Source organism: Xanthomonas sp. WHRI 1810A, assembly GCF_040202885.1.
Classification (GTDB): domain Bacteria; phylum Pseudomonadota; class Gammaproteobacteria; order Pseudomonadales; family Pseudomonadaceae; genus Aquipseudomonas.
This window is the reverse complement of the sequence record NZ_JBEGED010000006.1, coordinates 115,343-155,799: the sequence shown is the minus strand read 5'-3', so window position 1 is coordinate 155,799 and position 40,457 is coordinate 115,343. Positions and strand designations below refer to the sequence as shown.

Below are 40,457 nucleotides of genomic sequence, written 5' to 3'. Positions count from 1 at the left end.
TTCTGGGCACCAGACAACACGAAACCGAGCCCCGCGCTCGGTTTTGTGCATTCTGGGGATCGTAAATCCCAATGCTTTCTCAAGCTCGAAACTGTCCCAGGCTGGCCTTGAGCTGCGCCGCCAGTCTGTCCAGGGTTTTGCCGCTGGCCGTGGTCTCCATCACCGCTTGAGCGGCCTTCTCAGCCTGCGCATGGATCACCTCAACTCGCCCTCGTACCTTGTGCGCGCCTTCGGCCTGATGCGCTGCGGCCTGCGTCGCCAACCCGATCGCGGCATGGACCTGCTCCACCGATGCCTGCACCGACTGCTGAAGCCGCGCGCTGTCACGCAGCACGGCAAGGCCTTCCTTCGCCTGACGCCCTGCCAGACCAATCGCCGCGACAGCTTCCTTGGCACCGGATTGCAGCGCGCCTATGTGCGCCTGAATATCCCCGGTGGAGCTTTGCGTCTTGCTCGCCAGCGCTCGCACCTCATCCGCGACAACGGCGAATCCACGGCCGGTTTCGCCCGCTCGTGCAGCCTCGATGGCGGCATTCAATGCCAAGAGGTTGGTCTGTTCAGCAATGCCGTGAATCACTTCCAGCACCACTTCAATCTGCTCACTTTGCTGCGCCAGACGCTCAATAACCCTGGAGCCGGTTTCGACCTGCCCCGCCAGCGCCTCGATCAGGTTGCCGACTTGATTTGAGGTGCGCGTGGTCTCATCAGTGGCCTGACGGATTTCCACCACTTGCTTGAGCGCGGCCTGCATCGCATGGCTTTCCGACTGCGCCTCGTCAGCCATCTGCTCGAGCGCCTTGAGGCTTGCCGCCACTTCATCGCGCTGCATTTCAGCGGCGGCATTGGCCCCGGCATTGCGCTTGCTGAGCGCGCCGATTTCCACACCGGTCTGCTGGGCGACATCACCGGCTTCGCGCACGATGGGCTGGAGCTTGTCGACAAAGCGGTTAACCGCTGCAGCCATGTCGCCGATTTCGTCGTTGCTGTTGAGTTTGACCCGTTTGGTCAAATCACCCTCGCCTGCCGCCAGATCGTTGAGCGCACTGATCAGCAGGTGAAGCTTGCTCACCACACGACGCCCAAGCACCACTGCCAAGACCAGCAACACGCCCAGGCCAACCAGCGCCAGGCTCATGCCGATTCTCCAGCGCAGCGTTTCTGCCGCATCCTGAACCGTTGCAGTGGTATTGCTGGCCATTGTCGAGGCGGCTGTTTGCGCCGACTCCAGGCGGGTGCGCAGCGCCGCAGAACTTTGCGTCGCAGCGCCCTGCAGACTGTCAGTGATCAGTTGCTCGCCGTTGCCGATCAGCGCAGTGAAACGCTTATCCAGCGCCGCCAGATTGGCCTCGACTGTCGCCGTCGACACACCCATGCGCACTTTGCCGATCTCCACACCGTTAGGGCTGATCGACGCTTCGACGTAATACACCGACGGATCGTTCTTCGCCGCATTGAGCACCTTGTCCATGGCTCGCTCGCCCTCCCCCTTGGCGAGCAAGGCTTTGATCGACTCATTCTCACGGTTCAGGTAGCGGGTCAGATGCTCGCCTTGGGCGTCGTCATACACAACGAACAGCACGTTAGGATTGCGCTGGGCGCGTCGTGCGAATTCAGAAAGCGTTGGCGTGTCGCCATCCCACATGGCGCGGGGCGCAACCGCGGCCAACAGCTCAGCCATGTCCGTTGCCGAATCCTTGAGATCCTTCTCAAGCGTTGCGCGCAGCTGCGTCTGTTCGTCCTTGAGGCGCGTGGACAGGCCGGCACTCAGACGCTGACGGGTATTTTGCGAGAGGCTGTCGAGACTGGCCGTCACCTCGCGACTGGCTTGCTCAAGCTCAGAGGACACATGCTGCGAATCTGCGCCCAGGCGCGCCGCAAGATCGGCTTCCAGGGCGGTCACCGTGCTCCGCGTCAGAGCGACTGCCACGAGCACCTGCACCAAAAGAGCTATGCCGAGGGCAATGAATACGGGTCGCAGCAAACGGCTGCGCAAAAGCGATAGGACGGCTGACACGGGCAATTCCCTCAGCATAAGCGCCATTAAAATGATGGCGTCTTTTCTGACGGTAGTTATAGCAAGTGCCGTGCCGTTGCAGCGAGGGGAATAACACGGACAAAACAAAGGGCCGCATGAGCGACCCTTGTTTGTGTTTCAGCAACCGATCAAGCAAACGGGTGACGCAGGACGATGGTTTCGTTGCGGTCAGGGCCCGTCGAAATGATGTCAATCGGCGCGCCGACCAACTCTTCCAGACGCTTGATGTAAGCACGCGCGTTGGCAGGCAGCTCTTCCAGGGTTTTCGCGCCCAGAGTCGACTCAGACCAGCCCGGCACTTGCTCATAAACCGGTTCAAGGCCGATGTAGCTGTCGGCGTCGGTCGGTGCATCGATCACGGCGCCGTTTTCGTTCTTGTAACCCACACAGATGTTGATGGTTTCAAGACCGTCGAGCACGTCCAGCTTGGTCAGGCAAATGCCCGAAATGCTGTTGATCTCGATAGCGCGACGCAGGATCACGGCATCGAACCAGCCGCAACGGCGTGCACGGCCGGTAGTCGCACCGAACTCGTGGCCACGCTTGGCCAGGAACGCACCGATGTCGTCGAACAGTTCAGTCGGGAAAGGACCCGAGCCGACACGGGTGGTGTAAGCCTTGGTGATGCCCAGGATGTAATCGAGGTACATCGGCCCCATGCCCGAACCGGTGGCAATGCCACCGGCCGTGGTGTTGGAACTGGTGACGTACGGGTAGGTACCGTGGTCGATGTCCAGCAACGAACCCTGAGCGCCTTCGAACATGATGTCTTTGCCCGCGCGACGCATGTCGTGCAGCGCAGCGGTGACGTCCAGCATCATCGGCTTGAGCAGCTCGGCGTATTCCATGCACTCGTCGAGCGTTTTCTGGAAATCGACTGCAGGCTCTTTGTAGTAATTGACCAGTACGAAGTTGTGGTAATCCAGCAACTCGCCCAGCTTGGCGGCAAAGCGTTCGCGGTGGAACAGATCGCCGATGCGCAGGCCGCGACGTGCGACCTTGTCTTCGTAGGCCGGGCCGATGCCGCGACCGGTGGTGCCGATCTTGTGCTCGCCGCGGGCCTTTTCACGCGCCTGGTCCAGCGCCACGTGGTAGGACAGGATCAGAGGGCAGGACGGGCTGATGCGCAGGCGCTCCCGCACAGGAATGCCCTTCTCTTCCAGCTTGGTGATTTCGCGCATCAGCGCGTCAGGCGCAACGACCACGCCGTTGCCGATCAGGCATTGCACGCCTTCGCGCAGGACGCCGGACGGAATCAGATGCAGCACGGTTTTTTCGCCGTCGATTACCAGCGTGTGGCCCGCGTTGTGGCCGCCTTGATAGCGCACTACCGCGGTAGCGTGTTCGGTCAGCAGATCAACGATCTTGCCTTTGCCCTCATCACCCCATTGGGTGCCCAGGACTACGACATTCTTACCCATTTCACTTGTCCTCATTCACGCAAACTTGGTGCCGGCGGCGGCCGGCAGGGAAACTCAAGAGGCCAGCGGCATTACCTGCCAACCCTCGCCATGCTGAATCAATTGCCGGTCGCAATCGGCCTCAAGCGCTGCCGAGACCTGCTGGCCGGGCAATGCCTGAACGACGCGCTGTCCTTCGCTGCGCAGTTGGCAAACCGTCTGCCATAGCGCCGCGTCCGTGCTGTCAGGCATCCAGATGCCGCCCGAAGGTAGCTCGATCCGGGCCTGCCCCAATGTGACCAGGGTTTTCAAATCGGTGGAAAAACCCGTCGCAGGACGCGCTCTGCCGAAATCTGCGCCGATGTCGTCATAACGACCGCCCTGAGCAATGGACTGACCCACGCCGGGCACGAATACCGCAAACACCACACCCGTATGGTAGTGGTAACCGCGCAACTCGCCGAGATCAAAATACATCGGCATGTCCGGGAACCGTGCTGCCAGCCGTTCGGCGATCTCCACCAAGTCATCCAGCGCATCAATCACAGGCGCCGGCGCGTTGGCCAGGCGATAGCGTGCCGCTGCGAGAACTTCACGACCGCCGCACAGGTCAACCAGCGCGCGCAACATGCCGGCCAGGTCGTCAGGCAGATTGGCGGTCAAGGCAATCACTTCATCGATTGCCTTGCGCTGCAAGGCATCGAACAGCTGTTGCTCGACTTCCCCGGACAGGCCGGCGGCGCGCGCGAGCCCACGGTAGATACCGACGTGCCCCAGGTCCATGTGGACGTCCGGCACATCGGCCAGCTTCAACATGGCAAGCATCAGGCTGATGACTTCGACATCGCTGGTCGGGCTGGCATCGCCATACAACTCGGCGCCCAACTGAATAGGGCTGCGTGAAGAGGATAGCGCACGTGGCTGGGCATGCAGCACGCTGCCGGCGTAGCACAGACGGCTCGGGCCTTCGCGGCGCAGGGTGTGCGCGTCGATTCGTGCGACCTGCGGGGTGATGTCTGCACGGAAACCCATCAGCCGGCCAGACTGCGGATCGACAACCTTGAAGGTGCGCAGATCCAGATCCTGGCCAGCACCTGTGAGCAGTGATTCGAGGTATTCGATGTGAGGGGTGACGACGAACTCATAACCCCAGCTTTGAAACAGATCCAGTACCTGACGACGCGCTACTTCAATGCGCGCAGCTTCCGGCGGCAATACTTCTTCGATGCCATCCGGCAGCAGCCAGCGGTCAACCGTTGCCATTACGCCTTTCCCCTATGATCCGGGCGGCCCCAACCCTTGGGCGGGCCTTGAGTGAAGCAGACGGTGAGTCGCGAAGGGTAATGTCCTCTGCCGGACTATCCCCGTACGTTTCGCGATCGTTCACTGTCCTCGAGAAAACTGCCGGGCACGAACCACGCCACGGCCAATCAATCGTGCAGACGCAAAAAAGCCGGGAATTTCCCGGCTGCCGCATCATACACACGTTTTACCGTGCGATCACCCCGCCGGGCAGTTTTGCTGCCCGGCGGAGTTGTCGATTACGGTTTGGCTTTTTCCAGATAGCGGAAGAAATCGCTGCTTGGATCCAGCACCATCACGTCACTTTTGTTGGCAAAGCTTTCACGGTAAGCGCGAAGGCTGCGGTAGAAGGAGTAGAACTCCTGATCCTGACCGTAGGCCTTGGAGTAGATCGCCGACGCTTGTGCGTCACCGTCACCGCGAGCTTCTTCAGACTCACGATATGCCTCTGCCACCAACACGCGACGTTGACGATCGGCGTCGGCACGGATGCCTTCCGCCAGCTCGTTACCCTTGGCGCGGTGCTCACGGGCTTCACGCTCACGCTCGGTGCTCATACGCTCGAACACGCTGCGGTTCACTTCCTTGGGCAAGTCAATTGCCTTGACCCGAACATCGATGACTTCGATGCCCAGTTCTTTCTCGGCCATCTTGTTCAACGAGGCAGTGATGTCCGCCATCAGTGCATCACGTTCACCCGACACGGCTTCGTGCAGCGTGCGCTTGCCAAACTGGTCACGAAGACCCGATTCCAGACGACGTGAAAGACGCTCATCCGCGATTTGCTTGAGACCGGATGTCGCGGTGTAGAAACGCTCAGCGTCCTTCACGCGCCATTTGGCGTAGGCATCGACCATGACAGCTTTCTTTTCCAGGGTCAGAAAACGCTGGGTCGGCGCATCGAGGGTCAGCAGGCGGCCATCGAATTTACGCACCTGATTCACATAAGGAATCTTCACGTGCAAACCCGGCGGAACATCAGCCTGAACCACACGACCAAACTGCAGCAATACAGCCCGCTCGGTTTGCGAAACGATGTACACGCTGTTCCACGCGACAACGGCCAGCACCACACAGACGATCAGAGCGACCAGAGATTTATTGCTCATCAGCGAGTCTCCCTAGTACGCGTGTCGCGCTGTGATTGCATGTCGGCAGACCTCGAGCCCGGATCGACGGCGGTAGCCGCTGCACCCGTTGCTGGAGCGGCGCCGGTACGACCACTTTCGATCATTTTATCCAACGGTAGATAAAGCAGGTTGTTCTGACCTTTGTCACCGGTCACCAAGACCTTACTGGTATTACTGAAGACTTCTTGCATGGTGTCCAGATACAGACGCTCACGCGTCACCTCCGGGGCCTTGCGGTATTCAGCGACCAGCTTGGTGAAGCGGTCTGCCTCACCTTTGGCGCGGGACACGACTTCATCGCGGTAGCCGTTGGCATCTTCGATGATGCGCTGGGCCTGACCGCGCGCTTCCGGTATCACACCGTTGGCGTAGGTTTCAGCCTGGTTGCGCGAACGTTGCTCGTCTTCACGGGCGCGGATCACGTCATCGAACGCTTCCTGAACTTCGCGCGGCGCCGCAGCGCTTTGCACGTTCACCTGGGTCACGGAGATACCGGTGCGATAGGTATCGAGGAAGCGTTGCAGGCGCTCCTTGATTTCGCTGGCCATCAACTCACGACCTTCGGTGAGCACCTGATCCATCGCAGTCGAACCGACCACATGGCGCAAGGCGCTTTCAGTCGCATGCTGCAGGCTGACTTCCGGCTGATCGACGTTCAGCACGAAGTCCTGCAGGTTGGTGATTTTGTATTGCACGGTCAGCGGCACTTCGACGATGTTTTCGTCTTCAGTGAGCATCTGGCCCTGCTTGCTGTACGCACGCTCACGCGTCACGTTTTCGAGGTACTTGCGGTCGAAAGGCGGGAAATAGATGTTCAGACCCGGACCGACCGTTTCGTAGTACTTGCCGAAGCGCAGCACGACAGCCTGCTCCTGCTCGTCCACGACATAGATAGCGTTGTAGAGCCAGATCGCCAGCAGCACGACCAGACCAATACCCAGCAGACCCAGGCCACCGCCCTTGCGGGAACTGCCCCCACCGCCACCATCGCTACTGCGTTTCTTGCCACCACCGAACAACCCATTCAGGCTTTCCTGCAGCTTTCGGAAGGCCTCGTCGAGATCCGGTGGCCCCTTGCGGTCGCCGCCCTTGCGCTTACCACCCCAAGGATCCTGATTATTCGAGTTGCCACCCGGCTCATTCCAAGCCATAGCGCTCTCCATCTGATAAAGCAAAGACGCGCCCACGGCGCGCCGACCAATGCTACAGAATGCCTGCGAAAGCGATACGTCCGCTTTTCGAGGCTTTTATTGCAAAGTGTGTTGCTCGATGAATTCCAGCGGCTGCAGTCCTTCGCGACTCACCAGGCGATTGAATTCAACTCGCGGTAAACGTACTGCCAACAAGCTTGTGCCTTCTTCGTCATGCTCTTCGCTCTGCACAGCGCCCAGTTGGAAAAACTGAGCCCGCAGTCGAGCAAAACCCTGAGACAAGCGCAAGGTGCCGATGAACAAATCGTCACCCAGCAATTCGGAGATGGCTTGTTTGAGCAGATCCAGGCCACGACCGTCGCGCGCTGAAACCCACACGCGCTGCGGCTTCCCATCAGGATCGCGCTGGATCTGAGGCTCGACCCCTTCAAGCAGATCGAGTTTGTTATAGACCTCCAGGATCGGCAAGTCTTGCGCCCCGATCTCGCCCAGCACCGCCATGACCTGCTCGATCTGCTCCATGCGATCAGGCTCGTGAGCATCGATCACATGCAAAAGCAGATTGGAGTTGCTCGATTCCTCAAGCGTCGCACGGAAGGCTTCGACCAGTTTGTGCGGCAGATGGCGGATGAATCCCACCGTGTCGGCCAGCACAATCGGCCCGAGGTCTTTGAGTTCGAGGCGGCGCAAAGTGGGATCGAGCGTTGCGAACAACTGGTCCGCAGCATAGACGTCGGAATCGGTCACCGCGTTGAACAGCGTGGACTTGCCGGCGTTGGTGTAACCCACCAGCGAAACCGTGGGGATATCGGCCCGCGAACGGCCACGACGCGCCTGATCGCGCTGACTGCGCACTTTTTCCAGGCGACTCTTGATCTGCCGCAGACGAACACGCAACAGACGACGGTCAGTCTCGAGCTGGGTTTCCCCCGGACCGCGCATGCCGATGCCGCCGCCCTGGCGCTCAAGGTGAGTCCAGCCGCGAACCAGACGGGTACTCATGTGCTCGAGCTGTGCCAGCTCGACCTGCAATTTGCCTTCATGAGTACGCGCACGCTGCGCGAAGATATCGAGAATCAGACCCGTACGATCAAGCACGCGACACTCGAAGACTCGCTCGAGGTTGCGTTCCTGACTGGGCGTAAGGACATGATTGAAGATGACGATGTCGACCTTCTCGGCTTTGACGTGGTCGCGTAACTCTTCGACCTTGCCGCTGCCAATCAGGTACTTGGCCGTTGGCCGATGCCGTGGCACATGAATAAATGCGACGGTATCGGCGCCAGCCGATAGAGCAAGTTCCTGGAACTCCTGCGGATCTTCGCGCGCCTCAGGGTCCTGACCATCCAAGTGAACGAGGATTGCCCGTTCACCACCACCGTGGCGCTCAAAGAACAAAGCAGACTCCTATCAGGCGTTACCTGGCTCAGCGTCAGCCGCTTCGGATTCGGTTGCGCTAGGCAGACGAATTGGACGAACCGGTACGACGGTAGAGATGGCGTGCTTGTAAACCATTTGGCTGACAGTGTTTTTCAGCAAAATAACGAACTGGTCGAAAGACTCGATCGTGCCTTGCAGCTTGATACCGTTTACCAGATAGATCGAAACCCCAACCTTTTCTTTACGCAAAGTGTTCAGGTAAGGGTCTTGTAGCGAATGCCCTTTTGACATGTGCCGCACTCCTTTAAGGATCAATAGAAATTCGAAAAATCAGCTTGAACCGTTACCCCCCAAGGATAGACGGCTATTGCAAGGACTCAGCTCAATATGGAGACCGATCCCAGGTATTTCAAGGCGCGTGGCAGATTGTCGCAAGCCAGGCTATCTAACCAGTGCAAATCTTCCCAGCTTCGCAACCAGGTGAACTGCCGCTTGGCCAACTGGCGCGTGGCGATGATGCCGCGTTCCTGCATCTCATCACGGGTCAGCTTGCCATCCAGATGATCCCAGACCTGGCGATACCCTACTGCTCTGATTGACGGCATGTTCGAGTGCAGATCGCCCCTCGAACGCAATGCCACAACCTCTTCCACGAATCCCTGGTCAAGCATGTGCGTGAATCGTTGCGCGATGCGCGTGTGCAGTACCGAGCGATCCAGGGGAGCGATCGCCAGATTCGCGACAGTATAGGGCAATTGATGACACCCCGAAGCGGCTGCTTCAGCACTTTGCGCAGTTTGTTGATCACGATGTGCGGTCATGCTCAATCCGCTCACCCGGTAAACTTCCAGCGCACGGGACAATCGCTGCGGATCGTTGGGATGAATCCGCGCCGCCGACACCGGGTCGATGGCCGCCAATTCATCATGCAACGCCTGCCATCCCTTGCTCCGGGCTTCGGACTCCAGCTGCGCCCGCACCTCGGGATCCGCCGCTGGCATGTCAGCCAAGCCCTCCAATAGAGCCTTGAAATACAGCATCGTGCCGCCCACCAGCAACGGAATTTTTCCGCGTGCGGTGATTTCGGCCATTGCGCTCAAGGCATCACGGCGAAAGTCGGCCGCCGAGTAGCTTTCGGACGGATCGAGAATATCGATCAGGCGGTGCGGATACGCGCCCAGAAGTGCTTTCGAAGGCTTGGCAGTGCCAATGTCCATGCCGCGATAGACCAGGGCCGAATCGACGCTGATCAACTCGCAGGGCAGGACCTTGGTCAGCTCGATGGCCAGATCGGTTTTACCTGCGGCGGTCGGCCCCATCAAAAAGATGGCGGGAGGCAGTGCGCTCATCAGCGGCCGCGCAGGAAAAGTTTGTCGAGATCGTCCAGCCCCAGTTGCGTCCAGGTCGGCCTGCCGTGATTGCACTGGCCACTGCGCTCGGTGTTTTCCATGTCACGCAGCAAGCCGTTCATTTCGGGGATCGCCAGCCGCCGATTCGCCCGGATCGCGCCGTGACACGCCATCGTCCCGAGCAATTCGTTCATGTGCGCCTGCACGCGGTCGCTGGTGCCATACTCCATCAGGTCGGCCAACACGTCCTGCACCAGGCGGTTGGCTTCGGCCTGCTTGAGCAACGCGGGTATCTGCCGAATCGCCAGGGTTTCCGGACCCAGGCGCTGCAACTCGAACCCCAACCGCTGGAACGTTGCCAGGTGCTCTTCGGCGCAGTCGGCTTCACGCTGGCTCACCGCCAGCGACTCAGGCACCAACAACGGCTGCCCGCTCAGGCCTTCGCTGGCCATCGCGATTTTCAGGCGCTCGTACATGATCCGTTCGTGGGCTGCATGCATGTCCACCAGGACCAGGCCATGGGCGTTTTCCGCCAGGATGTAGATCCCCTTCAACTGCGCCAGCGCGTAACCGAGTGGCGGAACGTCGCCGGTCGATTCAGGCAGGGCAACGGGCACGCCGCTTCCTTGCTGGGCAGTCGGCAACGGGGCGAAGAATTCTTTGTAGGCCGCTTGCGCCTCGGCGGCGGGCAGCATTGAACCTGGGCGCGGCGTGTACTGGTATTGATAACCGGCACCGCTGCCGAAGCCTGCCGGCCTGCTCAACGGATCGGACTGAGGCTGCTCAAGCAAGCTGTTGGCCAAGCCCATCTCGCCCTGCGGCCCGAACTCGCCGGCTTCCGGGCCGGTGGGACGCACAAGCGCCGTAATCGATGTGGTGCCGGCCAGTTGATCTTCCGGACGCACATCACCGAGCGCGCGGTGAAGGGTGCCGTACAGGAAATCATGGACCATGCGCCCGTCACGGAAACGCACTTCGTGCTTGGTCGGGTGAACGTTGACGTCGACCACGGCCGGATCGACCTCGAAAAACAGCACGAACGTCGGATGACGACCATTGAAGAGCACGTCGCGATACGCCTGGCGCACCGCATGGGCCACCAGTTTGTCGCGCACGGCCCGGCCGTTGACGAAGAAATACTGCAGGTCAGCCTGGCTGCGCGAAAACGTCGGCAGCCCTACCCAACCCCAAAGCTTCAGGCCATTGCGATCTATCTCGATGGGCAATGCCTGCTCCAGGAAGCCCGCACCGCAAATCGCCGACACGCGCCGCGCGCGGGCCATGTCATCGTGGGCTTCATGAAGACTGAGGATGGTTTTACCGTTGTGACGCAGATGAAACGCCACATCAAATCGGGCCAGCGCCATGCGTTTGATCACTTCCTGCAGGTGATCGAACTCGGTTTTCTCGGCCTTGAGAAACTTGCGCCGTGCGGGCGTGTTGAAAAACAGGTCGCGGACTTCAACCGAAGTCCCCACCGGATGCGCCGCAGGCTGAACGCGCGAGGCCATGTCGCGGCCTTCGGTTTCCACCTGCCAGGCCTGGTCGGCGTCGCGCGTACGCGACGTCAGCGTAAGGCGCGCGACAGAACTGATCGACGCCAGGGCTTCGCCCCGAAACCCGAGGCTCATGACGCGCTCGAGGTCTTCCAGGTCGCGGATCTTGCTGGTGGCATGTCGCGCCAGGGCCAGCGGCAGGTCGTCGCAGGAAATACCCCCTCCGTCGTCGCGCACCCGCAGCAGCTTGATACCTGCTTGCTCGACATCGACATCGATGCGCCGTGCACCCGAATCCAGGCTGTTTTCCAGCAATTCTTTGATGACGGAAGCCGGACGTTCAACGACCTCACCCGCCGCGATCTGGTTCGCCAGACGCGGGCTGAGCAGTTCGATGCGGGCCACTTTGGCGCCGGGATTCTCAGGCTGCAGGGCTGCCGCTTCGAATCCTGATTCGTCCAGCAACAGGTCGGTCAAGGCTCACCTGCCAGTTCCGTGCTCGGAATCCTCAGGTCCTGACCGATTTTCAGGGCATCGGTTTTCAATGAGTTGGCATTGCGCAGCGCACCCTCGCTCATCTCATAACGGGCGGCGAGCATGGCCAGCGTTTCGCCGGGCCGTACGACGTGATTGCGCGCGCCCATGGCGAGCTTGCCGTTGTCCCGCAGCCACGCGATGTAGGTGCCCTGCGGTGGATTCTGCTGGAAGAACTGTTTCACGCCAGCCGTGATCGATCGGGCCAATGCCTGCTGGTGACTGGCACCTTCAAGCTTATTGGCTTCGGCGGCATTGGAGATGAATCCGGTCTCGACCAGGATCGACGGGATGTCCGGCGACTTCAGCACCATGAAGCCCGCCTGCTCGACCCGAGACTTGTGCAGCGACGTCACGCGCCCGATGTTGCTCAGGACCTTCTGGCCCACGTTCAGACTGGACGTCAGGGAGGCTGTCATCGACAGGTCGAGCAACACGCCCGCCAGCATCCGGTCCTTGTCGTCCAGGCTCACGGCGCCCGCCCCCCCGATCAAGTCAGAGCGGTTTTCGCTGTCCGCCAGCCACCGAGCAGTCTCGGACGTGGCGCCGCGCTCGGACAATGCAAACACCGAGGCACCGAACGCCGCCGAAGACGGCGCAGCGTCCGCGTGGATCGACACGAACAGGTCGGCGCCCTTGGCTCGAGCGATTTCCGTGCGTTTGCGTAACGGGATAAAATAGTCGCCGGTGCGGGTCAGCTCAGCGCGATAGCCTTTCTCGGCACTGATCTGGCGCTGCAATTCCTTGGCAATCGCCAGCACCACGTTTTTCTCTTTCTGTCCGCGCCCGCCCGAGGCGCCCGGGTCTTCCCCACCGTGACCAGCATCGATGACCACCACGATGTCACGCTTGCCATTTGGCACCGGCGTCAGCTTGATTTCGGGTTTGGCCGGGCTCACAGGCACCGCAGGCGCCGTATTGGCGGCGGTATCGGGGACGGTGGAAATCGGGCTCGGGTTGGCATCGGCCGCGTTGTCGAACAGGTCGACCACCAGGCGGTTACCGTATTGCTGGTTGGGCGCCAGGGTGAAGCTTTTCGGGGTCACGGCCTTTTTCAGGTCGATGACCACACGCAGGCTGTCGGGTGTGCGCTGGGCCGAACGCATGCTGGTGATGGGTGTGTTGGCGGTGCCTACGTTCAGGGAGCCGCCCAGGGTCGCGCCGTTGATGTCGATGACCAGACGATCAGGCGACTCCAGAGTAAACACGCTGGCCTGGACCGGGCCAGATAGATCGAAAACCAGCCGAGTGTTATCCGGTGCGCGCCATAAGCGGACACTTCGTACCTGTGAAGCAGCAAACGCATCGATTGCCAATGTCGTCAGCAACAGCCCTATCACAGTAACCAGCGCGCGCATGCGCATACCTAACCCCATATCTATTTGAATTCCAAAGCCAAAGCGGCACACCACGTCTCGCCACGTGAGCTTTCCGGGCTCAATGTCAGCGCCCGACCATCAGCGTGCGGCCCAATGGTAATGGTCAGGTCAGGCTTTGGCAAAAAGCCTGCCCCCAGACTGGGCCACTCAATCAGACAGAGCGCCTCTCCTTCGAAGTAATCGCGGATGCCGAGGAATTCTAGCTCTTCTGGATCAACAAGTCGGTAAAGATCAAAGTGATACGCGCGATATCTCCCAGTTTCGTAAGGTTCTACCAGGGTGAAGGTCGGGCTTTTTACCGCGCCCACATGGCCCAGCCCTCGGATAATCCCGCGCGAGAGCGTGGTCTTGCCCGCGCCGAGATCGCCTTCCAGAAAAATAACGCCATTGGCATCAGTCACTTGGGCGATCTTCTCGCCGAACGCCGTCATGGCCTCCTCACCCACCAGATGCAGGGTTAGCTCAGACACGGTTGTTGCTCCTCCAACAGGGCACGAATCACAGGAATCAGATCAGCGGCAGCCAGACCTCGGCCCAGGGCGCCCAATTGTTCGCCGGCCCTGGCGTGCAGCCAGACCGCAAGGCAGGCCGCGTCGAACGCGGACATCTTTTGCGCCAGCAGCGCGCCAATGACACCGGCCAGTACATCGCCCAGACCGCCAGTGGCCATGGCAGGGTGACCGTGATCACACAGCGCCAGCTCGCCGTTGAGGTTGGCGACCAGACTGCCGGTCCCCTTGAGCACGCACACGGCATTGAATTTAAGGGCCAGTGTGCGCGCAGCCTTGGGCCGATCCGCCTGAACGTCGTGGGTGCTGATCCCCAGCAGCCGCGCGGCCTCCCCCGGATGCGGCGTGATCACGCAATCCTTGGGCAACTTCACCCAGCCTTGCGCCAACTGATTAAGCGCATCGGCGTCCCACACTTGCGGGCGGTCAGCGTTGGCGGCCGCTGACAACAGGCTGCGCCCCCAGCTGTTCTGCCCCATGCCGGGACCGACCACCATCACCGTCGCCGGCTCGATCAGCGCCATCAGTTGGTTCGCCGAATGGATACCGGTGCTCATGACTTCAGGAAACCGCACCAGCGCCGGCGCGACATGTTCAGGACGAGTGGCCAGCGTCACCATGCCCGCGCCGCAGCGCAGGGTGCTTTCCGTGGACAGCAACGCCGCCCCACCAAAGCCGTGATCACCGCCCATCACCAGCACCCGGCCAAACATGCCCTTGTGCGCAGTTCGGGGGCGCGGCGCCAGTTTGGGCAGGTTGAAGGTATCCAGGCGCTTAACGCTGACGGGGGTCGCAGCAACAATCGTCGAATCGGCTTGAAGGTCGTCGAACACCAGTTCGCCCACCAGGTCGGCCGCGTCACCGGTAAACAGCCCGACCTTCAGCCCGATAAAGGTGATCGTCAGGTCCGCCCGGACCGCAACGCCCAGGGTACGGCCGGTATCGGTGCACAGCCCGGAAGGAATATCGATGGCAGCGACCGGCAAACCACTGTCGTTGATCGCCTGGATAACCGCCGCGTACGGCTCCCGCACCTCGCCACTCAGCCCGGTCCCGAGCAACGCATCAAGGAGAATGCCTTCCAGCGGCTGGCTCGACCAAGGCTGAACATCAACCCCAGCGGCAAGCGCTTCCTTATAAGCCGTTTCGGCGTCGCCGCTCAGGCCCGAACTATCGCCAACGGCAAACACCTTGACCGCCCAGCCCGCACGCTGGGCCAGTGCGGCCACCAGATACCCGTCGCCGGCGTTGTTGCCGCGCCCCGCCAATACAGTCATTTGTTGGCCGGCCGGCCAGTGCCGGCGGACGGCGCGCCATGCGGCGTGTGCGGCGCGCTGCATCAACGCCAGGCCAGGCGTGCCCGCCGCGATGAGGCGCGAATCGAGATCACGCACCTGCGCGGCGTCATACAGTGCGTCGGGTAATTGGGGTTTGCTGTGCAACATACGTTTATGCGCTCCGATGTCTGGCAGAATTATACGCACCTGCGTCCCGGTGTCCTCTTTGCATGACCGCTATCACTGTTGATCCATCATCCCCTTCAACGTCGTTGACGACCGCTGAACTGCACACTCTTGCCGAGTCAATCAAGGGATGGGGCCGTGAGCTCGGCTTTCAGCAAGTCGGCATTGCGGGACTGGATCTGGCGGAGCATGAGCAGCATCTCGAGCGCTGGCTCGAGGCTGGTTATCACGGCGAGATGGACTATATGGCAGCCCATGGCAGCAAACGTTCGCACCCCGCCGAACTGGTGCCGGGCACGTTACGCGTGGTCTCCCTGCGCATGGACTACCTGCCGGGCGATACTGAAATGGCGCATCGGCTGGCCGAACCGGAAAAGGCCTACGTCTCGCGCTACGCATTGGGCCGCGACTACCACAAGCTGATCCGCAAGCGCGTGCAGCAACTGGCCGAGCGTATTCAACGGGACATCGGGCCGTTCGGCTTCCGGGCCTTCGTCGACAGCGCGCCGGTGCTGGAAAAAGCCATTGCCGAGCAGGCCGGGCTGGGCTGGATCGGCAAGAACACGCTGGTGCTCAATCGCAAGGCCGGCAGTTACTTCTTCCTCAGCGAGCTGTTCGTTGATCTGCCGTTACCGGTGGACCCGCCCCACGCGACTGAACACTGCGGCCGCTGCACGGCGTGTCTGGAGATTTGCCCGACCAATGCCTTTGTCGGCCCTTACGTTCTGGACGCGCGGCGCTGTATTTCCTACCTGACCATCGAACTGAAAACCTCGATCCCGGAAGAGTTTCGCTCGCTGATCGGCAATCGGGTGTTTGGTTGTGATGATTGCCAGATTGTCTGCCCGTGGAACCGCTTCGCCAGGCCGACCGATCAGACCGATTTCAAACCGCGACACAACCTCGATAACGCCGGGCTCGCCGAGTTGTTTTTGTGGGATGAAGACACGTTTCTCAGCAACACTGAAGGCTCACCGTTGCGCCGGGCCGGCTATGAGCGCTGGTTGAGGAATCTCGCCGTGGGGCTGGGGAACGCGCCGTCCACCATTCCGGTGCTTGAGGCGCTGAAATCGCGGCGGGACGATTCGTCAGAGATGGTGCGTGAGCATGTGGAGTGGGCGTTGCAACAGCATGAATGCAGAAGGCCGGACGCAAATCCGTAGGAGCGCGCTTGCCCGCGAATGAGGCATGCCAGGCACCGTCAACGTTGATGGTGGTGACGTCATCGCGGGCAAGCGCGCTCCTACAAAAGCAGCGCGCTCAATGCCCATCCTTGTAGACAAACTTTGGCATTTCCCAGTGATACTTGATCGCCAGCAGCCGAAGCAGCAGGCCGCCGGACAGGGTAATCAGGGTGCCCTGCTCCACCGGCAAGCCAAGGTACTGACACAACAGAAAGCACCACGCTGCGGCAAACGACACACTGGCATAAAGCTCGCGCCGGAAGATCAGCGGGATGTCGTTGCAGAAGATGTCCCGCAGAATGCCGCCGAACACACCGGTAATCACGCCACTGACCGCGGCGATGATCAAGCCATGGCCCATTTCCAGCGCCGTGGTACAGCCGATCACCGTAAAAGCGACCAGCCCCAGCGCATCGAGCACCAGAAACAACGAGCGCAGGTGACGCATCAAGGGTGCGATCAGAATGGTCATCAGCGCCGCGACGCTGGTCAGCACCAGGTATTCCGGATGTTTGACCCACGTCAGCGGGTAATGCCCGAGCAGCACGTCGCGCATTGACCCGCCGCCCAGCGCCGTGACGCACGCGATCAACACCACGCCGAACCAATCCATGCCGCGACGCCCCGCCGACAGCGCACCGGTCATGGCTTCGGCAGTGATGGCGACCAGATAGAGCATCAACAGCATAGGGACGCTCAGACCTTGATGAAGTGCTCACGGTAAAACTGCAGTTCGGCAATGGACTCGCGGATATCGTCCAGCGCCAGGTGTGTGCTGCCTTTCTTGAACTTCAGCTCCGGTGACCAGCGCGCGGCCAGCTCCTTGAGGGTCGAGACGTCCAGGTTGCGGTAGTGGAAGTAGTTTTCCAGCAGCGGCATGCGCTTATAAAGAAAGCGTCGGTCCTGGCAAATGCTGTTGCCGCAGATGGGCGAGCTGCGCTCCGGTACCCATTGCTTGATGAACTCCAGGGTCATGGCCTGGGCTTCGTCGTTGGAGATGGTGCTTTCGCGCACACGCTGGGTCAGGCCAGAGCCGCCGTGTTGACGGGTGTTCCATTCATCCATGCCCGCCAGCAACTCATCGCTCTGATGGACAGCGATCACAGGGCCTTCGGCCAGCGTGTTCAATTCGCTATCGGTGATGATGGTGGCCATTTCGATAATGACGTCGTTATCAGGGTCCAGACCGGTCATTTCCAGGTCGATCCAGATCAGATTTTGTTTGTTCTGCATATGTCGGCTCCTCAACGTAGGCGCGCAGTTTAGCCCAAGCAGGCATGCTAGACTCCTTTGCGCTCCACACTATCAGCTACATTTCGCGACATAAAAAACGGAACACTGAACACCCATGGCCAAACGCCAACTCAATCGTCGTCAAAACTGGCGCATCGAAAAGATTCAGGGCGAGCGCGCCGCCCGCGCCGCCAAGCGTGAAACACTGACCCTGGAGTCGCTGGAAGGCGGCGACCTGGGCCCCGAGCAAACCGGGTTGGTGATTGCGCACTTCGGCGTGCAAGTGGAAGTCGAGGCTCAGGAAGGCGAGCTGAGCGGTCAGGTTTTCCGCTGCCACTTGCGCGCCAACCTGCCGGCGCTGGTCACCGGTGACCGTGTGGTCTGGCGTGCAGGCAATCAGGGCATCGGCGTGATCGTTGCGCAACTGCCCCGCACCACCGAGCTGTGCCGCCCGGACAGCCGCGGCCAGCTCAAGCCCGTAGCGTCCAACGTTGATCTGATCGTGATCGTGTTCGCGCCCATGCCCGAGCCTCACGCCAACCTGATCGACCGGTACCTGGTCGCCGCCGAGCATGCAGGCATTCGCCCGCTGCTGCTGCTGAACAAATTCGACCTGATCGACGAGCAGAACGCCCCGGCCTTGAACGCGCTGCTGGCGGTGTATCGCACACTGGGCTATCCGGTGCTGGAAGTGTCCGCGCACCAGGGTGACGGCATGCAACTGCTGCAGACGCAACTGGACGAGCACATTAGTGTGTTCGTCGGGCAGTCGGGCGTGGGCAAGTCGTCGCTGGTCAACAGCCTGTTGCCTGAAGTGGGCACCCGTGTCGGGCCACTGTCGGAGCTGTCCGGTCAGGGCACGCACACCACGACCACCGCGCGCTTGTTCCACTTCCCCAACGGCGGCGATCTGATCGACTCGCCGGGTATTCGTGAATTCGGCCTGGGCCACGTCAGCCGCGCCGATGTGGAAGCCGGCTTCATCGAGTTCAACGACCTGATCGGCACCTGCCGCTTCCGCGACTGCAAACATGATCGCGAACCCGGTTGCGCATTGATCAAGGCGCTGGAAGACGGTCGCGTGCAGCAACAGCGCATGAACAGCTATCGCTCGATCATTGCCAGCCTGCCGGAGGGTAGCCGCTGATCGACGAAAGTCTGTAGGAGCGCGCTTGCCCGCGATTGAGGTGTGTCAGGCGCCATCAATGCTGGAGGTGCGGACGCCATCGCGGGCAAGCGCGCTCCTACAAAAAAAACGCCGCGATCATCGCGGCGTTTTCGATTGCGTCACACCCTAGTTATTCGTCTCTTCAACCTTCAGCGTGCCCTGCTCGAAGATGTTCAGCTTCTGCCGAATCTCGTGGGGTTGGGCGTACGCCTGTGGATCGACGGCAGGCGCCGAAATTGAAGCGCCGGGCTTGGCTGCGGGCGCAGTCACGGGGGCCTTGGGATCGACCGGCGATGCCGGTGCCTCGCCGACGTTCTGCGAACCTTCGATCTTCTGCTGCGCCTTCTTGGTCATGACCACGATATCGATGCGGCGGTTGATCGGGTTTTGCGGATGATCCCTGTCGTACAGCGCCGATGATGCATAACCGACAACACGGGCGACCTGGGCGTCCGGATAGCTGCCGGCCACCAGTACGCGGCGTGCAGCGTTGGCGCGACCGGAGGACAGCTCCCAGTTACCAAATCCATTGTTGCCCACATACGGCGTTGCATCGGTGTGGCCGCTGATGCTGATCTTGTTGGGAACCGCTTTGATCGTGTCAGCCATGGCCAGCAGGATGTCCTCGAAATACGGTTTCAAGCGTGCGCTGCCGATGTCGAACATGGGGCGGTTGTCAGCGTCCATGATCTGGATGCGCAGGCCGTCCTGGGTGATCTCGAACAAAATCTGGTCTTTGAATTTCTGCAGTTGCGGGTTCTCGTTGACCTTGTTCTGCAGTTCCTGAAGCAGCAATTCAAGGCGTTCCTGCTCGACCTGCTCGGCCGCTGCATCCTGGGTGTCGGAATCGATCGGCACGCGATCAGGTGCGGGCACGGACTGGACTTCAGGATTGAGCGTCTGGTCCGGCGACATCTCGGGCGAGCCGCCCAAGTCAATCACGTAGGGGGATCCGCTCTCGGAGAAACCGACCGGGTCTTTGAAGTAACCGGCGATGGCGAGCAACTGTTCCGGGGTGGCCGAGGACATCAGCCACAACACCAGGAAGAACGCCATCATCGCGGTCGCAAAGTCAGCGAAAGCGATTTTCCAGGCGCCGCCGTGGTGTCCGCCGCCGTAGCGCTTGACGCGCTTGATTATGATCGGCTGGTTATTTTCCATGGATCAGCGACCGCGGACTGCTTGTTCCAGCTCGCTGAAGCTGGGGCGATGCGCTGGATACAGCACCTTGCGGCCGAACTCCACCGCCAGTGAAGGCGGCACGCCAGAGGCCGAGGCGACCAGCGAGGCCTTGATGGATTCGAAGACATTCATCTCTTCCTTGGCATCGTGGGCCAGGGAAGTGGCCAGCGGGCCGAAGAAACCGTACGCCGCGAGGATACCGAAGAAGGTACCGACCAGTGCCGCACCTACGTGCATACCGATGGCCGCTTTGTCACCGGAACCCAGCGACGCCATGGTCACCACAATACCGAGTACGGCGGCAACGATACCGAAACCGGGCATCGCGTCGGCCACGCCGGTCACTGCATGGGACGGGTGTTCGAGCTCTTCCTTCATGCTCAACAGCTCCATGTCGAACAGACCTTCCAGTTCGTGCGGAGCCATGTTGCCGGACGACATGATGCGCAGGTAATCGCAGATGAACGCGATCATGCGGGCGTCTTTCAGCACGCTGGGGTACTTGGTGAAGATCGGGCTGTTTTCAGGCTCTTCGAGGTCCCCTTCAATCGCCATCATGCCTTCGCGGCGACTCTTGTTGAGGATCTCGTAGATCAGGCCCAGCACTTCCAGGTAGAACGCGTGAGTGAAGCGCGTCCCGAACATCTTCAAGGATTTCTTGATGACGAGCATGGTCATGTAACCAGGGTTCGCCTGAAGAAATGCGCCGAGCGCAGCCCCACCGATGATCATCACCTCGTAAGGCTGAATCAGCGCGGCGATCTGGCCGTGGGACAGGACGTATCCGCCGAGTACACTCGCGAAAACGACGATGATGCCGATAATTTTTGCCATAGATAAAGATTACTTACTGAGTCGGGTTCAAGGTCATGTTTCGCAGGAGTGTCAAAACTCTTGTTCTACATATCGGCCCATCTGCGCGAGACTGTAGGCAATCAGGACGAAAAAACCGCGTGGCAGGCTGTAAGCGGGGTACACCGCGAGGGCCAGCATGATGCCAGTATCGGACTTCATTCAAACCACCCAGCCGTACGGGATTCATGAATGCAACCAGAAACGTCGTCACAAAAGCCGGTCCCTAGAACACTCGACGCCTGGATCAAACAGCTGGACGGCATCGCGCTGCCGGTGCCCGCCGCAGCGCATGCGAAGGTGCGCACTGCGCTGAATGACAGCCGCCGCTCGATACGCGACATCGCCGAGATGATGCAAGCCAGCCCGGCCCTGGTCCTGAGCGTACTGCGCGAAGCCAATCATCACGGCAATGGCACCACCGAACCTGCCGAGAGCCTTGAAGTGGCGATCAATCGGCTGGGGCTGGCGCGCACTGAAACGCTGCTGGGTCGCCTGCCCGCCTTGGAAGACCGGGACATCCCGCCCGCCCTTCGGCAATTGCAGATGATCAGCCAGCACGCGACGCAACAGGCCACCGGCTTGTTTGCCAGTCAATTGGCGCGGCTGTGGCAGGACATTCATTTGGGCAGCCTGCTGTTTCTGTCTCCGCTCTGGCCCTTGGCACTGGCCCATCCCAAGCTGCTGGAAGACTGGGAGCTGCGCGTCATTCACAAAGGCGAGTGCGCCAAAAAAACAGAGAAGGCCCTGTTTGGCGTTCGCCTGATCGAGCTGTGCAAGGCTGTGGCCGAGCACTGGCATCTGCCGATATGGGTCACCCGTTGCTATCGGCTGATGATCAGTGAACACCGCAACCTGGTGAAGGTGCTGCGCATCGCCCATGAGAATGCAGAGCCGCTCAAGCAGCAACAGCACCTGGATGCAGACCTGCCGCTGCAACGCTGGCTGAATCAACCGGCCAACACCGTGTTGCTGGCCAATGGGCTGGCGCTTTCGGCGCAACATGCCTGGGACAGTCCCCATACGTTGCGTTGGCAGTTGCTGACCAGCCTTTATCTGCAACAGCCGCTGGAGATAGTGCAGCAGCAAGTCCACCAGAATGCAGCGAGCAGCGCCCGGGGGCACGCAGGCGTGGACATCTGGCATCCGGCTGAAGCCCTACTGTGGCCGTGGGGGACGCGCCGTATTCATAAAGGCCTGCTGGCGGCGCCACCTCCACCCGCCGAAGCCCTGCGCGACTGGCGCAAGCAGTGCGCGTACTTGCTTCAGGAGCCCAGTCCGTTCAGTAATGCGATGCACTTGACCACATTCGCTCGCGACGCGCTCCTGGCCTGTGGCCTGCGGCGGGTGATGCTGCTGATGATCGACCGCAAAATCGATGCGCTGCGCGTCCATCAAGTGGCGGGGCTGGACAAATCCGCGGCCTCACTGGTGGTGTCGTTCAAGGACAGCACGGTCCTGCAACGCCTGCTGGCACAAGCCACACAGCTGCGCCTGACCCCTGCCAATAACGCTCAATTTTCGGCGCTGATGCCGGCCAATCTGCGGGGCCAGTTCAGCGGCGAAAACCTGTTGATCCGCTCGCTGGCCAGCAATGGACGGGTGCTGATGCTGCTGGTCGCCGATCAAGGCGGAGGGTTGCTGTCCGAAATCACCGTGCAGGCGTTCGGAAAAACGGCGCAGTGCATCGAGAAAGCGCTTACGACGTTTAGCCATCGCAATGGTTGACGCCTGAGCTACAATTCGCCTCTTTTTGACGATCTGGAGACCTTACATGTCTGCCTTTTCAAGCTTGCCACTGGTGATTGAGCCAAGCGACCTCCAGGCACGGCTTGGCGCTTCAGAGCTGATTCTCGTGGACCTGACCAGCGCTGCGCGCTATGACGCCGGCCACATTCCCGGTGCCCGTTTCGTCGACCCGAAACGCACTCAGCTGGGCCAGCCTCCAGCCCCGGGATTACTGCCGAGCCTGGCGCAGCTGCAGGCGCTGTTCGGCGAACTGGGCCACAACCCGGATGCAGTTTACGTGGTCTACGACGACGAAGGCGGCGGCTGGGCCGGGCGCTTTATCTGGCTGCTCGATGTGATTGGCCATCATCACTATCACTACCTAGACGGTGGTCTGCTCGCCTGGCAAGCCGAGGGTCTGCCCTTGTCCACCGACGTGCCTGCTGCCGTGGGCGGTCCGGTCCCACTGACATTGCATGACGAGCCGACGGCCACACGCGAATACCTGCAAAGCCGTCTGGGCGCCCAAGACCTTGCGATCTGGGACGCTCGCGCCCCCACCGAGTACTCCGGCGAAAAAGTGGTCGCGGCAAAAGGTGGCCACATTCCCGGCGCCGTGAACTTCGAATGGACCGCCGGCATGGACCCGGGGCGTCAGCTGCGGATTCGCAAGGACATGCCGCAGATCCTGGAAAGCCTGGGCATCACCCCTGACAAAGAAATCATCACCCATTGCCAGACCCATCACCGCTCCGGGTTCACCTATCTGGTGGCCAAGGCGCTGGGCTACCCGCGCGTCAAAGGCTACGCGGGTTCGTGGGGCGAATGGGGCAATCATCCCGACACACCGGTCGAGCGCTGACAGCCGACCCGAATCATGGCGCGTCCTTTGATCGGCGCGCCCTTCAATCCGAGAACATGGCTTAGGAATCTTGATGAAACAGCGTCTGTTTATCTTCTTTCAATACGTGCTCCCTCACCACGTGCTCTCGCGACTGGCCGGCTGCGTTGCAGAATGCCGCGTGCGCTGGTTCAAGAACGCCTTCACCCAATGGTTCGTGCGCCGTTATCAGGTCGACATGTCGCAAGCGTTGGTGGAAGACATCACCGGCTACGAGCACTTCAACGCATTCTTTACCCGCGCATTGAAACCCGGCGCACGCCCGCTGGATGAAACACCCGGCGCCATCCTGTGCCCCGCCGACGGCGCGGTCAGCCAACTGGGCGCGATTGAGCATGGCCGGATTTTCCAGGCCAAGGGCCACAGCTTCAGTGCGCTGGAATTGCTGGGCGGCGATGCCCGGTTGTCAGCCCCGTTCATGGGTGGCGAGTTCGCTACGATTTATCTGTCGCCCAAGGACTACCATCGCGTGCACATGCCGCTGGCCGGCACGTTGCGTGAAATGGTCTACGTGCCTGGCCGCATCTTCTCGGTCAACCAGACCACCGCTGAACACGTGCCCGAGCTGTTTGCACGCAACGAGCGTGTGGTCTGCCTGTTCGACACAGAGCGCGGTCCGATGGCCGTGGTGCTGGTGGGCGCGATGATTGTGGCGTCCATCGAAACGGTGTGGGCCGGGCTGATCACGCCGCCCAAGCGCGAACTCAAGACCACCCGCTACGACGAAGCCGCCCGGGCGCCGGTGCACCTGGGAAAAGGCGCGGAGCTGGGTCGCTTCAAACTGGGCTCTACCGCCATCGTTTTGTTTGGGCCGGGCCAGGTGAAATGGGCCGAACAGTTGGCCGCAGGATCCCCGACGCGGATGGGCCAGGCACTGGCGCTACCCATTCAGGCCTGATTCTTGCGTAACTATGGTTTGATTTGAATTGATAACATTTTGTTGACGGATGCCTCCCTGGGGCGCCGTCACATCGTCGTCAGGCCAATAGTTACTGGAGTTCGTCCGTCACATGAGTAATTTAAGTCTCCCGCTGTTGTTGCGTGCCCCGGTGCCGACGCAGTCGAGCCTGTCATTCTGTGACGCGACACCCAAGGACCTGAAGCGCTGGATTTCCACGCTGCCCAAAGCCAACCTGGGTGAAATGGCACGCCAGCTCTACCAGGGGCTCGGCGAGCTGAACCAACTGCTGACGCCCAGCGACAACCGCCTGCAACTGCTGGAGCTGCTGCGCCCCGAGGTGTATTACGTCTGCACGCACCTGGAGCGGCACTTTCTCAATCAGTCGGTGGTACTGGAAGAGAGGCCGCGCAAGGTCGCGAACCTGTGCCAGGCGCTGCAGAATCATCTGGCGATCGGCTACAAGCAAATCATTGCCCGCCTGGCGCCTAAGCTGACCAAAGACCGCACAACGTTGCTGGCCACGGCGATGCAACGGGCGCTGCACGCCCTCAATGGTCCATTGATCCGCGCCAACCAGCTTTATTGTCCGGTTCAGGACGGGTTGTGGCTCGAACTGCACCAGATTTACCAGATTGCCAGGCACTGCCGGTTGCACACCATTGCGGTGGCCGACAATCTCGCCACCCATACCCGCACATTGACAGTAGAACAGACCTACATCATGGCGTTGCTGATGGGCAGTTCCCGTTGCAACCAGATGCGCCAGCACAACATCGGCCGTCTGGCCGAGGTGCTCGACGCGTGGAGTTCGCTGGTCAAACTGCAAGCGCCAGCCGACGAGTCCAGCCTGTTCGCGCTGTCCCCCACCGCCGACGCCGGCCCCCGCTACCGATCCCTCTACACACCCGAGCAGTTGCCGAACCTTCTGGGTTTCAGCCCGCAGGCACTGTCGGCGGCCATTCAACGCTATCTGGAAATGCCAGCCGACCAGCGATCACAGTCGTATCTGGCGGTGCCACCCGGTTTTTCCGTGGACCTGTTGCAGCATCTGGCAGCGGCGTGGGGTGATGTGTCCGAGCGCGCCTTCCAACGCACGCCGGGCCAGGGCACGCTGACGCTGTGCGTGGGCATGAGTGCGCTGCATTACTTCCTGAGTGGGCAACGTTCGTTCAACGATGTGCTGCAGGTGCCGATGGTCAGCAAAGCCGCCAATTTCACGCTGCAACCGCTGCGCGCCGGGCATTCCGACACGTGGGGACAGACACGCGATGTGGAGCACGCCGGCACTGCCGACACGATGCTGCCGTTCGAGGAAATCCAGTACCAGAAAACGGACGACAGCGCCGGTTCGGCCTTCGACAACCAACAGAGCTTCCCGACTTACAGCCTGAATATCGTGAACCATAGCCCCGGCGGTTACTGCCTGGCCTGGCCCAAGGAAGTCCCGGATCAGCTGCAGGCTGGAGAGATGGTGGGCATTCAGGATCACGGTCAGGGCTGGAGCATCGCCGCTGTGCGCTGGGTGCGGCAGGTTCGCGGTGGCGGGATGCAGATGGGGATTGAGCTGATTGCCCCCTTCGCCCAGGCCTGCGGATTGCAGCTGCTGCGCACCGAGCAGAACAGCCAGTACTTGCGTGCGCTGCTGCTGCCCGAAGTGCGCGCCATTGACGTACCACCCACGGTGATGGCACCGCGGCTGCCGTTCGAGGAAGGCAGCAAAGTGTTGATCAACACCAGCGGGCAAGAGCGTCGTGCAGGCCTGAACAAGCGTCGCTCGACGACCGGCAGTTACAACCAGTTTGAATATCAGATGCAGGAGGCGCCGAAGAAAATCGACGCGTCCGGTGATGATTCGGGCCCGGAACAGGAATTCGATTCGTTGTGGGGCGTGTTGTAGCGAGCGTCGCCCGCTGTCAGCCGCGCCCTTCTCGATCACGAAAGCCCAGCAGGTACAACACCCCATCCAGGCCCAGGGTGGAAATGGCCTGCTTCGCGGACTGTTTGACCAACGGCTTGGCCCGGAACGCCACACCCAGACCGGCAATCGCCAGCATTGGCAGGTCATTGGCCCCGTCGCCCACCGCAATCGTCTGTTCCAGGCTCAACCCTTCCTTGAACGCCAGTTCGCGCAGCAGATCGGCCTTGCGCTGAGCATCCACGATGGGCTCGATCGCTCTGCCGGTGCACTGGCCATCGACGACCTCCAGCTCGTTGGCGAACACATAATCGATGCCCAGCCGGGCCTGAATCTGTTTGGCGAAGTAGGTAAAGCCGCCGGACAGAATCGCGGTCTTATAGCCCAGTCGCTTGAGTTCGGCGAACAGTGTTTCGGCGCCCTCTGTCAGTCGTAATGAGGCGCCGATTTGATCCAGCACGCTGACGTCCAGCCCTTTGAGCAGGGCCATCCGCTCCTTGAAACTGGCGCGGAAATCCAGTTCGCCACGCATGGCGCGCTCGGTGATTTCAGATACCAACTCCCCCACGCCATGGGCTTTAGCCAACTCATCGATGACTTCAGCTTCGATCAGCGTCGAGTCCATGTCGAACACCGCCAGCCTACGGTTGCGACGAAACAGCGAGTCCTGCTGAAACGCGATGTCAACGTTGAGCGCCTGGGCGACGCTCAGAAACTCGGCCTGCATCGCCTTCGGATCGGCCGGTTCGCCACGCACGGAAAACTCGATGCATCCCTTGCCCTGATCAGACGGCGTGTCCAGCGGCATGCGCCCTGACAGACGATCAATCCGGTCAATATTCAAACCGTATTTGGCGGTGATGGAACTGACATGTTGCAACTGCTCGGCCGTGACCTTGCGTGTCAGCAACGTGACGATGTGACGAGCCTTGCCCTGACCGTCGACCCAATGCTGATAGTCGTCTTCGGCGACCGTGGTAAAACGCACCTGCTGGTCAAGTTGATAGGCCGTGAACAGGATGTCCTTGAGCACCGAGGCGCCCTGTTCGGTGTCCGGGATTTCAACCAGGATGCCGAACGACAGCGTGTCGTGGATCACCGCCTGACCTATGTCCAGAATGTTGACGCCACCCTGGGCAAGGACACCGGTGATGGCCGCAGTCAGACCCGGACGGTCGAGACCGGTGATGTTTATCAGGACGATTTCGCGCAAGGCGCACCCCCGCAGTGGAAAAAAACCGCATTCTACTCACTTTCAGTGACCGCCGGGCACAGCGAGCGCTTTGCCGCACTTGGGTCGGTCGCTATACTGCGCGGCAACTTCTTCAAGAGAGCCGCGCTCTGTGAACCGGCCCACGCCCGTTAAAACCGATAACTTCTTCCTGCTGATCTTCCGGGCATTGCGGCATCGTCGTGTACCGATAGCTTTGCGTATCGCCAGCCATAACGTGATCCTCGTCGCGCTGGCACTGGTGATCTACGCCTGCGTCATGGGCCTGCAGTTCAAGCAGGCCATGCACGAACAGGCCAACGCACTGGGGCAGGCCCTGACCACGCAGACCGCCACGTCGGCGACCGAGCTGCTGGTCGCCAACGACAACCTCAGCCTCAACGTGCTGCTCGGCAATCTGGTGAAAAACCCGCTGGTGGCCCATGCGGCGATCTATAGCGTGGATAACCGGATTCTCGCTGAAGCCGGGCAACGCCCCAAAAGCGCTCTGCTAGGCGAAGCCGAGGGGCTGTACGAGATCAAGATCACCTTTCAGGACGTGGTGGCGGGGCATCTGCGCATCAGCCTGGACATGGCCCAGTTCCAGCAACCGATGACCATCAGCCTGCAAAGCATGGCGATTCTCGGCGGTATCCTGCTGGCCCTGTCGCTTGCATTAAGCCTTCGCCTGGGGCGGCACATCTCCACGCCGCTGCTGCAACTGCGCATGTGGTTGCGTTACATCGACCCCTACACCCCGGCGACTGATCGTCAGGATGAAATCGGCGATCTGGCGCGTCAGCTCAAGGCGTCGTACGCGCCGCCGGAACCGGAACCGGTGCCCGAGCCGGAACCCGAGGAAGACCTCGATGACGCCGAGCCTTCCTTCGATGGCAGCGACCTGCGCGACCCTGAGTTCGACGCACCACCGAAAGCTCGCACTGCCGTGACGACCCGCCAGGTGGTTGCCGACGAAGATGAAGAGGACGACCCGTTCTCCGATCTGCATGACGAATCACTGCCCAAACCGATCGCGCGCCCGACACTGCCTGTTGCGCCGTCCCAACCGCAATACAGCGCGGTGCTGGCGGTGCAGCTGGGCTCGCAGGAGCAACTTCGTCGGTTGCCACGTGCCCGCCTGACCGAATTGCTGGAACGCTATCGCGACTGTATCGACCAGGCCTCCTCGCTGTACGACAGCGAGTTGCACACGCTGAACGACGGCAGCTCGCTCATGCTGTTCAGCACGCAGGACAGCGGTGACGACTACCTGACCAACGCTATCTGCTGCGGCGAACTGCTGCGGGCGTTGAGCCACGCCTTGCAGATCGAGGTGGCCGACAGTGGCATCACGCTGCAATTGCAGCTGGGCCTGACCCTGGGTGAAGGGCTGCACGGGATGACGCAGATCGACCTGCTGCTGACCGAAACGGCTCAGGATGCATTGGCGCTGTCACAGCACAGCCGCAACCTGCTGTTGGTTGAACGCAAGATCAGCGAAGACCCGACCATCCGCCAGCGCGCCCGCATTCGCCCCATCGCCAGCCCGGACGGCGCCAGTTGCGTGGAGCGCCTGCTGGAACCCTACCCTTCGATGCTCGAACGGCAACTGGCGCGGATGCACGAAGCGCGCAAGGTCTAATGTTCATCTGAGGCAAGTGCCGCCGTTGTAGGAGCGCACTTGCCCGCGATGACGTTGTGTCAGTCGACAGAGGCGTGTGTTGCAGAATTCATCGTGGGCAAGCGCGCCCCTACAATTTAACCGCGCATCCCGGCGCATCTGACACCCACAAAAAAGCCCGCATCGCTGCGGGCTTTTTGTTGGGCGCTTAACTCAGAATCGGAACACTTCCAGGTCTGTGCGGATAGGCGAGGCCATTGGAATCCTTGGTTTGTCCTGGTCGGTCCGGGTCTTGACGCGAGGGCCTGATTTCTTGGGCTCTTCGGCCACCAGCGGCTGACTGGCCACCGGCTTGACTGCCGCGCTCAGTTGATCGGCCAGACGCTGCAACAACAAGCCCTGCGCCTTCACCTGATCTGCAGAAGAGCCGGCATGCGCCTCTTCAAGGTGAATCAGTTTGGTGTCACGGACGGTGCCCCGGCGATCCAGCAAACGCCATTGAGCGTCGAGCACCGCAGGTTGGTCCTTGCCTGAGTCCAGGCGAGTGATCGACAACACCACCTGCACGTCCGGCGCAAAATTGGCCGCTGCCGGCGCCAGCACCACGCGTTGACTGTCCAGCTTCCACGCCAGCTGACGCACTAACAGTTGATCGATGTCGGAAGAAAGGCTTCCCGCCCAGCGCCCATCAGTCGACGCAGTCAGGCTGCCATCAGGCTGGCGCTGCAGTAATGTTTCGCGATGCAGGTAATCGGCGACGGAGACCGGGCCCAGCAACACTGCCACGCCCCCGCTTTGTCTAGGTTGCCCAGGCTGACCGCTATCGAGCTGATAAAGCGATGTGGGTTGATGCACGCTGCATCCGGCCAGACCCAGAACGCCGGTCAAAAGCAGTACAAAAGGAACGCGTAGAAAATTCATCATTCCGTCCAAGTAGCAGCCACAAGGCGCACTACGATGTTAAAGACTCAAGAAAACATGAAGGCACTCAGCTACGCCTGCACCTCAAGACGTCATATCATCCGTGAATATGACTTATCACTCCAGCGATTATGCGTCGATCTTCGTGGCAAAACGAAGACCGACCGCCTAAATCCCCAGGTTATGTAGCGCTTTCTACCAACAGCCCGTCCACACGCTGGAAGCCTCGTGGCAACTTGTTGCCCCGCCGACCACGCTCACCCTTGTAATGTTCCAGATCGTCTGGCTTGAGCGAAAGCGTACGCTTGCCGGCCTGAAGGACCAAGGTGGCGCCCTCGGGAATAACTGCCAAACCCGTCACATATTCCTCACGACTCGCCACGCGCTCGCCGGGAATGCCGATGATCTTGTTGCCCTTGCCTTTGCCCAGCTGCGGAAGATCGCTGATCTTGAACACCAGCAGACGCCCTTCGGTGGTGACGGCCGCCAGCCAGTTCTGTTCGCGATCGGCCACAGGACGGGGCGTGATGACCTTGGCGCCCGCCGGCAGACTCAACAACGCCTTGCCGGCCTTGTTTTTGGCTTGCAGGTCTTCACCCTTCACCACAAACCCGTAACCGGCGTCGGAGGCAATGACGTACAGCGCATCGTCATCAGGCAGCAGCACGCATTCGAACGTGGCGCCCGGCGGTGGCTGAAGCTTGCCGCTCAACGGTTCGCCCTGCCCCCGAGCCGACGGCAACGTATGGGCCGCCAGGGAATAGCTGCGGCCGGTTGAATCGATGAACACCGCGTACTGGTTCGAGCGGCCCATCGCAGCCGTCTGAAAACCATCGCCGGCTTTGTAGGAAAGCCCGGTGCCGTCGATGTCGTGACCTTTAGCTGAACGCACCCAGCCTTTTTCCGACAGCACGACGGTCACTTTCTCGTTTGGCAGCAGGTCATGCTCAGTCATGGCCTTGGCTTCGGCGCGCTCCACGATGGGCGAGCGACGATCATCGCCATAGGTTTCGGCGTCCTTGATCAGCTCGGTGCGCACCAGCTTCTTGAGCTTGGCTTCGCTGCCCAGCAGGGCCATGAGCTTGGCGCGCTCCTTGTTCAGTTCATCCTGCTCGTTGCGCAGCTTCATTTCTTCAAGGCGTGCCAGCTGACGCAGGCGGGTATCAAGGATGTAGTCGGCCTGAATCTCGCTGAGTTCGAAACGCTCGATCAACTTGGCCCGCGGATGCTCCTCGGTACGGATGATGTGGATCACTTCATCCAGATTGAGGTACGCAATCAGCAAACCGTCCAACAGGTGCAGGCGACGGTCGACCTTGTCGAGTCGGAACTGCAAGCGGCGGCGCACGGTGCGCACACGGAACTCCAGCCACTCCACCAGCAACGCTCGCAGGTTCTTGAGTTGCGGCTTGCCGTCCAGACCGATGATGTTGATGTTCACCCGGTAGCTGGATTCCAGATCGGTACTGGCGAACAGATGCTGCATCAGCGCTTCATGATCGACCCGGCTGCTCACCGGAATGATCACGATGCGGCACGGGTTCTCGTGGTCGGACTCATCGCGCAGGTCGGCCACCTGGGGCGCCTTGGAAGGCTTGGCCTGCATCAGCGCAGCAATCTGCTCCAGCACCTTCGCGCCGGACACCTGATGCGGCAATGACGTGACAATGATGTCGCCATCTTCGACGTGGTACACCGCCCGCATCCGCACCGAGCCCTTGCCGGTCTGGTACATCTTCAGCAGGTCGGCGCGCGGGGTGATGATTTCCGCTTCGGTCGGATAATCCGGCCCTTGAATGTGTTCGCACAGGTCTTCAAGCGTGGCCTTGGGCTCGTCGAGCAAGCGCACGCAGGCAGCCGCGACTTCGCGCAGGTTGTGCGGCGGTACGTCGGTGGCCATGCCCACGGCAATGCCGGTGGTGCCGTTGAGCAGGATATTGGGCAACCGCGCCGGCAGGACCGAAGGCTCGTTCAACGTGCCATCAAAGTTGGGCACCCAATCAGCCGTGCCCTGCCCCAGCTCACTGAGCAGCACTTCGGAATAACGTGACAGGCGCGCTTCGGTGTAACGCATGGCCGCGAAGGATTTGGGATCATCCGGCGCACCCCAGTTACCCTGACCATCCACCAGCGTGTAGCGATAGCTGAACGGCTGGGCCATCAACACCATCGCCTCGTAACAGGCCGAGTCGCCGTGGGGGTGGAACTTACCCAGCACGTCACCGACGGTCCGGGCCGATTTCTTGTGCTTGGAGTCAGCGTCCAGGCCCAGCTCGCTCATGGCGTAGACAATCCGCCGCTGCACGGGCTTCAGGCCGTCACCGATGTGCGGCAACGCCCGGTCCATGATCACGTACATGGAGTAGTTGAGGTAGGCCTGTTCGGTGAAGTCAGCCAGTGATCGGCGTTCTACACCGTCCAGGCTGAGGTCAAGGGAGTCGCTCATGCGGGCCTCATTATTTTGTCGTCTGACGCAGCAGCATGGTGCCACCGCGCTGGGTGAATTCGAGTTGTTTCATGGCGCTCATGCCCAGCAGGGCCTGATCACCGTCCAGACCGGGGACCACCAGGGCGCGCACGTTGGTCAGGACAATATCGCCGATCTGCAGGCGGTTCAGCGTGGTCCGAAAACCTTCGCTGCGCCCGTTGGCGGTGCTGACTGTGACGCGAGCCCCGCGTGCAAGCCTAAGCTTATCTGCCACCGCCTCGGGTATCGCCACGTCGGTGGCGCCAGTGTCCAACAGAAACTGCACAGGCTGGGCGTTGATTTGCCCGGTTGTCACGAAATGGCCCTGACGATTGCTCACCAGTTGCACTTCGATATAGCCGTCACCGTGCTGCGAGGTGACGGCGGTGTTGGGGTTTTCCTGGCGTCGCTCCCAGTCGCCAAAAAACCGCGTCGCCAGAAACAGCGCCGCGGCCCAGGCCACGATCAGCATCAAGCGGCCGGCGCGTTTGCCGGCGGGGGCCTGGGTCAAGGTTTACCGCCCCAACCGCCTGCCGGGGCGGCGAAGCGCCAGACGATCGGGCGTTTTTCGCCATCGGCGCGAACGCCAAAATTGTTGTCGACGCCAATCCATGCGCCCTTTTCGTCTACCACCAGCGCTTCGGTCAAACCAAACTTCTGATCGTACAAACGGTTGGGCAACAGCGCTTCCTTGGCAAACGACCAGCAGGCTTCAACCTGCCCGCTCGCCAGCGTGCGCCGACAGATGCGATACGCCGAGCGCTCCAGCGTGTACATCTTGCCCTTGTACAGCGAGATGTCGGCAAAGTCCTTGGGCAGCGACTGGCCCCCGACCTGCGGTGGAAGCACGTCTTCGCCCGACTCGACCCGCAGAATGCAGCTGGCGTTGCAGTCCCAGGCGCCTTGATCCTGATGGACCAACAACAAGCCGCGCTTGTCGCGTTCGGCCGCCAGCCATAGCTGGTCGCCAGCCGGATTGATTGCTATGCCTTCGAAGACCGCGTTGAAATGCGTCAGCATTCCGGCTGCCTGCGCTTCCTGCACGACTTTCAGGGGCAGGTCGAGCCAGACCGGCGCACCTTCGGTGGGGACTTTGAGCACCGAAGCGTAAGCCTCACTGACCATATAACGATTGCCCGCAGCGTCACAGGTCACGCCTTCGAAATCCAGATTGCCGCCACGAATGAGCGCCGATGCCTTGGCCAGCGTGACCATGGTGGCCGACAGTCCGCTGTCCGGAACGGGCGGTATTTGCAGCACGGTCTGCCTGGCCTTCCACACCGTCGCGGAGGTGTCGAGGCTGTACAAAATGGCGTCGTCGCGGTCCGACACGGTCCACAGCACGCCGTTGCAGGAGGCAAGGCCCGACAGGTTGCCGCCGACCATGTCATCCACCGGATGCTCGGACAACAGCTTCAGTTCAGGTAACGGGGCCGCGAATACCGGTGCAGCGAGGAGCAGCAACGCTGCAAGCCAGCCCCGCATCAAGTCAGCACCTCGGCCAGGTTACCTTTTGATTCGAGCCAGCTTTTGCGATCACCCGCGCGTTTTTTCGCCAACAGCATGTCCATCATTTCCGACGTCGCGGCAAAGTCATCCAGCGTGAGCTGCACCAGTCGCCGGGTGTTGGGGTCCATCGTGGTTTCGCGCAGTTGCGGCGGATTCATCTCGCCCAAACCTTTGAATCGGGTGACCTGTGGCTTGCCGCGTTTTTTCTCGGCCACCAACCGGTCGAGAATGCCGTCGCGCTCGGCTTCGTCCAGGGCGTAGTAGATGTCCTTGCCCAGGTCGATCCGATACAGCGGAGGCATCGCGACGTACACGTGACCGGCATCCACCAGCGGACGGAAGTGCTGGACGAACAGCGCACACAGCAACGTCGCGATGTGCAGCCCGTCCGAGTCGGCGTCGGCGAGGATGCAGATCTTGCCGTAACGCAATTGGGCAATGTCGGCCGAGCCCGGATCGACACCGATGGCGACCGCAATGTTGTGCACTTCCTGGCTGGCGAGAACTTCGCCGCCGTCCACTTCCCATGTATTCAGAATCTTCCCGCGCAACGGCAGGATGGCCTGGAATTCCTTGTCCCGCGCCTGCTTGGCCGACCCGCCCGCGGAGTCACCTTCGACCAGGAACAGCTCGGAGCGCATCGGGTCCTGACCGGCGCAATCGGCCAGTTTGCCAGGCAGAGCCGGGCCTTGGGTGATGCGCTTGCGCTCCACCTTTTTGCTGGCCTTGAGACGACGGCCGGCGTTGTTGATCGCCAGTTCCGCCAGTTGCATGCCCAGCTCGGAGTGGGCGTTGAGCCACAGACTGAAGGCATCCTTGACCACGCCGGAGACAAAAGCCGCCGCCTCCCGAGAGGACAGCCGTTCTTTGGTCTGCCCCGAGAATTGTGGCTCCTGCATCTTCATCGACAGGACGAAGGCAATGCGCTCCCACACGTCTTCCGGCGCCAGCTTGACGCCACGCGGCAGCAGGTTGCGGTACTCGCAGAAGTCACGCATGGCGTCCAGCAGTCCTTGGCGCAGACCGTTGACATGCGTGCCGCCCTGCGCGGTCGGGATCAGGTTGACGTAGCTTTCCTGAACGCTGTCGCCGCCTTCGGGCAACCACAACAGCGCCCAATCGACGGCCTCCTTGTTGCCGGCAAACACGCCGCAGAAAGGCTCGTCCGGCAGACGCAGGAAATCACTGACCGAGTCCTGCAAATACGAGCGCAGGCCGTCTTCGTAGTGCCACTCGACTTTCTCGCCGCTGGCCTTGTCTTCGAAACTGACCAGCAACCCCGGGCACAGCACGGCCTTGGCCTTGAGCACGTGCTTGAGGCGGCTGACCGAAAACTTGGGGGTGTCGAAATACTTGGGGTCCGGGGCGAAGTACACGCTGGTGCCGGTGTTGCGCTTGCCCACCGCGCCGATCACGGCCAGCTCGGTGGACTTGTAGCCGTCGGCGAACGTCATTTCGTATTCGTTGCCGTCGCGCTTGACCCGCACCCGTACCTCGGTCGAAAGCGCGTTGACCACAGAGATCCCCACGCCATGCAGGCCGCCGGAGAACTGGTAGTTCTTGTTGGAGAATTTGCCGCCCGCGTGAAGCTTGGTGAGGATCAGCTCGACGCCGGATACGCCCTCTTCCGGGTGAATGTCCACCGGCATGCCGCGGCCGTCGTCGGCCACTTCCAGGGAGTTGTCGGCGTGCAGAATGACCTGCACGGATTTGGCGTGGCCGGCCAGGGCTTCATCGACGCTGTTGTCGATGACTTCCTGGGCAAGGTGGTTCGGCCGTGAGGTGTCGGTGTACATGCCCGGCCGTTTGCGGACCGGGTCGAGGCCCGAGAGGACTTCGATGGCGTCTGCGTTATAAGAGCTAGCGCTGGGATTGGCCATGGGGTCTCGTCATCAGTCGTTCATTAAATATCGGATTGACTCTGTGCAATCGGTTAGCGCGACCGGTCACAGCGCAGCGTGATCGATCGTTTGCAGCAATTGAGGTGCAAAGCCTGCCTGACTCAACAGGTTCGGCAGCTTGGCGGCGAATCCCTGAAAGCCGTGATCGCCACCCGCTTCGATACGCAAGGCGCATGCCCGGTAGAAGGCTTGGGCGCGCCGATAATCCAGTGTCTCGTCGCCGGTCTGCAACCACACCTGGATGCGCAACGGGTCCTGCGGGGCCGGCACTTCGAGCTCGGCCAGCGCCGCCACATGATCGTGCGTCAGCTCCCAGCGCTCGCCGGTGTAGAGGTTTTCCTGGGTGCCCATAAAGCCGTCGAACAGCTGATGCGGGTTGACCACCGGATTGATCAGCACAGCTTTCAGGCCGTGGCGCTCTGCCAAATGAGTCGCATAGTAGCCGCCGAGCGAGCTGCCGACCAGCAGCGGCCGACCGAGCTCGGCAATCGCACTTTCCAGCTGGGCGATGGCCTGCCGAGGATGGTGGTGCAACTCCGGAACACGCAGCTGATCGCCCAGCCCCAGGCGCTGCATCAGCTCAGTCAGCTGCGAGGCTTTTTTAGACAGGGCCGAACTGTTGAGCCCATGTATATAAAGAAGAGTCGGGAGATCTTGATTCACACTATCGCTCCAGGCACCGTCGTTCGCGGCATCCGCGCGTTATGAACAGGACTTCGCGCGGGCAAAGCCACGCAGTTTACAGGGACAAGCGTGCTGTGGCGCATCTTTAACCCGTTGGAGCGAGCTCAGTACCCGCCGCCACCAAGATCAACGCTAAACGCCCCCTCATCGAGACGCGAGACGCCGGTCTCCAACTGCCCATCATCATGCAGACGCAGCCAGCGATAGCCCGGCGGCCGGCTGTCCACCTTGAAATTCTCGCTGCCGGGCGCGAATTGAATGCAGGTCGAAGGAGACGCCATCAACCGCACGCCGTCGCGAAGTTGATCGAACTCTTGATGCACATGCCCCCACAGCACCGCGCGCACCTGGGGAAACCGATCCAGCACGGAAAACAGCGCGTCAGGGTTTTTCAGCCCAATGGGTTCCATCCAGCCGCAACCGATGGGCACCGGGTGGTGATGCAGGCAGACCAGATGATGCCGCTCCGGTGCCTCACTCAACGCCTGGGCCAGCAATTGCAGCTGTTTGTCTTCTAGATAACCAGGGACGGCGCCGGGCACTGCGGAATCCAGAAGCGTGACGCGCCAGTTACCCACGTCGACCACCGGATCGAGAAAATCACTCTGCTGCGCTGCCGCTGCCATCTGCAGCAGATCGTCGTGATTGCCCGGCAGCCAGCGTTTGGGGGCAACGATGCGCTCGCTGCCGGCACGAAACGCCTGGTAGGACGCCAGCGAACCGTCCTGCGACAGGTCGCCGCTGGCGATGACCAGATCCGGCTGCGGTAGCTCAGCGAGCACGCGATCCACGGTGGCGTTGAAACTGGCCAGCGTATTAAGGCCCATCAACGTGCCGTCGGCTTCAGCGAATAAATGGCTGTCGGTCAGCTGGACCACGAGTACGGACGACGACAGGTGAGGTGCGCTCGGCAAAGGCCATCTCCTTGAGCAGGTATGGCCGGATTATGGTGCGAGACACGGAAGACGGCAAACGGACAAAAGCGCTGTGGTTCGCATTTGCTGCGAAGGAATGAACAGCCGCGCAGGAAATAGGTTAACGCACCGCCTCGAACTCATGCCCGCACGCCAGGCAATGGCTCAGCCACTCTCCCAAAAACAGGTTGAGCTGGGCCTTTTCGTCGGGCTGGTGCATGTCGGGGTTGGGATAGGGGTAGATGCCTTGAAAGCGCCGGGCGTGTTCGGCGCCGATGACTTCGGCCATGCGCGCATCGTGATAAACCTGCACTTCCAGCCGCGGCACCGGCAGCCACGGCAGGCTGTGTTCCTGGCGAACCTCCAGGGTGGTGGTGTACGGGCAATCGAGGATGACCTCGACGGCCAGCACGCCCAACATCTGATCACCCTGGGTCACGGCCACGCGCCGCGACCGTTGGGCGTTGCGCATGTCCGGCAGCAAACGCATCAAGCGCGCGTAGTTGGCCTCACAGGCTGCCTGCAGCCCGGCGAGGTCGACACGATAGCGCTCGCGCAATAGATTCAAGACCACAGCCCCCTGACTTCAGTGCGGTTCAAAGCCAGCCACTGTATGGCGATAATAGTTGCCGCGTTGACGACACGTCCGTCTTTTACAGCTTGAAAAGCATCCTCGAAAGACCAGACCGACACGCGGATGTCCTCAGCCTCCTCGACCAGCCCGTGCAAGCCCCCCGCGCCCTCGCTTTCGCACTGGCCCAGGAACAGATGAACGAATTCATTACTGCCACCCGGCGACGGAAAGTATTGAGTGATAGGCCACAACGCGCTGAACGTCAGCCCAGCTTCCTCCTGTCCTTCCCGGTGAGCAACCTCCTGGGGCTCCTCTTTTTTATCGATCAGGCCAGCCACCATTTCGATCAGCCACGGGTTGGGGTTCTTGCCGACCGCGCCGACGCGAAACTGCTCGAGCAGCACCACTTCGTCGCGCTTGGCATCGTAGGGCAGCACGCAGACCGCGTCGTGCCGCACAAACAGCTCGCGCGTGATCTCCGGGCTCATGCCCCCTGCAAACAGCTCATGACGCAGGTGCAGCTTGTCCAGTTGGTAAAAACCCTTGAAGCAGTTTTCGCGCTGGGTGATCTCGTGTCGCGTGGGTGTCGATTTAGTCGTGTCGGTCATAAAGTTCTCGCTGCGGGACCACCAGTGTCTTCAACCCCATCCTAACGCGCTGGATCAAGGGATGCAGCCCCCGCTCCGGCAATTGTGGCCGGCAGGGTAGACGAGTGCCGTGGAAACGATCTCTAATCCGCCCGACGGCGAACTGATGGCGCCGCTCGTAGTCGAAGCACCTTGCAGCGGTGACGCTGCTGCCTTCTTTGCCATTGCCAAGGATCAACATGTCGTTTCTGAAGATCATTTCACTGGCTTGCGTGGCCCTGATACTGGGCGCCTGCCAAAGCCTGTTCCAGCCCAATCTGCGCAGTCCGTTGACCGTTCAGCGTGACGCCTCCGAGCTGATCAAGCCGGGCTGCACCACCGACGATTGCCCGCTGGTGAACATCGACACCGTGCACTTCCCGGACGAGCCAAAGCTCGACGCCATTGTCCAGCGCACCTTGTTGCAGCTGACGCGTGCTGACTCCGATGGCCCAGTGCCGCCGACCCTCAAGGCCTATCAGGCGCAATACCTGAGTCAGGCGCAAGCGCGCAACAGCAGCTACCTGCAGGCCAAGGTCCGCGAGCAGCACGACGGCATCGTGGTGATCGAGCTGTCCAGCTACCTCGACACCGGCGGTGCCCACGGCAATCCGGGCCGTGCGTTCATCAACTACTCGCGCCCACAGCAGAAAGTGCTGACGCTGGCTGACATGCTGGTGCCAGGCCAGGAAAGCGCGTTTTGGGCCAAAGCCGAACTCGCTCATAAAAGCTGGTTGATCAGCAGCAAGATGAACGAAGACGCGTCTTTCGTGCAGAACTGGCCGTTCAAGCGCACGGCCAACATCGCCCTGACCTACGGCGCGGTGATCCTGAAGTACCCCGTCGACACCATCGCGCCTTACGCCATGGGCCACATTGAGCTGAAGATTCCTTATCCACAGCTCAATGGCATCATCAAGCCGGAACTGTTCCCCGGCCGGAGCTGATCGATTTCCCCAGCACCAGTTGCAGCACGCCAGCCACGATGAGGGCTGGCAGTGTTGCGCCAATGTCCGGGTACAGATTGGCCAGCACGTGATACGTGCTGACCCCGCCTAGCCAGGCGAGCAGCGTCATCCAGCAAAAACTTACGCTTGCGGCCCCTGCGCCACGACGACGCAGGATGAAGTGATCCACCAGCACCACGCCAAACAGCGGCGCAAACACCGAGCCGATCAGCAGCAGGAAGTTCTGATACTGGGCCAGCGGGGCGAAGCAGGCGATCAAGGTGCAGATCACGCCGATGACCAACGCAATGTGCTCAACCTTCGCTTTCACCAGAATCCCGCTTGATACGGCCGCCGAGTGAATGTCCGCGAAGGCGTTTTCCGATTCGTCGAGCAGGATCAGCAGCAACGGAATTCCCATCCCCGCACCCGCCAACGCCAGTAGCAGCGCATTGGCGTCCCCACTGGGTGCGAACGCCAGCGTGTAGGCAACGCCCAGGCTCATCAGCCAGAAGTTGCCGATGAAAAAGCCCAGTGCGGTCCCGCCAAACACCCCGGCGGCGCGCTTGCCGAAGCGCGAGTAGTCGGCAATCAGCGGCAGCCACGACAGCGGCATGGCAATCGCGATATCAAACCCGACCGCAAACGGCATCGTTCCGTCACCGGCTCTTGCCCAGAGTGCGGACAGATCGGCCTTGCTCAGCAGGTTCCAGGTCAACCATATGCAGGCGGCCAGCAGCAGCCAGATACCCCATTTGCGCAGGATTTGCCGGACGAACGCCAAGGGGCCGCTGACCGCCAGCAACGTGGCAAGCGCGCCGAACACCAGTGTCCAGAGCAAGGGGTTCGCGATCAGGCTGCCGTCGGAAGACACGCGGGCGCCCAGCAAGG

At 61.0% G+C, this 40,457-nt stretch carries 36 protein-coding genes (1 of these 36 cut by a window edge); 8 read left to right on the top strand and 28 right to left on the bottom strand.

What is annotated here, in order from left to right:
• Positions 1–79: 79 nt before the first annotated feature.
• The 12 genes from ABQX22_RS11295 to ABQX22_RS11240 all read right to left on the bottom strand — a co-directional run bounded on the left by ABQX22_RS11295 (position 80) and on the right by ABQX22_RS11240 (position 15,110).
• Positions 80–1,900 carry a methyl-accepting chemotaxis protein gene (locus ABQX22_RS11295; protein ID WP_349799457.1) on the bottom strand — a complete coding sequence of 607 codons (1,821 nt, stop codon included), beginning with the start codon at positions 1,898–1,900 and terminating at the stop codon, positions 80–82.
• Positions 1,901–2,163: 263 nt separating this feature from the next.
• The gene (locus ABQX22_RS11290; protein WP_349799456.1) at positions 2,164–3,456 is read right to left on the bottom strand and encodes an adenylosuccinate synthase; all 1,293 of its coding nucleotides are present in this window, start codon (positions 3,454–3,456) and stop codon (positions 2,164–2,166) included.
• A 54-nt stretch (positions 3,457–3,510) separates the two neighbouring features.
• A complete protein-coding gene (locus tag ABQX22_RS11285) occupies positions 3,511–4,698 on the bottom strand; it encodes an ATP phosphoribosyltransferase regulatory subunit (protein WP_349799454.1) in 1,188 nt (395 codons plus the stop codon).
• 278 nt (positions 4,699–4,976) lie between these two features.
• Positions 4,977–5,846: a protease modulator HflC gene (hflC, locus tag ABQX22_RS11280; RefSeq protein ID WP_349799452.1), complete on the bottom strand. Its 870-nt coding sequence runs from the start codon at positions 5,844–5,846 to the stop codon at positions 4,977–4,979.
• Entirely contained in the window at positions 5,846–7,018 is a 1,173-nt protein-coding gene (gene hflK / locus ABQX22_RS11275) for an FtsH protease activity modulator HflK (protein WP_349799450.1), read from the bottom strand. The genes hflC and hflK overlap by 1 nt, the downstream gene beginning before the upstream one ends.
• Positions 7,019–7,114: 96 nt before the next feature.
• A complete protein-coding gene (gene hflX / locus ABQX22_RS11270; RefSeq protein ID WP_349799448.1) occupies positions 7,115–8,416 on the bottom strand; it encodes a ribosome rescue GTPase HflX in 1,302 nt (433 codons plus the stop codon).
• 12 nt (positions 8,417–8,428) lie between these two features.
• A complete protein-coding gene (gene hfq / locus ABQX22_RS11265; protein WP_349799446.1) occupies positions 8,429–8,689 on the bottom strand; it encodes an RNA chaperone Hfq in 261 nt (86 codons plus the stop codon).
• Between the two features lie 86 nt (positions 8,690–8,775).
• Positions 8,776–9,747, bottom strand: a complete 972-nt coding sequence (miaA, locus tag ABQX22_RS11260) for a tRNA (adenosine(37)-N6)-dimethylallyltransferase MiaA (protein WP_349799444.1) — start codon at positions 9,745–9,747, stop codon at positions 8,776–8,778.
• Complete coding sequence (gene mutL / locus ABQX22_RS11255) at positions 9,747–11,648, bottom strand: DNA mismatch repair endonuclease MutL (RefSeq protein WP_349799669.1); 1,902 nt, start codon at positions 11,646–11,648, stop codon at positions 9,747–9,749. Before mutL ends, miaA begins: the two co-directional genes overlap by 1 nt.
• 68 nt (positions 11,649–11,716) lie before the next feature.
• Positions 11,717–13,135 carry an N-acetylmuramoyl-L-alanine amidase gene (locus tag ABQX22_RS11250; protein WP_349799442.1) on the bottom strand — a complete coding sequence of 473 codons (1,419 nt, stop codon included), beginning with the start codon at positions 13,133–13,135 and terminating at the stop codon, positions 11,717–11,719.
• 20 nt (positions 13,136–13,155) lie between these two features.
• Positions 13,156–13,626 carry a tRNA (adenosine(37)-N6)-threonylcarbamoyltransferase complex ATPase subunit type 1 TsaE gene (gene tsaE, locus ABQX22_RS11245; protein ID WP_349799440.1) on the bottom strand — a complete coding sequence of 157 codons (471 nt, stop codon included), beginning with the start codon at positions 13,624–13,626 and terminating at the stop codon, positions 13,156–13,158.
• Entirely contained in the window at positions 13,614–15,110 is a 1,497-nt protein-coding gene (locus tag ABQX22_RS11240) for an NAD(P)H-hydrate dehydratase (RefSeq protein ID WP_349799438.1), read from the bottom strand. The genes tsaE and ABQX22_RS11240 overlap by 13 nt, the downstream gene beginning before the upstream one ends.
• 62 nt (positions 15,111–15,172) lie before the next feature.
• Between ABQX22_RS11240 and queG the strand changes: the two genes are divergently transcribed.
• Entirely contained in the window at positions 15,173–16,291 is a 1,119-nt protein-coding gene (gene queG / locus ABQX22_RS11235; RefSeq protein ID WP_349799436.1) for a tRNA epoxyqueuosine(34) reductase QueG, read from the top strand.
• A gap of 97 nt (positions 16,292–16,388) precedes the next feature.
• On the opposite strand, the gene ABQX22_RS11230 is transcribed toward queG, so the two are convergent.
• Together ABQX22_RS11230 and orn are read right to left on the bottom strand one after the other, a co-directional pair.
• A complete protein-coding gene (locus ABQX22_RS11230; protein WP_349799434.1) occupies positions 16,389–17,000 on the bottom strand; it encodes a trimeric intracellular cation channel family protein in 612 nt (203 codons plus the stop codon).
• Between the two features lie 8 nt (positions 17,001–17,008).
• Positions 17,009–17,545: an oligoribonuclease gene (orn, locus tag ABQX22_RS11225; RefSeq protein WP_349799432.1), complete on the bottom strand. Its 537-nt coding sequence runs from the start codon at positions 17,543–17,545 to the stop codon at positions 17,009–17,011.
• A 115-nt stretch (positions 17,546–17,660) separates the two neighbouring features.
• Between orn and rsgA the strand changes: the two genes are divergently transcribed.
• Positions 17,661–18,692, top strand: coding sequence for a small ribosomal subunit biogenesis GTPase RsgA (gene rsgA / locus ABQX22_RS11220; protein WP_349799430.1), 1,032 nt, complete (start codon positions 17,661–17,663; stop codon positions 18,690–18,692).
• Positions 18,693–18,839: 147 nt separating this feature from the next.
• Here the strand turns inward: rsgA and motB are convergent, their stop codons facing one another.
• From motB to ABQX22_RS11205, 3 genes are read right to left on the bottom strand one after another with little or no spacing between them, the layout of a single operon-like run.
• Positions 18,840–19,874, bottom strand: a complete 1,035-nt coding sequence (gene motB / locus ABQX22_RS11215) for a flagellar motor protein MotB (protein ID WP_349799428.1) — start codon at positions 19,872–19,874, stop codon at positions 18,840–18,842.
• Between the two features lie 3 nt (positions 19,875–19,877).
• Complete coding sequence (gene motA / locus ABQX22_RS11210) at positions 19,878–20,729, bottom strand: flagellar motor stator protein MotA (RefSeq protein ID WP_349799426.1); 852 nt, start codon at positions 20,727–20,729, stop codon at positions 19,878–19,880.
• A 51-nt stretch (positions 20,730–20,780) separates the two neighbouring features.
• Positions 20,781–20,909: a hypothetical protein gene (locus ABQX22_RS11205; RefSeq protein ID WP_349799424.1), complete on the bottom strand. Its 129-nt coding sequence runs from the start codon at positions 20,907–20,909 to the stop codon at positions 20,781–20,783.
• Positions 20,910–20,939: 30 nt separating this feature from the next.
• Between ABQX22_RS11205 and ABQX22_RS11200 the strand changes: the two genes are divergently transcribed.
• From ABQX22_RS11200 to ABQX22_RS11185, 4 genes are all read left to right on the top strand, one after another.
• Positions 20,940–22,475, top strand: a complete 1,536-nt coding sequence (locus ABQX22_RS11200; protein WP_349799422.1) for an HDOD domain-containing protein — start codon at positions 20,940–20,942, stop codon at positions 22,473–22,475.
• Positions 22,476–22,521: 46 nt separating this feature from the next.
• On the top strand, positions 22,522–23,337 hold the full coding sequence (gene rhdA / locus ABQX22_RS11195) for a thiosulfate sulfurtransferase (protein WP_349799420.1): 816 nt from the start codon (positions 22,522–22,524) through the stop codon (positions 23,335–23,337).
• 73 nt (positions 23,338–23,410) lie between these two features.
• The gene (gene asd / locus ABQX22_RS11190; protein ID WP_349799418.1) at positions 23,411–24,274 is read left to right on the top strand and encodes an archaetidylserine decarboxylase; all 864 of its coding nucleotides are present in this window, start codon (positions 23,411–23,413) and stop codon (positions 24,272–24,274) included.
• Between the two features lie 112 nt (positions 24,275–24,386).
• Entirely contained in the window at positions 24,387–26,174 is a 1,788-nt protein-coding gene (locus ABQX22_RS11185; protein WP_349799416.1) for a hypothetical protein, read from the top strand.
• Positions 26,175–26,190: 16 nt separating this feature from the next.
• On the opposite strand, the gene serB is transcribed toward ABQX22_RS11185, so the two are convergent.
• Positions 26,191–27,405: a phosphoserine phosphatase SerB gene (serB, locus tag ABQX22_RS11180; protein WP_349799414.1), complete on the bottom strand. Its 1,215-nt coding sequence runs from the start codon at positions 27,403–27,405 to the stop codon at positions 26,191–26,193.
• 130 nt (positions 27,406–27,535) lie between these two features.
• On the opposite strand from serB, the gene ABQX22_RS11175 reads away from it, so the two are divergent.
• A complete protein-coding gene (locus tag ABQX22_RS11175) occupies positions 27,536–29,044 on the top strand; it encodes an AhpA/YtjB family protein (RefSeq protein ID WP_349799412.1) in 1,509 nt (502 codons plus the stop codon).
• 192 nt (positions 29,045–29,236) lie between these two features.
• On the opposite strand, the gene ABQX22_RS11170 is transcribed toward ABQX22_RS11175, so the two are convergent.
• The 9 genes from ABQX22_RS11170 to ABQX22_RS11130 form a co-directional block, all read right to left on the bottom strand.
• Complete coding sequence (locus tag ABQX22_RS11170; RefSeq protein WP_349799410.1) at positions 29,237–29,944, bottom strand: PqiC family protein; 708 nt, start codon at positions 29,942–29,944, stop codon at positions 29,237–29,239.
• Between the two features lie 181 nt (positions 29,945–30,125).
• Positions 30,126–32,390 (bottom strand): DNA topoisomerase IV subunit A, encoded by a 2,265-nt coding sequence (gene parC, locus ABQX22_RS11165; protein WP_349799408.1) that lies wholly within the window; start codon positions 32,388–32,390, stop codon positions 30,126–30,128.
• A 10-nt stretch (positions 32,391–32,400) separates the two neighbouring features.
• Positions 32,401–32,922, bottom strand: a complete 522-nt coding sequence (locus tag ABQX22_RS11160; protein WP_349799406.1) for a retropepsin-like aspartic protease family protein — start codon at positions 32,920–32,922, stop codon at positions 32,401–32,403.
• Positions 32,919–33,896 carry an esterase-like activity of phytase family protein gene (locus ABQX22_RS11155; RefSeq protein WP_349799404.1) on the bottom strand — a complete coding sequence of 326 codons (978 nt, stop codon included), beginning with the start codon at positions 33,894–33,896 and terminating at the stop codon, positions 32,919–32,921. Before ABQX22_RS11155 ends, ABQX22_RS11160 begins: the two co-directional genes overlap by 4 nt.
• Positions 33,896–35,800 (bottom strand): DNA topoisomerase IV subunit B, encoded by a 1,905-nt coding sequence (gene parE, locus ABQX22_RS11150; protein WP_349799402.1) that lies wholly within the window; start codon positions 35,798–35,800, stop codon positions 33,896–33,898. Before parE ends, ABQX22_RS11155 begins: the two co-directional genes overlap by 1 nt.
• Positions 35,801–35,866: 66 nt before the next feature.
• Complete coding sequence (locus ABQX22_RS11145) at positions 35,867–36,484, bottom strand: YqiA/YcfP family alpha/beta fold hydrolase (protein WP_349799400.1); 618 nt, start codon at positions 36,482–36,484, stop codon at positions 35,867–35,869.
• 125 nt (positions 36,485–36,609) lie between these two features.
• A complete protein-coding gene (cpdA, locus tag ABQX22_RS11140) occupies positions 36,610–37,419 on the bottom strand; it encodes a 3',5'-cyclic-AMP phosphodiesterase (RefSeq protein WP_349799398.1) in 810 nt (269 codons plus the stop codon).
• Between the two features lie 121 nt (positions 37,420–37,540).
• A complete protein-coding gene (locus ABQX22_RS11135) occupies positions 37,541–37,987 on the bottom strand; it encodes a DUF1249 domain-containing protein (protein WP_441005271.1) in 447 nt (148 codons plus the stop codon).
• Positions 37,984–38,601 (bottom strand): NUDIX domain-containing protein, encoded by a 618-nt coding sequence (locus ABQX22_RS11130; RefSeq protein WP_349799394.1) that lies wholly within the window; start codon positions 38,599–38,601, stop codon positions 37,984–37,986. Before ABQX22_RS11130 ends, ABQX22_RS11135 begins: the two co-directional genes overlap by 4 nt.
• A gap of 218 nt (positions 38,602–38,819) precedes the next feature.
• Between ABQX22_RS11130 and ABQX22_RS11125 the strand changes: the two genes are divergently transcribed.
• Entirely contained in the window at positions 38,820–39,566 is a 747-nt protein-coding gene (locus ABQX22_RS11125) for a DUF3298 domain-containing protein (RefSeq protein WP_349799392.1), read from the top strand.
• On the opposite strand, the gene cytX is transcribed toward ABQX22_RS11125, so the two are convergent.
• On the bottom strand, positions 39,535–40,457 hold the 3' portion of the coding sequence (cytX, locus tag ABQX22_RS11120) for a putative hydroxymethylpyrimidine transporter CytX (RefSeq protein ID WP_349799391.1). Its footprint extends 367 nt past the window's final position; only the last 923 of its 1,290 coding nucleotides appear in the window; its start codon lies beyond the right edge, outside the window; its stop codon occupies positions 39,535–39,537. The genes ABQX22_RS11125 and cytX overlap by 32 nt on opposite strands.

Coding starts and splice junctions, on each gene's coding strand:
- ABQX22_RS11290 (WP_349799456.1), bottom strand. CDS start 3,456: ATGGGTAAGAATGTCGTAGTCCTGGGCACCCAATGGGGTGATGAGGGC.
- ABQX22_RS11285 (WP_349799454.1), bottom strand. CDS start 4,698: ATGGCAACGGTTGACCGCTGGCTGCTGCCGGATGGCATCGAAGAAGTA.
- hflC (WP_349799452.1), bottom strand. CDS start 5,846: ATGAGCAATAAATCTCTGGTCGCTCTGATCGTCTGTGTGGTGCTGGCC.
- hflK (WP_349799450.1), bottom strand. CDS start 7,018: ATGGCTTGGAATGAGCCGGGTGGCAACTCGAATAATCAGGATCCTTGG.
- hfq (WP_349799446.1), bottom strand. CDS start 8,689: ATGTCAAAAGGGCATTCGCTACAAGACCCTTACCTGAACACTTTGCGT.
- miaA (WP_349799444.1), bottom strand. CDS start 9,747: ATGAGCGCACTGCCTCCCGCCATCTTTTTGATGGGGCCGACCGCCGCA.
- ABQX22_RS11250 (WP_349799442.1), bottom strand. CDS start 13,135: ATGCGCGCGCTGGTTACTGTGATAGGGCTGTTGCTGACGACATTGGCA.
- ABQX22_RS11240 (WP_349799438.1), bottom strand. CDS start 15,110: ATGTTGCACAGCAAACCCCAATTACCCGACGCACTGTATGACGCCGCG.
- queG (WP_349799436.1), top strand. CDS start 15,173: ATGACCGCTATCACTGTTGATCCATCATCCCCTTCAACGTCGTTGACG.
- ABQX22_RS11230 (WP_349799434.1), bottom strand. CDS start 17,000: ATGCTGTTGATGCTCTATCTGGTCGCCATCACTGCCGAAGCCATGACC.
- orn (WP_349799432.1), bottom strand. CDS start 17,545: ATGCAGAACAAACAAAATCTGATCTGGATCGACCTGGAAATGACCGGT.
- rsgA (WP_349799430.1), top strand. CDS start 17,661: ATGGCCAAACGCCAACTCAATCGTCGTCAAAACTGGCGCATCGAAAAG.
- motB (WP_349799428.1), bottom strand. CDS start 19,874: ATGGAAAATAACCAGCCGATCATAATCAAGCGCGTCAAGCGCTACGGC.
- motA (WP_349799426.1), bottom strand. CDS start 20,729: ATGGCAAAAATTATCGGCATCATCGTCGTTTTCGCGAGTGTACTCGGC.
- ABQX22_RS11205 (WP_349799424.1), bottom strand. CDS start 20,909: ATGAAGTCCGATACTGGCATCATGCTGGCCCTCGCGGTGTACCCCGCT.
- ABQX22_RS11200 (WP_349799422.1), top strand. CDS start 20,940: ATGCAACCAGAAACGTCGTCACAAAAGCCGGTCCCTAGAACACTCGAC.
- rhdA (WP_349799420.1), top strand. CDS start 22,522: ATGTCTGCCTTTTCAAGCTTGCCACTGGTGATTGAGCCAAGCGACCTC.
- asd (WP_349799418.1), top strand. CDS start 23,411: ATGAAACAGCGTCTGTTTATCTTCTTTCAATACGTGCTCCCTCACCAC.
- ABQX22_RS11185 (WP_349799416.1), top strand. CDS start 24,387: ATGAGTAATTTAAGTCTCCCGCTGTTGTTGCGTGCCCCGGTGCCGACG.
- ABQX22_RS11170 (WP_349799410.1), bottom strand. CDS start 29,944: ATGAATTTTCTACGCGTTCCTTTTGTACTGCTTTTGACCGGCGTTCTG.
- parC (WP_349799408.1), bottom strand. CDS start 32,390: ATGAGCGACTCCCTTGACCTCAGCCTGGACGGTGTAGAACGCCGATCA.
- ABQX22_RS11155 (WP_349799404.1), bottom strand. CDS start 33,896: ATGCGGGGCTGGCTTGCAGCGTTGCTGCTCCTCGCTGCACCGGTATTC.
- parE (WP_349799402.1), bottom strand. CDS start 35,800: ATGGCCAATCCCAGCGCTAGCTCTTATAACGCAGACGCCATCGAAGTC.
- ABQX22_RS11130 (WP_349799394.1), bottom strand. CDS start 38,601: ATGACCGACACGACTAAATCGACACCCACGCGACACGAGATCACCCAG.
- ABQX22_RS11125 (WP_349799392.1), top strand. CDS start 38,820: ATGTCGTTTCTGAAGATCATTTCACTGGCTTGCGTGGCCCTGATACTG.